The sequence below is a fragment of the Micromonospora sp. NPDC050417 genome (genome assembly GCF_044458865.1).
GTDB lineage: Bacteria > Actinomycetota > Actinomycetes > Mycobacteriales > Micromonosporaceae > Micromonospora_G.
The window spans coordinates 1-55,414 of sequence record NZ_JBITIH010000006.1 but is presented as its reverse complement, the minus strand read 5'-3'; the positions used below and the strand labels follow the sequence as shown (position 1 = coordinate 55,414).

Below are 55,414 nucleotides of genomic sequence, written 5' to 3'. Positions count from 1 at the left end.
CGGAGAGCACCACCGCGACGATCGTCACCACCACCCGCAGGTGCCCGTCCGTGGGCTCGGCGGCGAGCAGCGCCGCGAAGCCACCGAGGAACGGAACGTACACCGCGATCAGCGTGGCCGCTGTCACGTCCCGCTGGTAGCCCGCCGGTCCGTCCCCGAGCCGCCAGACCATGGTCGCAAGCACGGTGACCAGCAGTCCGAGGCTCAGTGCGTCCAGCCCGGCCCAACCGGCCAGCCCGACCATCAGCACCCCGCCGACCACCAGCGGCACCAACGGCGGCTGGGCGCCGCTGCGGCGTACCGCCTGGGTCATCTCCCAGATGCCGACCCCGATCGCAGCCGCCACCACCAGCATGAAGACCGGCGGGTACAGGAAGAGGGGAACCACGACCGCGGCGCCGAGCGCGAGCCCGACCCCGATCGCGGCCGGAAGGTTACGCCCGGCCCGGCTGGTCGCCGGCAGGGTGGCGGGGCGGCCACGGCCGGCGCGACGTCGTCCAGTCCGGGGACGAGGCCCGGCCGGCTCGACCTCCTCCTGGTCCGGCACGTCCATGTCTTCGGATACCCCGCCCGGGCTCGGATGACCGACCTCGACGTGGTCGGGCCGTGCCCGGTCAGAGCCGGTCAGACCGGTACGCCACTGGTTCGCGGCACCGGCGCCCACCAGGTCCGGCTGGTCCATGCCCCGGATCGGGGCCCAGCCCACCGGGTCGGTCAGCCCATCGGGCGTGACCTCCGGCCGGTCGCCGCCGGGATAGTCGAATCCCCGCTCATCCGCCTGGTACGGGTCGGCGTCAGGCCGGTACGGGTGAGCGTCAGGACTGTCTGGTCCGGCGTATGGGGTAGGTCCGCCCGGGTAGCCGTCCCGGCGGACCGTGCCGTCGCCGTGCCGGTATCCGGACACAGGTGCATAACCCGGCGTATCGGCAAAGGCCTCGGGCGCGGCACCGGTGTGCCGCGCCCGGGGTCGAGGCTCCTCGTGAGCATCCGGCCAGTACGGACCCGCTGATCCGTCCTGGCGCTGCCAGCCCTGGGACTCGCCGCCGTTGGGGTCGAGGTAGGACATCAGACCTCGAGCAGCTCGGTTTCCTTGTGTTTGACCAGTTCGTCGACGTGCGTGGAGTACTTGTGGGTGAGGTCGTCCAGCTCCTTCTCGGCGCGACGTCCCTCGTCCTCGCCCGCCTCGCCGTCCTTGACGATGCGGTCGAGCTCTTCCTTGCCCCGGCGGCGGATGTTGCGGATCGCCACCTTGGCTTCCTCGCCCTTGCCACGAGCGATCTTGATCATGTCCCGCCGCCGCTCCTCGGTCATCTGCGGCAGCAGGATGCGGAGCTGGTTACCCTCGTTGTTCGGGTTGACCCCGAGGTCCGAGTCACGGATCGCCTTCTCCATCGGCTGGAGCTGCGAAGCGTCGTACGGCTTGATGATCGCCATCCGTGGCTCCGGTACGCCGACCGAGGCCATCTGGGTCAGCGGCGTGGGCGTGCCGTAGTAGTCGATCATGATCTTGGAGAACATGGCCGGGGTGGCTCGCCCGGTGCGGATCGCACCGAACTCCTCCTTGGCGTGCTCGACAGCACGTTCCATTTTTTCCTCGGCCTCGAGGAGAGTGTCGTCGATCACCTGCTCCCTCGCCTCCCTCTACTCAGTCGTCAGTCGTCTGTTCATGCCCGGCTCACGCCGCGCACAGCAGGTACGTCACGGCTACGCCGTGATCAAGGTCCCGATCCGGTCGCCGCCGACGGCGCGGATGATGGTGTCGTCGCCCTCGGCCCCGAAGACCAGCATCGGCAGGCCGTTCTCCTCGCAGAGGCTGAACGCGGCGGCGTCGGCGACCCGCAGCCCGCGCCGCAGGACCTCCGAGAAGGTGATCTTGTCAAGCTTGCTCGCGGTCGGATCGGTACGCGGATCCGCGGTGTAGACCCCGTCCACGCCGTTCTTGCTCATCAACACCACGTCGGCACGAATCTCCAGCGCCCGCTGGGCGGCGACGGTGTCGGTGGAGAAGTACGGCATCCCGGCACCCGCGCCGAAGATCACCACACGGCCCTTCTCCAGGTGCCGGATGGCCCGCAACGGAATGTACGGCTCCGCCACCTGGGCCATCGTGATCGCGCTCTGCACCCGCGTCTCGATGCCCTCCTTCTCCAGGAAGTCCTGCAAGGCGAGGCAGTTCATCACGGTGCCGAGCATGCCCATGTAGTCGGCCCGGGCCCGGTCCATGCCCCGCTTCTGCAACTCCGCGCCACGGAAGAAGTTACCGCCGCCGACCACCACGGATACCTGCACGCCACGGCGTACGACGGTCGCGATCTGTCGGGCGATGGCCTGGACCACGTCGGGGTCGACCCCGATCGCCCCGCCGCCGAAGACCTCACCGGAGAGCTTGAGCACCACCCGCCGGGACCGGCCGGGCGGCGGCGCCGTCGGATCATCTTCCGACAGGCTCCGCTCACCAACCACCTGCGTCATCCGACCCGCCTCTCTTCCGCGGACATCCCGCCCGCTGCCCCGCCGCACCTGCCGCTGCCGACCCTATGTGACGAGGAGGCCGCGGTGCCTCTCATGTACACCGGCGGCCTCCTCGTGGTTGTCCTTCAGTCCCCGCAGCACCCGGCCCGGACAGTGCCGAACCGGGTACGGGGATCCGCTCAGGCCTGGCCGACCTCGAAGCGGACGAAGCGGGTCACGGTGATGCCAGCCTCGGCGAGCACCTGCTTGACCGTCTTCTTGTTGTCCGTCACCGAGGACTGCTCCAGCAGGACGTAGTCCTTGAAGAAGCCGTTCACCCGACCCTCGACGATCTTCGGCAGAGCCGCTTCCGGCTTGCCTTCCTCGCGGGCGGTCTGCTCGGCGATACGCCGCTCGGACTCGACCTGCTCGGCCGGCACCTCGTCACGGGTGACGAACTTCGGCCGCATCGCGGCGATCTGCATCGCGGCGCCACGGGCGTCCGCGTCGGCCGCCTCGTCCGACTTGCCGGTGTACTCCACCAGCACGCCCACGGCCGGCGGCAGGTCCTGCGCCTTGCGGTGCAGGTAGACGGCGATGGTGCCGTCGAGGATGGCGAAGCGGTTGAGCACCAGCTTCTCGCCGATCTTCGCCGACTGCTCCTGGATCAGGTCGGCCACGGTGCGGCCGTCGAGCGTCGAGGCGAGCAGCGCCTCGGCGTCGGCCACGCCGGACTTCGCGCCGTGCTCCACGAGCTGCTGGGCCAGGGCGATGAAGTCCTCGGTCTTGGCGACGAAGTCGGTCTCGCAGTTGAGCTCAAGCAGCGCGTTGCCGGAGTGCGCGACCAGGCCGTTCGCGGCGGTACGACCGGCCCGCTTGCCGACGTCCTTGGCGCCCTTGATACGCAGCAGCTCGATGGCCTTGTCGAAGTCGCCCTCAGCCTCGGTGAGCGCCTTCTTGGAGTCCATCATGCCGGCGCCGGTGAGGTCGCGGAGCCGCTTGACATCCGCAGCGGTGAATTCTGACATGACTCTCTCTTCGGTGATTGAGACTTCGATGGATGGTCTGCTACGGGGTTACCCGGATCCGGGCACGTGGAGTCCCCGTATGCGCTCGGGTCCGCCGGCCGCGCTGCGCGGCCGGCCGACCCGGCGACTGGATCACTCCGCGGCAGCAGCCGCAGGCTCCGCGGCCTTCTCCGAGTCAGCCTTCTTCTCGGTGTCCTCGATCAGCTCGCGCTCCCACTCGGCGAGCGGCTCGTCAGCGGCCACCACACCCGGCTCCGGCTTCTCGTCGGTGCCGCGCGACTTGCCCGAACGGGCGATCAGGCCGTCGCCGACCGCAGCCGCGATGACCTTGGTCAGCAGCTCGGCGGAACGGATCGCGTCGTCGTTACCCGGGATCGGGAAGTCGACCTCGTCCGGGTCGCAGTTCGTGTCGAGCACGGCGATCACCGGGATGCCCAGCTTGCGGGCCTCGTCGACGGCGATGTGCTCCTTCTTGGTGTCGACGACCCAGATCGCCGCCGGCACCTTCTGCATGTCCCGCAGACCACCCAGCGTGCGGGTGAGCTTGATCTTCTCCCGGGAGAGCTGCAGGGTCTCCTTCTTGGTGTAGCCCGCGGCGGTGCCGGAGAGGTCGCCGAGCGCCTCCAGCTCCTTCATCCGCTGCAGCCGCTTGTACACCGTCTGGAAGTTGGTCAGCATGCCACCGAGCCAGCGGTGGTTGACGTACGGCTGGCCGACCCGGGTCGCCTGCTCGGCGATGGCCTCCTGGGCCTGCTTCTTGGTGCCGACGAAGAGGATGCTGCCGCCCTCGGCGACGGTGCGGCGGACGAACTCGTAAGCCGTCTCGATGTACTCAAGCGTCTGACGCAGGTCGATGATGTAGATGCCGTTGCGCTCGGTGAAAATGAAGCGCTTCATCTTCGGGTTCCAGCGGCGGGTCTGGTGCCCGAAGTGGACACCGCTCTCCAGCAGCTGACGCATGGTCACTACGGCCATGGTGGGGTGCTCCTTCGATATCCCTGGTTGTTCCGCCGGGCCTGGTGGCCTGGCGTCCTGGCGCCTGATCGCCGGCCATGGTGGGCCCAATCAAGATCGGGACCAGGGGGCCGCCGTTCCACGGACAACCGTGGAAAGGGCGCGCGAGGTCGACCGCACGGGCGGTCGCCAGTTGCCAAGTGTACGCCCCGCGCCCCTCGCCCCCGCACAACCCCGGCAGCCGGGCGGCCCCCAGCGAGGGCGAGGGTGACGTACGGGACGATCGGCACGTCACCGGAGGGCGCGGCGCCGACCACCCGACGCCCACGCCCCGGTGATCCGCGCCGTCGCCGCCCTCAGCCAGCGCCGAGCGCCGCCGCCACGAAGAGCACCAGCCCGATGGTGAGGTACGCCGTGGGCGGGCGGAGCCAGACCCGGCCCGGGTCACCGATGGCCGCGCCCCCGGTGAGCAGCGCGTACAGTCCGGTTGCGAAGATCGGCAGCCCGAACGCGAGGAATGTCCCGGAAACCACGCCGGTGGGAGAGACCGGCCCGCCGACCGCGCCGTCCAGCAGCATCCGGAGCGCCGGAACCTCAAGGATCACCACGAGTACGGCAAAGAGCAGCGCGACCGCCGGCCGACGGGTCCGGTACACCCCGTCACCGGCCGGCCCACTGCCACCGCGGCGCGGCCCCTCGGCCGGCTCGCCGTACAGGCCGCCGCCGGGTGGTTCGGCACCGAAGGGCAGCCCGTCGACAGGCGCGGGACGTCCGCCCGCGGCGCCGAGCATGGCGATCGGACCGGTCGGCATCTGCAGCGGCCCGGCCGCCACCTCGACCGAAGCGGGCTCCTTCTCGTCGGTGCGGCCCGCGCCCACGATCGGATAGCCGCCCAGCGGCGAACGCTCCCCGCCGGCCATCGTCCGAGCCGTGTCGGCGGCGGACCGCTCGCCGTCGTCCGGGGCCTGCGCCAACCGCCCGGCGTCGTCCGGAACCTGCGCCAACCGCCCGGCGCCATCGGGCCGTACGCCATCCGTCCCGTACCGGCCGCCGTCGTCCGGCTCGCCGCCCCGATCCTCCGGATCACGGCTGCCGCCCGGCCGGACCCGAATCGCGTCGAGCGGATCGCGGCGCAGGTCCAACGGCTCGGTGTAGCGCTCGGTGCCGGTGTAGCGGTCCGGCTCGGTGCGGAACCGGTCCGACTCACCTTCCGTACGGAACCGGTCCGGCTCGGTGCGGAACCGGTCCGACTCGCCTTCCGTACGGAACCGGCCCGGCTCACCCCGGAACCGGTCCTGCTCGCCGGTGAAGCGCTCGCCGAGGTAGCCGTCCGGCTGGTGGCGCCGGTCCGTGGCACGCCAGTCCGGCTCCGGGTATCCGCGCTCGCCGGCGTACCAGCGTGGCTGCTCCTGGTCCTCGGGAAAGTTGCGTTGTCCGTCCACGAACGGGCACCGTATGCGACCCGCCCGCGGCAGCGCCAATTAGATGACCTTGATGCCCGGCTTGTCGCTGGCCACTCCGATCCCGCCCGCCAAGCCACCTTTCACCCGACTGGCGAAGATCTGATTCGACCTGTTCCGACCGGATACGGACAGCGGGTACGTGACGGAGGTCGCTGCGCCGCACCGACGGTCGGCGGACCATCTCGGATATGACGGTCAGCGAGGAGTACGCGCTCGCGGAGATGTTCCGCCGGTTCGCGCGACAGGAGTTCCGCGGCGTCTCACCCCGGTACGAGTACCTCTCCGAACTTCTCGCCGAACGACCGGACCTCTCCAGCCCACTGCTCGCCGCCGTACCCGGCCAGCGCCGGGCGATCCTCTACTTCGCCGCCGTGCAGTACCTGCTCCGTACCACCGCCGCCGGACACCCGCTCGGCGCGTACCTGCCGACCCTCGGCGGCGACCGCGAACCGGACGAGGGTCTGGGCGCCGCCCTGACCGACCTGGCCGGCGACCACCACGCCGAACTGACCGAACTCTGCGCCACCCGTACCACCCAGACCAACGAGGCGCGGCGGACCGCCGGACTCCGGACCGGTTTCGGCCGGGCCGCCGCGTACGCGCAGGGACGCCCGCTGCACCTGGTCGAACTCGGCACCAGCGCCGGGTTGCTGCTGATCGCCGACCGGTACGCCTGCCGCTACGTCGGGCCGGACGGCCGGACCGAGACGTACGGGCCGGCTGAGGCGGCGGAGGCGCTGACCATGACGGTGCGGTTACGGGGTCCGGGCTGGCCCGACCCGGCCGCCGCCGAGCTGACCATCGCCGACCGGGTGGGCGTCGACCTCTCCCCGATCGACGCCAGCGACCCGGTCGCGACCGACTGGTTGCGGGCCTGCATCTGGCCGGAGCAGGTCGAGCGGTTGACCCGGCTGGAGGCGGCTCTCGCCGAAGTGGCCCGGGTTCGGCCGCGACTGGTCGCCGGCGACATGGTGCGTACGTTGCCGGCGCTGCTCGCCGAGGTCGACCCGGGTACGGTTCCGGTGGTCTTCGCCTCGATGGCGCTGACGTACCTCGACCGAGCCGACCGCCGCCGGTTGGCGACGGTGCTCGCCGAGGTCGGCGCGGAGCGGGACCTGACCGTGGTGCTCAGCGAGGCGTCGGTGGCCGGTGCCGAACTCTTCCTGGACGGCCGGCCGGCGGCTGCCGCGCCGCCGGGGGTGATCGGGGCCGCGCTGCTCACCGTCGTCTCGTGGCGCGGCGGTCGGGCCGACGTCGAGGTGCTGGGCCGCACCGACGGACACGGTAGCTGGCTGGAATGGAACCCCACCCGGTACGCCTACGCGCCTCCCCCGGCGTAACGACGACTGAGGGCCGCTCGGCTCGACATACCACGCCCCGGGCTTGATCGTCCGGCTGTCCACAGGCCGTCCCGTCCTCCACACCTCCGCCGCCCGGGGCGGCCTCCGCGCGCCGGCCCGGCCACCCTCGATCGCATGACGAGGCAACGGAAGGCGGTCGGCGCGTACGGCGAGCGGTGTGCCGTACGGCATCTGCTGGCGGCTGGGCTGCGGGTGGTGGACCGGAACTGGCGCGGCCCCTCCGGGGAGATCGACATTGTCGCCTGGGACGGGGCGGTACTCGTCTTCTGCGAGGTGAAGACCAGACGCGGCGTCGCCTTCGGTGCACCGGCCGAGGCGGTGGTGCCATCCAAGGCGCGCCGGCTGCGGCGGCTGGCGGCGCAGTGGCTGGACCAGCACGCGGCTCACCCGGACGAGGTTCGCTTCGACGTGGTCTCGGTGTTCGCGCCACCGCGCGGCGCCGCCCGGATCGAGCACCTCAGGGCCGCGTTCTAGGGTGCCGCCGCGCGGGCCGGCCGGGTTTCGCACCGGCCGGCCCGTCCCTTCCCGCCCCTCAGCCGGGGTTCGCGGCGTTCCAGTCGACAAGTTCCGGGGAGCGGTTGGTGATGACGCCGTCGACCCCGAGCGTCTTGAGCTGCCGCCACTGGCTCGCGGAGTCGACCGTCCAGACCATCAGCGCCACTCCTGCGGTGTGCAGGCTGGCGATGACCGCCGGTCGGGCGGTCAACGCGGCGACCGCCGGGTTGTACGCGGTCAGGTGGTACTGCCGGGCGACCGCTACCGGGTCGGCGTCGAGGGTGCTGCGCAGCAGGCCGAGCGGGATCTCCGGGGCCAGTTCGTAGCTGTACCTGAGCGCGTTGGTCTCGAAGCTCTGGATGAAGACCCGGCCGGTCATATGCTCCGCCCGGATAAGGTCGATGATCTTGCCGACCTCGGCCCTGGTGTGCGCGCCCTTGATCTCCAGGAGCAGCCTGCCGCCCCGGGTACGCAGGTCGGCCAGTTGCTCGGCGAGCGTCGGAATCCGTACGCCGACGAACGTCGGGCCGAACCACGAGCCCGCGTCGAGTTGCTTGAGCTGGGTCGAGGTGAGGTTGCGGATCGCACCGGTGCCGTTGGTGGTCCGGTCGACCGTGCTGTCGTGCAGCACGAACGGCACGCCGTCCTTACTCGGCTGCACGTCGTTCTCGATCCAGTCGGCGCCGTTGCTGCGCGCGATGTCCTGCGCGACGAGGGTGTTCTCCGGTGCGACGGCGGAGGCGCCGCGATGGGCGATGACGCTGAGCGGCGCCCCGACCGGACGGATGTACGGGCTCGGCGCCAGCTCGGTGACCTTGACGTTGTCGAACGACACCGTGGCCCCGTTGACGATCAGGGCCTGCGTCCCACCGGTCGAACGCTGCAGGCTGCTGGTACGCAGCACCTCCCGGCCCGCGAAGAACCACCGCGCGTTGATGCCGTGCACCTCGGCGGCGATGCTGATGTCGCGACCGGTGCCGGCGGCCGACGGGGCGGCAGCGGTGTTCGTCACGTTCCAACTGTTGGCGGTGGTGAGCTGGGCGAACTCGATCCCGTTCGAAGCGGTGCTGCCGCTGCGCAGGGTGGCGATCCACCACGGCGGGGTGCCGGCGGCGGGTACGTCGAGCCCGAGCGCGGTCCACCGGGTCGCCTCGGCGACGGACTCGAACCGGACGGTCGCCTCGAACCGGAAGTCGTTCAGGTGCCGACCGAAGGTGATTTTGTTGGAGCCGCTGGCGGCGGCCCCGTACAGCCGGCCGTTCCTGACCGTCCAACTGCCGTCGACGGCCCGCCATCCGGCGGGCAGACCGCCGCTGTCGAAGTTCGCCGATACGACCACACTGCCGGGTGCGGCGACGGCCGGTGCGGTGGTGTCGACGGCGGTGAGGGTGCCGACGGCGAGCGCCAGGGCCAGCAGTCCGACGACGGCCCGGCCGGGGGTGGTGGCCCGGGCGCGCCCGGCGCCGAATCGAGTGAAGACCATGATTGGGACGTTAGGTCGGAGCGGGGAACAGACAGGCGGAAACCAGTTACCGGTACGGAAAGCAGGGATGTACGACTCATCGCGCCCGGACCAGCCGAAGCGGGCGATCACTCCCGAATGGCAACGGCACCGGTGGCGCCGCCCGGCCCACCGACTAGAGTGCCGGAGGTCATGACGAGCACCCTCACGCCCACCACCGCTGGCCAGTCCCGCAGCAAGCTGCCGTCGTTGACCGGCCTGCGCTGGGTCGCCGCGATGCTGGTTTTCGGATTCCACGTCGGCACCATGCGGATCATCGCCGAGCCTGACTACCAGGCGGTGGTCGGCAAGCTGTTCACCCTCGGCCTCTCCGGGGTGCAGTTCTTCTTCATCCTCAGCGGCTTCGTGCTGGTCTGGTCGGCCCGACCGGGCGACACACCGTTGGCGTTCTGGCGGCGCCGGATCGCCAAGATCTTCCCCAACCACGTGGTGTTGTGGGCGGCGGTGCTCCTGCTCGGGATCTACTTCGCGGACCCGTTCAACCTCAAGGTGGCGCTGACCAACCTCTTCCTGGTGCAGGCGTGGAACCCGACGCCGGGATGGTTCTACAGCGTCAACACGGTCAGCTGGTCGCTCTCCTGCGAACTCTTCTTCTACCTCTGTCTGCCGCTGGTGCTGCCCCTCATCCGCCGGCTACGCCCGTGGGTCCTGGTCGTGATCGTGGTCGCGATGCCACTGCTGATTCTCGCCATGTGGCCGGGGCAGTTGCTGGTGCCGGAGCCGGACCGCTGGTGGTTCACCCAGGTGTTCCCACTGGTGCGCTCACTGGAGTTCTGGATGGGCGTCGCGGCGGCCGAACTGATGGTGCGCGGCCGGTGGCGCGGCCCCAACCTGAAGGTCGCCAGTGTGATCTTCGTGGTGACGTGGGTGGCGGCGAGCCAGTGGATCCGCGCGGAACTCTGGACGACGCTGCTCGCCGCCGTCTACGTACTGGTGATCGCGGCGGCGGCGGACGCGGACGTCCGGGGGACCTGGTCGCCGTGGCGCTCCCGGCCGATGCGCTGGCTCGGCGAGGTCTCGTTCGCCTACTACCTGGTGCACGTGTTCGTGGTGACCAGCGTGCTGCGCGCCACCAACCATCTGAACGGCTTCCCGGGCTGGCAGGGCCCGGCCGCCGCGGTCGGGTTCCTGCTACTCAACCTCGTCCTTGCCGGACTGCTGTTCCACTTCGTCGAGACACCGATGATGCGGCTGCTCTCGCCCCGACGCCGCCGCCCGCACACCGCGTCGGCACCGGACTCCGCCGCACCGGCCGCGACGACAGCGGCGGAGACGACAGCGGCGGAGACGACAGCGGCGGAGACGGCGACGGCGGTACGGATACCGCGTCAGACCAGCGCCGGTGACCGTACCGCCCGGGAGGCAGACGCCGTCCGTGATCCGGAGCGGGTCACGTAGGTGAGCCGGTGACCGGGCGCCACATCGGCTGGATGCCCGGCCCGTCGTCGGGCAGGTCGATCGGGTCGCCGAGGGGACGGAAACCGTACCGTTCGTAGAGTGCCCGGTTCCGTGGCGAACTGGCCTCCAGGTAGGCCGCGACCCGGTCGGCATCGGCGCGGGCCAGTTGGTAACCGAGCATCGCGCCGCCGAGCCCCCGGCCACGGCACTCCGGTACGACCACCATCTGCTGCAGGTACCAGTGCGGCTCCGCGCGTGGGTGGCGCCGCCGGGTCAGCTCGTGCACCAGCGCCATCCGGGGCGCGTACTCGCCGTACGCCTGGCGGAAGAAGGCGGTCAGCTCCGCCGACCCGACCTCCGGCGGAACACCGGTGCCGTCGTCGAACTCCCAGACCGACAGCCCGGCGACGGACGTCTGCTCGGTCCCGGCGACCAGGACCGTGCTGCCGGAGATGGCAGCCCTGATCCACTCGATCGTCGTCCCGTCATCGGGGTCGAGTCGGTCCCGGCGGTCCCGCTCGTCCGGCACCACCCAGCCGACCACCGCCTCGTCCAGGCTGGCCCGGACCAGCGCCGCCGCGATCGCGGCCGACTCGTCCGCGCCGGCCGGTCGAACGATCAGGCTGTCGGACATCGATCTCCCCCTCCGCCGGGCACCCACCCTCTGGTCGGCGGCCATGGTGGACATTGCCAGACGTCGGCAACCCGAGCATGCTTCGACTCATGACCGCGTCCGCCACACCGCCCCCGATTCGACGGTCCCTGTTCGCGCACACGCCGGTCCGGCGGACGCCACAGGCGGTGCTGCGGGCCCTGCTCGACCGGGTCGACGCCGACACTCCCCCGGGCGGTCCGGACGGTCCGGTGGCGCAACTCGAACGGCGCCTCGCCGCCCTGCTCGGCACGGAATCGGCGCTCTTCTTCCCGACCGGGACGATGGCGCAGCAGGTGGCGCTCCGGATCCACGCGGAACGACGCGGCCGGCTCGCGTTCGCCGCGCACCCGCAGACCCATCTGGACGTCTGGGAGGCCCGGGGCTACCAGGTGGTGCACGGCCTGCGGTTCCACCCGGCCGGCGACCGCCACCGACTGATGACCGGTGCGGATCTCGCCGAGATCGGCGAGCCGCTCGCGGCCGTGGTGTGGGAACTGCCGCAGCGCGACATCGGCGGCGAGTTGCCCGAGTGGGACGAGCTGTGCGACCAGGTCGCCGCCGTACGCGCGAACGGGGCGGCGGCACACCTGGACGGCGCCCGGATATGGGAGGCGCAGACGTACTACCGCCGCCCGTTCGACGAGATCGCCGGCCTCTTCGACACGATCTACGTTTCGCTCTACAAGGCGCTTCATGGCGTACGCGGGGCTGTCCTCGCCGCCGACACCGCGACCATCGACACGGCCCGGGTGTGGCGCGGCCGCCTCGGTGGCGCGATCCACGACGCCTGGCCGCTCGCCCTGGCAGCGCTCGCCGGACTTGACGAACTGCTGCCCCGGATGTCGGCGTACCGCGACCACGCGATCGCGCTCGCTACCGCGATCAACGCCGACGGGACGGCGCTGGCCTGGCCGAACCCGCCGCAGACCCCCCTCTTCCACGTGCATCTGCCGGCGGGCCCGGCGGCGGTCGAGCGGGCCGGCGCCGCTCTGTTGGCCGAGACCGGAACCCAGCTCTTCCCCCGGCTCCGTACGGCACCGGACCCGACCCGGTGCAGCTTCGAGATCAGCGTGGCCGAGAACGCGATGGACTTCACCCCGGACGAGGTCGTCGACCTGCTTCGGGAACTTCTCGACCGGGCGGCACGGGCCTGATCACCGACCGGCGCGCCACCACGACCGGGTGCCGACGACGCGGCTACGCGCCGCCGACGCGGGCGAGCAGGTCGGGGGTGACCGGGTCGACCAGATCGCCGTACTGGGGGTGGCGGTCCAGGTAGGACTTCACGAACGGGCAGATCGGGACGACGCGAAACCCCGCTGCCCGTACGTCGTCGAGCGCTTCGGCGATGAGCCGGGTGCCGAGCCCCTGGCCGCCGTACTCCTTGCCGATCTCGGTGTGGAAGAAGACGCGCTGCCGGTCGTGGTCGAAGAACTGGGTGAATCCCGCGACCTGACCCGCCACCGCGATGGTGTACCGGTGGCGCCGCAGGTCCAACTCGACGATCGGGTCGGCGGAGGAGTCCGTCGCGGAAGGGTTCGTCATGGCAGTCTCGTCTCCAGCGGTGAGGTACGGGGCGAACGGGTTCAGGAGCGCAGTTTCAGCCGGCCGTTCGGCAGCGGCGGGGCGGGAATCAGGTGCTGCCAGTCCTCGGGGAGTGTGCCGTACGGGGAGCCGCCGTCACCGTCGCCGAATGCCTGCGCCTGCCACCGGTCCCGGTACTCGACGATCTCCTCGTGCGTACGCCCGATGAAGTTCCACCACATGATGATCCGCTCGCCCAGCGGTTCTCCGCCGAGCAGCAGGATGCGGGCCGGGCCCTGCTCTGCGGTGATGGTCAGCGTACGCGGCCCGGTCGGGACGAAGAGCAGTTCCGACTGGCCGACGCCGGCACCGGCGACGGTGATCCTGCCGTCGTCGACGAGGACGCCGTGCTCGAACGTGGGGTCCACCTCGATCGTCACCGTGGCGGCGGGCTCCAACCGCACCTCCGCCGCGACCAGTCGGGTCGCCGTGCGCACCGGCGAGGTCGCGCCCATCAGGGTGCCGATGAAGACGCTCATCCTGGCCCCGTCGATCCGGAACGGTTCCGGGGCGTAGTGCTCGAAGCGGGGCGCGGTGTGGCGCTCGCCAGCCGGCAGCGCGATCCAGAGCTGCGCGCCCCGCAGGACCGTGGTGTCAGGGGTCGAGATCTCCGAGTGGGCGATACCGCGACCGGCGGTCATCAGGTTCACCTCGCCGGGGCGGACGGTCCGGACCGAGCCGACCGTGTCGCGGTGCTCGATCTCACCGTCGAAGAGCCAGCTCACGGTCTGTAGACCGGTGTGCGGGTGGCCGTTGACCACCATTCCGCCGGTGCTCTCCACCTGATCCGGACCGTAGTGGTCGACGAAGCACCAGGCGCCGATGAGCGACCTGGCGCGCTGCGGCAGGGTCCGCCGTACGTTCAGTGCCCGCAGCCCGCCGAGCGGAACCTCGCGCGGCTCCAGGATCTGCAGCCCTTCCGGACCAGACTCGCAGGTGGTGAAGTCGGGCTCCGCCTCGGTCGTACTCACAAGCCCTCCCGCCGGTAAGGAGGGGCCCCTTGTTATCGCTTTTCGTATAGGAAGGGGCCCTTCCTAACGCCTTGGACGCAGCGAGCCTAGCTCGCGCAGGGCCGGCGCGATCGGCCGTGTGATCTCGGCCGGCTGCCTTCGCGACAAAGGAGCACGGGGGGGTCAGTTCGACTCGGGGGGCAGATGTTCCTTGGCCCAGAGGGCGATCTGCCGCAGGGCCGGAATCAGTGCCTGTCCGGCGGCGGTGAGTTCGTAGGAGACCGAGACCGGAGGGCCGGGGTCGACCGTCCGGGTGATGACCCCCACCTCGGTCAACTCGGACAACCGGTCGGAAAGCACCGAGTCGCTGACACCCTCCACCGCCCGGGCGAGTTCCCGGAACCCGGCTGGCCCGGCCCCCAGGACACCGACGACCACGCCGCTCCACCGCTTCCCGAGCACGCCGAAGGCCCGCGACAGCGAGGCGTCGGCGCGGACGCACTCCTCGAATGTCTTGCGGGCGGGTCGGGACATACCCCCAAGCTAGCAGATCCGCTGGCGCTTTGCTTTTCGAAGTCGCTAGTGATCATGATGGAGACAACCCGGTCACGTCCGAACGTGACGGTCCTCGGGGGCGGATTCGGCGGCATCAGGGTCGCCAAGGGTCTCGACGACATCGCCAACGTGACCCTCGTCGACCCCTCGGACGCCTTCCTGCACAACGTGGCGTCGTGGCGGGCACTGGTCGAGCCAGCATGGGTGGACCGGATCTTCCTGCCGTACGACCGGCTCCTGCACCACGGCCGGTTCGTGCACGACCGCGCCGTGGCGGTCGACGGCCGGCAGGTCGCCCTCGCCGGAGGCGAACGCCTGGAGCCGGACTACCTGATCCTCGCGACCGGCTCGCCCTACCCGTTCCCCGCCAAGAGTGACGAGGCGCGCAGCGCCACCGCGCAGGTCAAGTTCCGCGACGCGCACCAGGAGCTGCGCGGCGCGCAGCGGGTGCTCGTCGTCGGCGCGGGGCCATCCGGCCCGGAACTCGCCGGCGAGATCGCGTCGTTCTTCCCGGATAAGCAGGTCACCCTCGTCGACGCCGGACCCGACATCCTGCCCGGGGCGTACGAGCAGGCGCTCCGCGACGAACTGCGCGGACAGCTCGACAAACTCGGCGTCGAGCTGAGGCTCAACAGTCCACTACGCGACCTGCCCAGCGTCGCCCCGGCCACCACCGCCCCGGTGTCGGTCACCACCACCGGCGGCGAGGAACTGAACGCCGACATCTGGTACCGCTGCTTCGGCACCGGGCTCCAGACCGACTACCTCCGGGGCGCGCTCGCCGACATCCGCGACGATCAGGGCTACCTCCGGGTCGACGACCGGTTGCGCGTCGTCGGTCAGGAACGGATCTTCGCCCTCGGTGACATCGCCAACGCCGACACGAACCTGGCCGGGCGGGCCATGCAACAGGCTGACCTGCAGCATGCTGGTCGAGATGAACTCCGTCCTGTTCGACGCCCGGGTCAGGGACGAAGACTCCTGACCGGCACGGTCGGTGTCGGGTGTCACCCCGACGGTCCGGCCCGGCGACAACCACCTGTCGCCGGGCCGACCCCATCGACCAGCGCACCGCCGGAATCAGCGGCCCAACCGCTCCTTACGACGCAGGAGGGCCGACCTCGTCCGGCGGGCGATGCGCAGGTGGACGACCACCAGTACGCCCAGCGCCAGCACGACGACGAGCAGCAACGGCTCAAGCCTGTGCCGCGCAGTGGTGATGACCAGTGCGCCGACGGTAAACAGCAGCCAGGCGCCCAGCCCGAGCCAACCAGCGACGACGCGATCCCGGGCGAACAGCGGCGCCCGGCGAGTCACCGCCCAGCCGCCGAAGGCCGCCCAGCACAACCCGATCGCCACCAGCACCGCGAACGCCACCTCCGTACGCGGCGGCAGCCCCGGCTCGGTCGCCCACAGCAACCCCACCAGACCGCTCCCGGTGAGCCCGGCGAGGGCCAGCGTCACGTAGCCGACCCGCCGCCGCAGCGACAACGGCGCGTCGAGCCGCTTCAGGAGATCTTCCGGCGTCATGCCTCGTATCCCTTCCTCGACAGTTCGTTCCGCAACAACTTCCGCGCCCGGTTGAGGCGGGACTTCACGGTGCCGACCGGCACGGCGCAGATCTGTGCGCACGCGTCCAGCGGCAGGTCCTCGACGTAGAAGAGCAGGAGCACCTCCCGCTCCCGCGCCGGCAGCGCCGCCAGCGCGCCCCCGAGCGTCTCCCGGTCGACAACACCCTCCGCCTCGTCCCCGCCGGCCACCTCCTCGACCAGTTCCGGTTCAGGGTGTGCGTACGCGTCCCGTAGCCGGTTCATGACGGCCCGGCGGGCAATGGTGAACAGCCACGGCGCGAACCGGTCCGGCTGGCGGAGTCTCGGCAGTCCCTTGAAGACCGCCAGCCACACCTCCTGCACCACGTCGTCGTCGCGGCCGGCGAGCATCCGCCCGACGTACCGCTCGACCGGCCCGTGCCACGTCCGGACCAAGTCGGCGAACGCCTCGCGCTCGCCGAGCTGACAGCGGACCACCAGCAACTCATCGCTCATCTGCCCTCCTTCGCCGGTTCAGTCGGTACGCGCGCCACGGAGGTTCATCCCGCCCCCGGCACCTCCCGCCCCCGGCGGCCCCCGAAACGACACGGGGCCAGCGGGACCAGCCGGACCAGCGGGGGGCCTAGCACAACGAGGGCATGATCGTCCGACTGTCCACAGCGGGCCGCGTCGTCCACAGCCGGCCTCCGGCGGGCTGCCGGTGAGGCGGGACTCGGTCAGGGTCTGACCCGTGACCACCAGCCCCAGATCCCACCAGTGGATCCCCGGACCGTACCCGGACCGCCACATCCCCGAGCCGCTCATGATCCGGCCCTCGAACCGAGCCACGAATGACCGACGCGTCGGCGCCGGCCCGAGCGGAGCGTCGTGAGCTACGCCAAGGTGCTCTGCGTCGGACTGGTCGGGGTGACCGGTCACCTCGTCGAGGTCGAGGCCGACCTCGCCCCGGGCCTGCCCGCCGTCGTCCTCTCCGGTCTGCCGGACACCGCCCTCAACGAAGCCCGCGACCGCGTACGCGCCGCTGTCGTCAACTCCGGCCAGCCCTGGCCCAACCGCCGGATCACCGTCAACCTGCTCCCCGCCACCCTGCCCAAGCACGGCTCGGGATTCGATCTCGCCATCGCAGCCGCGCTGCTCGGCGGCACCGGCGACCTCCCACTCGCACCGTTGGACGGCGTCGTCGTCCTCGGCGAGCTGGGACTCGACGGCACGGTCCGGCCGATCCGGGGCGTACTGCCGATGGTCGTGGCAGCGGCCCGAGCCGGGATCACCCGGGTGGTCGTACCGATCGACAACGCCGCCGAGGCCGCGGTCGTACCCGGGATGCGGGTCCGGGCGGTGGAGAGCCTGCACCGGCTGGTCGCGTACATCCGGGACGGGGCCGCGCTGCTCGACCCACCGCCACGCCACGGCGCCCCGCCGCTACGGGGACCGGACCTCGCCGAGGTTGCCGGTCAGGGGCTCGGCCGGCGGGCTGTGGAGGTCGCCGCAGCCGGTGGTCACCACCTCGCGCTACTCGGCCCGCCCGGCGCCGGCAAGCCCGATCCCGCAATGTGACACACTTATTTCGGTAACTAATGCCGGAGTTGATCCGATAGGTACGACCGATGGTCACCCCATCGTTGCCGATGTTCGAACCTTACTGGCGGGCGGGTTTTGGCCATGGGAAGTGGTCGCTGGGCCGTTCGCGCCCTCCTGGATGGCTGCCGCCGTTGAGGGGGTGGCGGCCCGATGAGTACGGACAAGACGTTGCGGGTGCTGACCGGGCTAACGGTGGCAGCGCTGGCGATCGTGGCGGGCGCGATTTCCTTCTCGCATATGACCGAACTGGCCGTTCAGCACGGTCAGACCGGGTGGAAGGCGTACGCCTTTCCGATCAGTGTGGACGGGTTAGAGATCGTGGCGAGCCTGTACCTCGTCGCGCAGCGGCGCGCGGGTCGCCAGACCGGCTGGGTGCCCTGGGTTGCGCTCGTGGTCGGCACGCTGGCCAGCCTCGCGGCAAACGTCGCGGTGGGCGGTCACGATCCGGTCGGCAAGGCTCTGGCCGGTTGGCCGGCGCTGTCGATGCTCGTATCTGTCAAGTTGTTGTTCTCCATGATCGACCATGGCGAGGACGATCAGCGGACGGCCGGAGACGATCAGCGGACGGCCGCTGATCGTCCGTCCGTCTCCGGGACGGTCCGGCAGACCGGCCCGGACGGCGGACCCTCGTCCCGGCCGACGACGGACGAGCGGACGGTTGCGTCCGGCCGGTCCGCGACCGGCGGAACCGCTCCGGGCCGGTCGACGGAGATGGGTCTCCCGCCTGTGCCGGTCGACGTTCGCCCGGTGGCGCACCTGCTACCGGCGGCGCGTGCCGCCCGCGCGATGCTGGCATCCAAGGGGCGCTCGCTGTCGCGGGATGCTCTGGCGGACGCGATGCGCGACGATGGGCACGGCGTGTCCAACGAGCGCGCGTCGCTTCTGTTGAAGATTCTCAGAGCCGAGCTGGGCGAACGGCAGGATGCTTCCCCGGTTTGAGTGGCTCGGCGAGGGGCTGGGCACTCGGCGCGCTGCCCGCCCTTCGCTGTCTGGGTGACAAGCGAGCCGTGTGAGTAGGCAGAGGGGGACTCGTTCGCCTTCGGAGCAGAACTTCCGCTGAACGAGGGCGCGGAAGTCACCCTTGGTTGCGCTGCTGAGGAACGTCGTGAAGTCGGTCAGCATGAACCGCAGTGTCGGGCCGTTCGGGTCTTTGGAGTCGCGTATCCCCACGAGGTGATCCTTGCGCGCGACCTCGACGCACGCGCCGTTGTCCTGGGAACGGGTGCTCTTGCGCCAGATGGCCTGAGACAAGTCCACGAACGCATCCGTTGTTGCCGCCCGTGTCAGCGATGGAGCCGCGCCCGCGCATGTGGCATCGTCGGGCCGGGCTGGCGGCTGTCGTACGTCACCCTAGCCCGCCACATACAGGTAGTCACCGTCTGCGACGCAGGGTGACGGGTGGGATGGGCTCGGGCGGTGCCTCAATCGGGCGCAGGGCGTCGCACGCGACGCCCTGCCTCTAGGGAAGGTTGAACTCCCCGGTCCTGGTTCCGACGATGAAGGTGTGCCACTCGTCGGGCGTGAAGACAAGGACTGGTCCGGTGGGGTCCTTGCTGTCTCGCAGCGCGACGATGCCGGGGAGGTTGTCCGCCACCTCGACGCACTGACCGTTGCTCTGACTGCGCGAACTCTTGCGCCACGTGGCGCGTGTGAGGTTCACCGCGCCTCCTTCCGATCTACGCCAGTTCCCTGGCGACCGCTGCGATGAACTCGACCGACTTGGTCTCGCTCAGCGCGGCGGCGTGCATGTGGGTGAACACCATGTTAGCGCGGCGAAGATCGTCTTCCTTCTCCATGTAGGCGTCGCCCGCGAAGCTTTCGACGTAGGCCACGGGCGAGTGAACATCGTCGGGAAAGTCGAGGATGGCGATGCTTCCCAGGGTGCCGGGATGCCCGCCCTCCGCGAACGGCAAGACTTGAACGGTCACGTTCGGCAGCTTGCTTGCTTCGATCAGGTGGTCGAGCTGGTTCTTCATGACGGTCTTGCCGCCGACCCGCCGTCGCAGCGCGCCTTCGTCCAGGATTGTCCAGAGGTTGAGGTGGGGTTCTTCGGTCAGACACGCCTGCCGTGCGATGCGTACCTGGACCCGCTTCTCGATCAGAGCAGCGTCGGGCACGATCCTCTGTGTGGTGAGCAGGGCGCGGGCGTAGTCCTCGGTCTGGAGTAGTCCCGGAATCGCGGCAAGCTCGAAGTTCTTGACCTCGGTGGCTGCCGACTCAAGTCCGATGTACATGCTGTACGGCGCGGGCAACTGGCCGAACTTCGCCCACCAGCCGCGTTCCTTGCCCTGCTTCTGAAGATCCAGCAGCGTGCCGCGTACGCGCTCGTCGGTCACGCCGTACTTGTCGAGCATGACCAGGAGGTCGGCGCGGCCGACGCCGACGTCGCCGGACTCGATCTTGTAGATCTTCCAGTCCGAACAACCGAGAACGTCCGCCACCTGGGCATGCGCGAGATCGGCTGTCTCGCGCAGGGTGCGCAGCTCACGGGCGAGTTGCCAGCGAGCGATCGTCGGTCCGGTGGTCCTTGGCACGTCTACCTCCGCCTGCGTAATCACGGACAGTGTTCCCTCCTGCCGTTGTGGAAGCAAGGAAGTTGGCGAGCCCCAGAGTACGGCCGCCAAGCACAATCTTCCAAGGAAGGTTGCGCTTGGAGCATCCTCTTGCCATGCTGACATCAGCAAAGCCCATCGCTGTTCTACCAACGGCGGTAGGCCCTAGTGGTGGCGCCTCCGGTGGTTGGTTCGCGCCATCAGGACATTGAACTTGCTGGTGGTCGCAAGCCCCCGGCAGGGAGTTGCCGTGTGCATGTGGGATGTCTCTGCGGGCTCCCTGCCGGGCTACAGATCCGGCCGGAGGTGACGGCGATGGCCATTGCCGCAATTGTGAGTGCTTTGCTGATTGGTTTTTTCGGCGGGTTACTGGCGTTCAGAATCAAAGCTCGGTGGTGTCCGCGTTGCGGTGAACTCACGACTCAGGTCATCCCCGAGCGAGCCGGGCGGCCTCTATGAGGGGGTTATACGTCGACGGCGCGGAGGCGGCTAGCCCGGGGCGACGAGAAGGGGATCTGGTGCTGTCTCGGGATGACGGTGGCGCAAGTACAGATGGCACGGCATCTATCACCAGGGACCACATTCGGTTGGCGTTCCGGGAACTTGGTGCGAGTCTGTCGAGGCGGCGTCGCGAACTCGAATTGACTCAATCCGAGTTGGCGGCACAGGTGGGTTATTCGCGTAGCACGCTCGCCGGAGCCGAGAACGGGGCTCGCGCGCACCATGACTTCTGGCAGGCGTGCGACCGGCAGTTGGGGGCCGGTGGGGAATTGCTTGGCGGCTACCTTCGGGTTCGCGCACTGGTGCATGCACTCGTGGAGCAGACGGATCGGGAGCGCCTGCGGCGACGCATCGAACGAATTCGGAGCCCGCAAGTTGAGATCCAACAGGTGACCCCGGCCGAGCCGGCGGCAGGCAACCACGGCTGCAATTGCCCGGAAGAAGGGAAGGTGCCGGTGGTCACGATAACGGTGACTGCCGGTGCGACTGGCTCGGTGCACGTCCTGATCGACACGCCGACGCCGCGAAACGGCGGCCCCGCAAGTTCGGTGTCGCCACAAGGCGCACGGGTGTACTCGCTCGCGCAGGCGCGACACACCCGCGCGACTCGAACCGGCTGAGTATGCGAAAGCGCCCTACCTGGCGCTACATGCGATGACCCGCCCAGCGGTGAACTCGCCGGGCGAGGAAGGAACAAGAATGGGCGTGTATCACGGTGGCGACCAGATCGAACTCGCTCAGCAGACGCTGGAGTTGCACACGGTTTCCAGCGCGAACGGACACTGTATGGCCTGCGGGGTGCCGGGACCGTGCGCAGCACAGGAACAGGCGACGAAGGTCTTCCTGTTCGCTTTGCGGCTGCCTCGTCGCATTCCCGGATTGACCCGGCCGGAGCTGATCGGTGCTCGGCAGATGGGCTTGCCGGGCCTGCTTCCTCGGGCGAGTTGAGGGCGTTGTGAGACGGCTATGAAGGCGTCTGGGTCAACCGATACGGACTTGGGCCGCTTCATCAGTAGCGCATTGTTGGTCGAACAAATCCATCAGAGGGGCGCGGATGGATGCTGTGTCGGCTGCCGGGGTCAGTGGCAGAGATTGGCCCCGCATCCCTGCACGCAAGCCGAATGGGCACGATTAGCGCTCGACCGATTCGGCGAAGTATCACCAGAGCCAGCGAGTTCACAGCAAGGGAACAGCTCCTCCTAGTTCCGTCCGATCACAGAGAAGCGTCGATCGCGACGCAAAATTTCGGCTTCATTTGCTGACCCGACGCGGGCTCTCGTGATGAGTGCTTCTTCGCGGGGTTGGTTGCTGCATTTCGTCACCCCTGAATTGAGGAGGGCATGATGCCTGGCCAGACGACGCTCACCCACCCGCAGCGCCGCGCCCAAGGAAACGGATTGCGGATTCCGGCACAGGAGATGCCGAAACCGGCCGTCGCCTTGGCTGGGGCACCGGCGAGGCTGTCGCTGTTGTACCTGCTCAACGTGACCAACCCGGGACGGCTGTCGGCTGACTCGGGATTGCTGTTCGCGGACATCCTCGCGCCGGCAATGCTCGACCAGGACGTTCGTTTCACGGTCGCGGGACCGGTCGGTGTCTCCGATCCTCGGGCTGGTCACATCGAGGTGTCCGCGCCTACGACGAAGTACCGGGCGCGGTTCGCGTTCGATGTCGACGCGTGCGCTGCGTTGCTGCGTCGCGTGCGCCCGGAGGTTGTCGTCGCCAATCAGATCGAGGCCGCGCCCGGGGTGCGGGCGGCGATGTTGGAGGCCGGCAGTGACGCGCTGCTGGCCGGCTACTGCCACTACCTGCCGTTCCACCTCGACCCGGCGGGCGACCTGTGCTTGGACCCGTCGCTGAACGACGCCGGTCTCGGGCACCCGGTGTTGCTGTCGTTCTTCGCCGGGCTGATGGCCTGCGACCGGGTGATGGTGCATTCGAGCACCGCCGAGAGGTGGGTGACCGAGACCGCGGGCCGGCTCGGTCTGGATCTCGGTGACCGAGTGCGGATCGTACCGGCGCCGGCAGACCCGAATCTCGTCCGCCGGGCGGGCGAGGTGCCCGATCCGGGGCTGCCGGTCGGCATCTACAACCACCGCCTGTACGAGCACTACGGCACAGGTGAGTTCCTTGAGGTGGCGCGGCAGTTGGGCGCTGCGGGTGTCGGCGCGCGGTTGCGGGTCACCGACCTTCTCGGCAAGCGCCGCCCTGACCGGATTCGACTCGACGACAGCCCGGAACGCTACCTGGCCCAACTCGGCGCTCTGGACAACGTCGAGATCGTTGCCGACACCGTCGAGCGCGAGCGCTACCGGCGGCTGCTCGCCGGAGCCACCTTCGCGTTCGCCCCCTTTCGGCCGGGCACCATCTGGTCGATGTCCGTGGTCGATTGCCTGTCCATGGGCTTGCCCCTGCTGACCCGCCGGCTGGGCTGGCTCGGTGAGATCGGTGACCCGGAGTTGATGTTCGACTACCCCGGTGAGGCCGTGGCGATCGTGCGGCGTCTGGTGACGGACCCCGTCTTCGCCGCCGCAGCCGCCGATCGGGCGATCCGCTCGACCGCCGGCCTGACCCCCGACGTCGTCGCCACCGCCTACTTGAAGGCGATCACCCGATGACGCCCGCCTCGCCGTTCGACGTGGTGTTCCTCTCCTACGACGAACCGCTCGCAGACACGCTCTACACCCGGCTCAGCGACACGTTCGGGCAGGTGAAGCGGCTCCACGGCGTCCACGGCATGCGCCGCGCCTACCGACTGACCGCTGAGATGGTCGACAGCGACTTCCTGTTCATCGCGGACGCTGACTTCGAGGTCGCGGCCGACTTCAACCCCTCGGAGGTGAACGCCCTCGATGAGGGGGTGGCGATGCGGGTGTGGCGCACCGTCAACGCCGTCAACGGGCTCGTCTACGGCCACGGCGGTCTCAAGCTGTGCCGCCGGCAAGCCCTACGCGAGATGCGAGACGACGTCGTTGACGTCCTCGCCGGCCTGCCGGGAAGGATCGAGTTCACTCCGACTGTCGCGGGCCGGACCCGGTTCAACCAGTCGGCCTGGCACGCCTGGCGGGCCGGGTTCCGGGAGTGCGCGATGCTCGCCCGGGGCTGCGAGTACGGCACCGCCAGCGCCGAGGCGCAATCCCGCCTGGAGGTGTGGACTCTCACCGGCACCGGCCCGCATGCCGAAGACGCGATCAGAGGCGCACGGGCCGGGGTGACATTTGCCGCCGACACACCGCCCAACGACGGCACGTGGCAGAACCTCAACGACCCGGCGTGGCTCGCACAGCGCTACGCCGCCAGCCGATGACCACCTCTGCGGCGCCGTTGGTGCTCATCGAACCGGCTGCCGGCTCGGTCGGCGGTCACTGGTTCCAGGCGGCTATCCGCCTGGCCCGCCAGTGCACCGCCGAGGAACGCGACTGCACGGTCGTCGCCCTCGGCGGGATTCAGCCGAACGCCCGCGCCGCCCTTCGGCGCGCGGGAGCGCGCGTCGTCGGACGTGTCGGCCGCGAGCCGGCCGAGCGTGCGCTGTGGGCGGCCAGTCGGCTGCTCGGTCGCGCCAGCCGGCTCGTGGGCCGGCTGGCGCGGCACCGCCGGCTGCCGCACCAGATCGGCGCTCTCGCCCTTTGTCTGGGTGAAGCGGCGGCGTTGCGGGCGGGTACTCGTCGCGTCCGGACCGGCAGACCGGTTGTGGTGGTGCTGTCGGCCAGCGGCGCGTTGCACGGTCTCGCCGCCGCGCTGTCCGGCAGAGCCCACATCCGTGTGGTGCACGAGGTCCCCACAAGCGAGGACCGAGCGCTACGCCTCATCGGCCGACTCACGTCCGCCCACCTCAACCGGGTCCGCGTGGTGTGTCCCACCGAGGCGGTCCGGGCACGACTGGCGCAACTCTTCCCCAAACTGCCGACCGGGGTACGTCCGTTCGCACTCGGGGATGCCGAACCACCCCTCAGCGACGCCGAGCGCACCGCCGCCAGAGCGGACTTCGGACTCCAACCCGACGACACGGCACTCGCCCTGGTCGGCGGGTGGTGGGCACACAAGGACATCGCCACCGTCGCGGCGGCCCTGGCCCGGCTGACCCGTCCAGTCTGCGTGCTCGTCGCCGGGCATCCCGTCGACCCGGTGTTGCTGCGCCACCTTGCCGCCGCCGTGGACGGCCGGGTACACGCGCTTCCCGGGCCGGCACCTCGCTGGCACGTCCGCCGCGTCTACGCCGCCGCCGACGCCGCGATCGTGTCCCGTCGCCCAGGCGTCGGCAAGGAAAGCGGCCTGATCGCTGACTGCGCGGTCCTCGGCGTACCGCTGCTGGTCTCCGACCACGACCCAGCCACCACCAACCTGCTCCGCGACCAACCGTGGGTGCGCCTGTTCCGCACCGCCGACCCCGACAACCTCGCCGCAGCGATCACCGACCTAACCCTCCAACCGCTGCCACAGCCGATGCTGGGCGAGGCGATCAACCTCGGCCTGCCCACCGCAGCGACCACGCTCGCGTTCTGGACCGACCTGGCCACCGACCTTGGAAGGACTCAACACCATGCCGATCCCGCCACTGATCGCCGTCATCGGGCCGGTTGAACCCGACCTGCTCACCGCCTTCGTCGGGCACTACCGCGCCCACGGCGTACACCGGTTCCTGCTCGCCTTCCACTTCCCCGACCAGACCAGTGACGACGAGCGCGTCCGGCTTCTCGACACCTGCGGCACTCTCGACATCAGTCCCGCCCTGGTCAACGTCGGCCCCTGGCACGAGCACACCAACACCCGCCTCCGCGACGAACTACGCGCCCTCGCCGGCCCCGGCTGGCACCTACTCGCGGACTCAGACGAGTTCCACACCTACCCGAACAGCCTGGTCGACACCGTGCACGAGGCAGCCGGCGCGGGCATCGGCACGATCGGCGGGCTGATGCTCGACCGGATCACCCAAGACGGCCAACTCGGGCCGTGGAACCCGCAACAGGGCCTCGACCGCGCCTACCCACTCGGCGGCTTCCTCACCCACTACCTCCTGCGCGGCGACCCACGAAAGATCGTCCTGGCACACTCCACGGTCCCGGTCGCCAGCGGCAACCACCGCGCCCCCGGACACCGACCCGTGAACCGGCCACCGGTCGTGGTCCACCACTTCAAGTGGCGTCGCGGAGTCGACACCTACCTCCAGCAGCGCGTAAAACACCTCGCCCACGGCAGTTGGCGCAGCACCAGCCCCGCCCTGCTGCGGGAATCCCGACGCCTGCTCGACCACCTCGCCCGCCACGGCGGACACATCGCCGTCGACTCACCCACCCTGCCGCTGCGCCCGGTAACCCTCGACGCGCTACCGCCCTGGTGGGCACACGAGGCGGCCCACATCATCGACACCTGGCGGCCACCGCCTCAGAACGAACCGACCGGCACGATCTCCTCACCCTCACCATCCGGCACGTCGAACCGGGCGTAGAAGTCATCAAGCGCGCTCTCGGTCACCGTCAACGCGTTGGCGTGCTCCTCCTCGTTACGGGCCGTCAACCGGCGAAGCAACTCCTCCCGGGGAACCGGGAAGTACAGCAATCGCCACCGGGCGCCGGCCGTCTCCACCAGCTTCTTCCACGAATCCCTATCCCCGCGACGCCACAACCCGTGATCGAGCACCACGTCACGCCCCTCGGCCACCAGCCCCACCAGCCGATCCCGCACCTCGGCCACGACCGGCGCCTCCCGCTCGAAGTACTCGTACTCCGGATAGTCGACCCCGTACCGGCCATGCCGGGCGAAGACCTCCTCATCCACCGACAGCCGCACCGCCCCCGCCGGCTCCAACGCCCGCTTGGCATACGTGGTCTTTCCCGAACCGGTCAACCCCACCAGGAAAAACACCACCGGCACCCGCTCGCCCACCTGGCCTCCTTCACCCTCACTCGCCCCGACCACCGTGACAGTCTGCCACCTTCCCCACACCCCAGGAGCCGCGTCGATGTCGCAGCGTCTTGTTGTCAACACCCTCCGGACCTACCTCCGACACGGACACGGCTGTGCCCAGCTCGCCGCCCGCCTCGATGACCATCTGACCCGCCACCCGGTCACCGCCACCGGCCACACCGTTGACGGCATAACCTTCCCGAACCTCACCACCACCGACATCATCCAGCGCTACCTCTACCTGTTCGGCACCTGGGAACCGCACCTCACCGCCTGGATACGCCGACGCCTCACCCCCGGCGACACGTTCATCGACATCGGCGCGAACATCGGCTACTACAGCCTCCTCGCCGCCCACCTCACCGGCCCGACCGGTCGCGTCGTCGCCGTCGAACCCTCCCCACACTTCACCCAAGCCCTCGCCACCGCCGCGCACACCAACCGGCTCAACAACATCCGGATCGTCCGCGCCGCCGCCTCCGACACCACGGAGCGGATCACCTTCTACACACCAGACACGGCCAACCTCGGCAACACCACACAGGTACCACCACGCGACTCCAGCGCCGCCGCATTCCAAGCCGAGGCCCAACCCTTGCCCAACCTCACCACCACACGCGAACTCACCGGGGCCCGCATCATCAAGATCGACGCCGAAGGAGCCGAAGCCGCCGTCATCCGAGGGCTCGCCCCCGCGATCAACCAACTGCACCCCTCGGTCGAGCTGGTCATCGAGGTCACCCCACGACTACTCGCCAAGCAAGGGCTCACTCCCGCAGATGTCACCGACCCACTCACCGCAGCCGGCTTCCACGCCTACCGCCTCAACAACGACTACGCCGCCGCGAGCTATCCCCGCGCCCGACGCCACCCCATCGCCCCTCAACGATTGACCACCCCGATCACCGACATGAGCGACGTCATCTTCTCGCGAACGGACGCCGCGTCCCTGCCGTGACCCCTGAAACGCGCTGGCCAACAATCCGCCATCTACACGAAGCCGTGCCCACGATCCTTGGTGGAATCGACGCGTCAAGGGTTGCCACGCCGACAGACCTAATCGCTCAAGCAGCGCGTAAACATCCCGCTCGGAGCCGCTGTCCGATCCCGGCTCGTGGTCCCTGCCCTGGGCGCCTCGGCTATTGCTCGCGCCGCGACGGGGACGACACCACCGAACCCTCCGAGTCGTGCCTGACACGCCGGATCATCGATATCTGGTATAACGACAGCAAGAACTTGGAAGCAACCCATGGCAGCTCGGCAGGACCAGAGTGGGACAGACACAAGGACTAACGGCGGGAGAGCGGACTTTGATCAAGAAGACGGGCCAGCGCCGTAGTGGCAACCCGGCGCGGCGACGGGAAGCCATAGGGAGCCGACCCCTGCGGCGACGAGACTTGCCGCCGCTTGACGGCGATGAACCGCTTCGCCACGACACGGCGTTGAAGTTCGTGCAGCTCACCCGCTCCCCGTCTAATGATCTCGTTGACCAGCGGTGGGATGCCGCAGAGGCGCCGGGTAGCGCTCCCGACCATGCTCGAATCGAACGGTTGTGGGCAGAGACGTTCGATATCCCAACCGCCAGCCGTCATCGACTCCGCGAATTACTCAAGTATTTTTGGGAGTCGCAAACGCCGGCATCGATCTTGTATGCCGTCGCTTACCACTATCCCGCCGTACCCCCATGGGGATCACCGCTTCCTGACCTAACTATCACCATCGAGCGAATTAGAGAACGTTTCACGGCGAGTCGCATCCTGGAGCACGGCGAGTTCATGACAGCATGTCTCGCTTGGCGCTTGGCCTATTACATGGATGACATGGGTCAAATAGGCCCACCACCACCCCTTGATGCCATTCCCAAATGGCAGGAGGCATACGAGCGCGGCATGGAGATCGGCACCGAGTGGAAGGATTTCAATATGAGCCTCGATCCTCGGGGAGGGCAGTGGATCGCAGGTCAGCCTTGATCACTGTCGACCACCGTCCAGGCTCATTTCCCGCCACTAATGGCTCTCATCATCGGACTCCAGTTTCTGCCATATTTGCGCGCTAGCCTTTCGGTCCGGCGAGGAAACCGGACGATAGGTCCAGCGGCTATTCGGACCGAGGATGCCGCGATAGCCTTCTCGGCTGTCGTCGAAGTCAAGTAATGCCGCATGGGTGCGGGCTAGATCCCCAAGATAGGCAACTTCGTATTCATCCGCCCGATAGAGGCGTTCATCCAGCACGTCCAGCATGCCTCCGACGTTAACAACAGCCGCAATCTTGCGTACACCTGTGATGACATCTCGGGTAGTCAAAACCTCTTGGTCGGGGCCTCCGCTCAGAGGAAAGCCAACCCCCATCTCGCCAACCAGGCGCCATCCACCGTCTGGATGCTCGGCCACAGGCAGCCATGCCTGGGCCTCTCGCTTCCGACAGCTCTCGGTAGCCCTGTCGTCCCATGGCCATAAACCTTCGCGATCAGGCCAAATGAGCTGCTCAACCGGAGGAACAACGCCCTGGTAGAAGCGGTGCAATGTACCGAATAGCGAATCGTTCCAAGATCGATCCACCGGACGAACCTGGACAGGGAAGCCCTGAATGACATTTTCAATCAGATCGCCCTCCCGGGACGGGGTGTCATGACGGGAAAGATCGACGTATTTCTTCAACCAGCCATTCATGTCCGATGGGTGGAGACCGAACATAACCACCTCTGGCCGCCGGAATGTGTGCCATAGCCCAATGGTGAAGACGAACGGAATTGTGGTTTCAACGGCCATTCTCGCGAATCCGGCCGAAGATACTTCCTCGACAAGGAAGGCATCGCGAGTTGTCAAATCTTGGGCACAAGCGAGGCATTGGCAGCCAGCATCAGTCACCGCTGGATGTTACATCCACCATCGAAGGTACGCGGGTGAGCATCGCCAGCCGCGCCGCCACAAGGATGTTACGTAGAAGGCATCTCGGGTGGCCCTCCCCACGGTGACCCGAGGCCGGGTTGCGTTGGCTACGGCGCCCGGCCTGGCGTTACGAGGGCGGATCGCCTGACCTGGGCAGGTGATGTCAGTCTGGTGAGATGGAGTCGCGCTACGCGGACTGGAGAAAAGACGCCAACCGCCGCCGGAAGCTCGCTGAGCGGCTGGCATGGGATCTCGCGCACCCGGATCCGGCCGCGCCGCGCGAGTCGTTGAGTGACTTTGTCGCGGGGGCCGCGATGCGGGTCCGGTGGGCCTCGGCTATCGAGGCTCAGATCGCGTTCGAGCAGGCTCCGCGCTTGATCGGGTTGGGTGGGGAGTTGGGCCGTGTCGAGGGGCGTGGCGGGGTGATCTTGTTCGTGCACTGTCTGCGGGATGGCTTGGATGACTGGAGCCTGGTTGTGCCGTTCGAGCCGTTCACCGGCCCGGTGTTGGTGTGCGTGGATGACCTCGCGGATCACTGCTTGTGGGTTTCGGACGACGATCCGCAGGCGCGGGAGGCGTTGTCTCGGCTGCACACCGAGATCACCTTGGCGTTGGACACCCGTCGTGAGTTGGACGCCCGGGGTGGTCTTCCTCCGGGCTGACGGGCCGTGTCAGGGCTGCGGGGTGGCCTCGGTGGCGAGCTGCGACCGGGGCTGTCGAGGCCGCGGTGGAGTGGGCTGGACGAGGTCGTCTCGGCCGAGGAGTCGGGCGAGGATGTGGGCGGTGCGTTTGCGTTGCTTGGAGGCGTTGGTCTCGCTGATGTTCAGTTCGGCGGCCACGTCGCGTAGGGCTTTGCCGTCGAGGTAGGTGCGGCGGATCAGGTCGGCGTGTAGTGGGGTGATGCGCGCTCGGCCGGAGCTGTCGTTGGCTTCCCGGGTGAGCCGGTCGAGCACGTCGTGAACGGTCTCCCGGTTGGCGTCGCGGAGTTCGGTGTCGGGTTCGGGGTTGCCGTGCCGGGAGATCGGGGTGTGCTCGGCGGCGAGGGTGTCCAGATCATAGGTCGGCGGGCGCTTGCGGCGTTTGCGTCCGCTGGTGCGGGTCAACGCGGTGTCGGTGAGGCGGGGGAACACGCGGGGTGCCGTGAGGTCTAGGTCGTGCAGGGTGAGCAGGAACTCGATGGCGAGGGTGAAGTGCACCTGCCGCGCCCGGTCGGGGGTCAGGGTTCGGGTGAGGGTGTTGACCTGGGCACGCAGGTGTGGGTAGGCGACACCGAGGGCGTAGAGGTTCCAATCGCCGCGCCGGGTGCGGGCCAGCTCGCCGAGGTGACGCCACGCGCGGTCTCGCGCCTCCGGCGCGGACCGGATGACGAGGAGCCGGAAGTCGAGCATGAGCAGCGGCACCGCGGGCGTGTCCGGGTCGATCACGGTGCTCGGGATGGTCAGAACGGTTCGGCTGATCGCCTCCGTTTCGATCTGACCGAGCGGGGTGAGATCGGCTCTCCGCACGCCCGCACCGGGCTCGGGCACTGACGACACGGCGCGCGTCCTGTCAACGACGGCGCGCGTCGGGCTCGTCCCGCCGGCCTCTGCGGTTCATCCCTGTGCGCCCCGTCCCGTTGCCGCTCACGCCCTTTGACGTGGGCAGGTGTGGCGCCCACGATCACGAGCGTACGCGGAACCCGATCAAGATTTTTCGTGCCGAGGTGGCAGGTTCGGCCGAGGTCGGTTCCCTCTTTCTGAATAGGGGCCGGGTGGGCTGTCGGAGGCCGCCCGGTGCGGCCGGGCGCTGTTGATGCCTCTGACCTCGGCGTTTCCAATCGGCGGTCCGATTTTGTAATCCCTATGTGTGGGGGTGCTACGCCAGGCGAGGGATGCCGAGTCCGCACCCGTCCGGGCTCGCCCTCGTCGGTCGGGAGGTGTCAGAGGTTGTCAGGACAGCGTGACGGTCGCGGTGAGGGTCTGTCAGGTCACCGGGCAGAGTCTGTCGACGCCGGCAGCGCCGCTGACAGAAGGCGACGGCCGAGGGTTGCCCGGTTGATGGTTGAACAGCCGCCTTTGGCCTTGAACAGCACTCTTTGGACAGTTTCGTTGGTGACAGTCCGGTGGCCGGGGAGTGGTGCTCGGCAGGGCGGGCTGTCAGGGCTGGCCGGAGCCCCACCAGGGTTGCGGATTGCTCTCGACCCGATCCGCAACATAGCCCGGCGTGTTCACGCTGGTCAGCGCCGATTCGGCCGTCCTCGTCCGACCGGCGACTGACATTACATGTCCCCCAAGGGGCGCGATACACGCGTAACAACGATAGGAGGCCCGCCTTGGCGGCCCACACCACCAAACGGCTCCGGGCCTCGGGAGGCCCCAACGAACAACTCCTGCTCCTGCTCAACGACCACCGGGTCATGACCACCGAACAGCTCTCGCGTGCCACCGGCACCCCGGCCCGTACGGTGTTGTACCGGCTTGAACAGCTCCGTACGGCACACCTGGTCGACTACGACCGGCCCGGACGGCAGACCGGTAGCGCACCGCATCACTGGTGGCTGCGTCCCGCCGGGGCACGCCTGATCACCGGTACCGCCGTCGCGGACGGACGCCGGCCCTCGGCCATGTTCAGCGCCCACGCCGCCACCATCACCGAGGTGTGGCTCGCCCTACGCGAGCACGGACCCACGGTCGGGCTGACCATGACCGGGTGGGCCACCGACCGAGGCGGCTGGCAGGAATGGGAAGGACCCACCTCCGCGTGGGGCAGCAGCACCACCAAGCGCCTCACCCCCGACGCCGTGTACGAAGCCGTCCTAGCCGATGGGCAGGGGACGGCGGCGTTCATCGAGGTCGACCTCGCGTCCATGACACAAACCCAGTTGAAGGCCAAACTCGACCGCTACCGGGCCTACACCCGTGACCAGGCGTGGCACGGCCGGTTCCCGCACTGCCCGCCCCTGCTGCTGTTCACCACCACCGGCCACCGGGCGGTCACCTTCACCCGCAACGCCGCCAAGCTGCTCCAAGAAGAGAAACCCAGCCGCTACGTACGACGACTCGTCAGCGACTTCGACCTGATCAGCGAACACGGCCGGCTCACCGTCACCGCGAACGGTCTCGTCCGCGACCCCGCCCACGCCGTCACCGAACCGGTCTGGAACCTCACCGACCCCGACGCCGCCGAGACCACCCTCACCGAGATCCTGACCGAACGCGCCAACGTCACCACCGCCGCTCAACCCGCCTACGCCCGCGAGCGCGCCGAAGCCCTCGCAACCGAACGCCAACACACGCTGCAACGCCTACGCCGTTACCGCACGCAACTCGAAACCCTGCTCGGCCCCACCGCCGTCGACCTCATCGGCTACCTGCTCCACGACCATCACGACCGCCGTGACCCGTTCACCCCCGACCTCGACACCAGCGCAGTCCTCGCCAACCTCGCGGACTGGTACAGCCGCCACACCAGCGACACCAGAGCCACCCAGGCCCAACGTGTGACGCTCAACCGGCTCCATCAGGCGGCCTGGTCACACCAGGTCCACCAGCTCGCCCGCCTCGCCGCCACCGGCGACGACCGGCCAGCCTGGTACACCGCAGCCGCCCACCTCGCCCAACCCCGGCTACTCACCCCGGACGAGCACCGCCGGCTCGACCAACCCCGCACACGCGAGCAAGCCCAAGCCGACATCTGGCGCGACTGGACCCCGCCCGGCCACCGCGACTACACCAGCCGACTCACCTACGAGCAGTGGCGCGACGAGCAGGTCAGCCACCAGTGGCAGAGCACGTCGTGGTGGCAACGCCAGCGCACCAGCCGAGACGAACTCGCCGCCGAGTTCGACAACGAACACCTCACCGCCTGCGCCCGCTGCGGGCTGACCCTGCCCACCAACGACACCGGAACCTGCCCCGGCTGCCGCCACACCGAGCGCATACCCCACGACCAACGGCACACCATCACCCCACTGGCCGACCTCATCGCCGCGCTGACGAGGAAGGCCGGGTAGGCACCCGGCGGCGGACGGGTCGGTAGCCGGACCGCAAGGCGGACGGCTTCCTGATGTACGGCACCCCTCAATTCGACCGCGCCCGGTCGAATTGGCGGCCAAATGCCATATCTCATGGGTTCCGAAGGGTTCCGGCGAGCGTCCGAGACGCCTAGCCATATCGAGACTGATCTAGGTCTGTAGCAAGACCGGCGCGGTGCCGCAGGCCGGAACCCTTCATCTGGCCTTCCGGGGTCGGGACCGATCGCATCGGCCGAGTTGCCTCTTCCCTGTGACCGGTACCCGGGCGGCCACCAGCACTGTGATCTTCTGCCGTGGTTCCAGCCGCCGACACAGGTCACCCCTGCGCCTTATCGCGAAGCCGTCGAGCTCTTCGACCAAGACCGGGGGCTGTGCCGGTCGCTGGGATCACGACCGGCTGATCGGATGTCGCGCCGCCGAGCGCTTCCATGAGAGTGCCGCGTGATCCTGTCCAGGGGCTGGACGATGCCGGATCTGTTGCGTGAGAAGGGATTCGAAGGTTGAGAGTGTTCTGTGGGATCGACTGGTCCGAGCGGCATCACGATGTCGCCCTGGTCGACCAGGACGGGCAACTGGTCGCTCGACGTCGGATCACCGACGACGCGGCCGGGTTCGCCGTCCTGCTGGAGATGCTGTCCGCCGCCGGGGACCAGCCGGACGAACGAGTGCCGGTCGCGATCGAAACCCCGCGCGGGCTCCTGGTGGCCGCGCTGCGGGCCACCGGGCGACTGGTGTACCCGATCAACCCGATGGCCGCCGCCCGTTACCGGGATCGGCACAGCGTCGCCCGTCGCAAGTCCGACCACGGCGACGCCATGGTCCTGGCGAACATTTTGCGTACTGACCAGGCCATGCACCGTCCGCTTCCCGTCGACTCGGAGCTGGCCCAGGCGATCAGCGTCCTCGCCCGCGCGCAGCAGGACGCGGTATGGCACCGCAACCGCATCGCCAACGAACTGCGCTCGCTGCTGCGCGAGTTCTACCCCGGGTTCCTGGCCGCGTTCATCAACCGCACCGACGGCCTCGCCGCACCGATGGCACGCCGGATCCTCGCCCTCGCGCCCACCCCAGCCGCCGGTGTGAGGCTCGACATCGACGAGGTGACCGCCGCCCTGCGCCACGTCGGCCGCAAACGCGGCATCAACGCCGACGCCGAAGCCATCACCGCCGCACTGCACGCCCCGCAACTACGCCAACTCCCGCAGGTGGAACAGGCGTTCGGCCGCCAGGCCGCCGCGCTCCTGCGGCTACTCGACGCCGCCTGCACCGCGCTCCACGACCTGACCGACGCCACCACCGAGGCATTCGGCCACCACCCCGACCACGACATCATCACCAGCTTCCCCGGCCTGGCCGAGGTCTCCGGCGCCCGAATACTGGCCGAGATCGGCGACGACCGCGCCCGCTTCACCGACGCCCGCGCCCTCAAGGCATACGCCGGCTCCGCACCCATCACCCGCGCCTCCGGCCGCAGCCGCACCGTCGTACACAGACGCGTCAAGAACCAACGCCTCGCCGCCACCGGCTACGTGTGGGCCTTCGCGACCCTAATCACCTCACCCGGCTGCCGCGCCCACTACGACCGACGACGAACCGCAGGCGACCGCCACGCCTCCGCCCAACGCAACCTGTTCAACCGACTCGTCGGCCTCCTGCACCACTGCCTCACCAACCGGACACCCTACGACGAGAACCGCGCCTTCCCACCGTCCACGGACTAACCCGTCCGCCATACTGCTCGGCGGCCTAGCTGACAGCCCGTTTGGCTGGTCATGGACCGACCCGGTCGCCGCACTGAGTTCGACGGCGGGCCGCATTCGGTGCCCCTGGGTGACGGAGGCCCGCAGTACGGCGCACCGCTCGACTCCCGGATCCGAGCCGATGACAGTGCGTCTGCCGCGCTTCAGAGCGGAGACTGACACCGGGGTCAGTGGCGGAACAGCCGCAGCCCGGTACGGGTTACGCCGATGCCGTGCCTGCGTGCAGCTTCGGCCACCGCATTCGAACGGGTCGAACCGCCCGGCTCAGCGATGTGCCGCACGCCGAACTGGGCTGCCTCGGTGATGTTGTCCTCGAACGGTAGGGCCCCGTCGGAGGCCAGGCTGACCTGCTGTAGCGGTACCGGCGGATCGATTGCCTCAGCGAGCCGAAGCTGTGCGTTGACACGGTCTTGGACCGACGCGAAGCCGGCGACCTCGGCCGGCGGGACGAACCGGCGCTGGTGCCACAGGCGAGCCTTGATGCCGGCGAGCCGGATGCAGTCCACCCGTGACTGCTGTCCGGCGCCAACGCCGAGCGTTGCCCCGTCACGGACCAGGACGATCGAGTTCGACTGGGTATATCGCACTGTGGTCAGCGCGAGCCGCAGGTCGGCAGACAGCCCGTCCGGCAGCGGAGCGTCGTCGCGGCGCTGGACGAAACGCAGCCCATACAGCTCACGCAACTCCTCGTTCGGCGGCTCGAACGTCGCATCCGCCTCCAGGATCAGATACGTCCCCTTCTTCTTCGCCGACAACATCGCGACCGCACCCGGCTCGTATCCAGGAGCGATGATCCCGTCGCTGACCACCCGCCGAAGCAGATCGGCGAGCTCAGTGGTGACCGGCGCGGACACCGCGACCATGTCGCCGTACGAACTCTTCGGGTCGGTGTCCCGAGCCCGGACGTAGGCCCGGCACACCGCATCAGCTCGCGGGTCCACCCCGAACAGGCCCGCGGTCACCAGATCGATCGGCCCGGCCAATGCCGCCCCAGCCGGCGACACGTGTTTGAACGACGCCGCAGCAACGGTCCCGTATTCGGCGGCAGCCTCCCGCACAAACTGCCACGCGCTGATCGCATCGAGCAGGTTCAGGTAGGAGGGATGCCCGTGCACCACGGTAAAAGGCGCCGCGCCGATCGGCTCGACCGACGCCGGACTCTGCTGAGGGTTCACGCCATAACGCAGCTGCACCAAGACCTCCGGACGCGAATAACTGAACGCGTCGTGGATACCCAGGCGGTCGGCACCGACGTCACAGCGGCTGATCCCCGGTGGTGCTCCACCCTCGCCAGTCACGGCCGCGATCACAGCATACCCACAGCTACGTCAAGCGGTTGCCATCCCGCTCGCCTCGCTCGACCGCGCCCGGTCGAACGCAATTGGCCGCCAATGGGCATATCTTGCTGCCGCAACCAGACCAAGATCAACAATCCTGGCGGCGACGCGCCCCGGACCGTTACCACCAGGCCGCCCGATGCCCGCCGCAGACCAGAACGCGATCACCGCACTTGACAACTACGGACCATCGGATGTCTTGCTCCCGGCCGGCCCTTTACGGGAACTGTCACCGCAACCGCGCTATGGGGCACGGACCAATCAAAACGGAACGGTACAGCACGGCACGAGCGGCGTACAGGCACCAAGGCCCGCGATCGACACGCCTGCGGCCGGTGCCGGTGAGGTTCCCGCCTCGTCGCTGCGAAACTGGTAATCCCTACTCCCCGCGTTACCAGCCGCTACCCGTAGCGCCGTAGCACCCGCAGAGAGCGGTAACGCCTCGGTGGGGAGCCGCTTCGGTGTGCGAATGAGACGGCACGAACGTGCCACTCTCCTCACACCTCTGTTTCCCGACCCGTGCCTGGTCTCATCGTCCCGTGCCGACTCCTTGACGGATAAGCCGTTACCGGCGGCTACGGGAAGCGCGGGTGGTAACACCCCCGCGTCATTCTCAACCGATAGAAAGGCAAACCAGCGATGACCACAACACAGCGGACCCGACGAGCGGCATTCACAGCGGAGGAAGATGGCCACAAGCCAGACGAGACCTAACCCGCGCCGTCGCCCACAAGGCGACCGGGGGACGCCCGAGCGCTCGGTTACGCCAGGAAGCGACCCCACCCCCGCCGAGAACCCGCCCGGCCAGTCCAACAGACGGACGTTACCGCTGGCCATTCACCCGCCCCGCACCCTGACAACAGCTGCGATCACGCCCCGATCCGACCCGCCAGCCCAACCCGACCCCGATCACCAGCCGAACACCCACCCCTTGGAGGTACAGGCGCTCATGCGGGCACGGCTCGCTGCGATGGCCGCACCCCGCGACACCGACGACCCCGAGCTAGCCGCGCTACGGGCCGTTCTACGCGACCAAGCGCTCATGGCCCACGTGACCGCCAACGTCGACCGGTGGCCGCCGCTGACCGAGGAACAGCGGGACACGATCGCCTCGCTGTGGCCGCCGCCAGCCCGATGACAGCGCTGCGCACAGGTGAGGGGAGCCCGCGAAGGGCTCCCCTCACGTTGCCGCTCCTGCTGCCGGCGTACGGGCCAACGTTCGCGTACGCCCGAACGTGCCCAGGCTCAACGGCCATCTCAGCGCGTTCGCCGCTCGGGAAGCAGGAGTAGCGAAGAAGCTGCGCACAGCGATGATGGAGCGCTAAAAGCGTTGAAATGCCTTGACCCGCCGATGCAACCCCACCTGCGTCCAAAAAGCTGCTGGAGCGAGAAGGTATGTCCGGCTAGCGTGGACGGTTATGGATGTGAACGCCCAGGATGACCTGCCGACGTTGCGTCGCTGGCTCGACGGCGTCGAAGACCACCCGCTGCGCTGGTTCTTCAAGTCCCGTCGCCGGGAGCCGCTGTGGCCAGGCGCGGTCTACGCCTGGTGGCGTAATCCGATCCTTATCCCGATCGAGGAGACGCTGGTTCTCCTTGAAGCCGCCGCGCCGGCTGGACTTGGCGCGAAACGGCGCGAGTTTCGGGCTGCCCGAGGCATGGGTCAGCCGGCGATGGAGAAGTTCATGCCGCTACGTGCGGAACTCATCGTCGCGTCACTGCTGGCCGAGGCGGGGGTGCCGTTTCGGTTCAACACCGGCGCCGGCCCGGACCTACTCGTCGGTGGCGATCCGCCCGCGCTCGGTATCGAGGTCAGCTCGCGCAGCCCGAGCAGTCTGTCGCACCTGAGCCGGGCGTTAAGCGCCGCGCTACGTGAGCGTGGCCTTCCGGACGGGGTTGAAATCTCCACCGATCCGATCCCGCCAGTTGCGATCCGCACCAGCGTTCAGCGGTCGATCATCGAGCAGTTCGTTCCGCCGGACGGCAGCCCCGGCGTCACCGCGCTGCGAGTGATGGCCGCCCCAGCACGGCCGGCCGACGGCATCCCGGCATCGTGGTTGACAATCCGTTGCGGCGGAGGCACCACATCGTTGATGGCGCCGTACAACAGCCCTCACATGCTGGCTCTGGCCCAGTCCGTCGCCGTAGAGGTGCTGCGTGATAAACGCAAGATCCGCCAGTCGCAGCAGTTACCGACAATCCTGATCGTCGACCTGAGCGGCGGCGACCTGCCCGACGTGCGCTACTGGGCGACCACCTTCGGTCCGCTGTGGCAGTCCACCGACGCTTATCTCGCCCTCGGCGCCATGCGGGCGCTCAACACCCGCCGCGTGCCCGAAGTCCGCTTCTCGGTCAACCCGTACGCCGATAAGGCTGCCGTAGGTGTCGTCGCCGAGCCACTGCGCGGTGTTGCCGCCCTTGCGGATCTCGCGAACCAGGCCGACCGCCGGCCCCGCTGAGAACGTTCGAGCCGAACGACACATGCCGGATCAAAATAACGGGGCGCCGGCCCTCGCCTTCACAGTTGAATCCACCTTGAAAGCAGACAAGATTTTGGCCAAAAAGAGGCAAGAGCAGTTCAGGGGCGAGTTGATGCTCCAGATCTCAGCCGGCCGGTTCTTTCGCGCTAGTATAGCGATAAACGAGCATATTCACCGGCACGCCGTCTATAGTAACGGCTGGCTTATAGAGTCCGCCACAGTAGAGTTACCCGTCGGGACCATCAATGGCTCCACCGGAGTCCAGGACATCTCCACCATCATGATCGAGGCAGTCGATCGTCTCGAGGCACAACGGCCAGATGGCACGGACGAATTTATGGTGGCAACCGGAGGATACGAACTCGTTGACGACATCGCTTACGTGATGAGTTTCGTCCTCAACCGGACCTTTAGTCGCAACCACGATGAGGTTCGGAGGCTGGTGTCTCGTGGCAGCCGCGTTGGCCGACATGGCAGTGCCGCTAGTTTGTTCCCGGGCCTGTTCAATCCACAGCAAGTTATTCAGCCCTCCCACATGGACGAAGTGAAGCGATTCATGGACGAGTTGATCGCCCTTGGTCGCGAAGAGTTCGCCCGAGTCATGCGGGTCATACGCAATACGGTGGACGCGACCCGACGCGCCATTGACGATTCCACGGGCGCATATACTGATTTCGTCGCCGCATTGGAGTCTCTCGGAGACGAACGCCTTACGACTCTAGCCGACTGGGACCGCTACGAGGGCAGAAAACGAAAGATAATTGACGCCGCACTCAGAGGTCAAGAAGAATCATTGGCCGATAAGGTACGAGTTGCGGTTCTGGAAGCTGACCGCGTCGGTCTTAAACGTCGGTTCGTATCGTCGACCCTGGCACGAGTCTCGTCGGCATACTACCGAGGCGAGGCGGCAGGCAAGGTGCGCCCGCCACGGTCTCCAGACCTTGAGCGGTTACTCGGCGTTGCATATGACATTCGATCGAAGAGAAGTCACGTTCTCGAGGATCTGGGCGAGGAGGCTTGGGTATTCACTGACGGCGCCGAAACCGTCTTCGAGCCGAATTTTAGTCGAATACTAACCCTCGCTGGCCTCTGGCGACTAGTCCGGCATGTTGTGCGCCAGTTCGTCGCCGACGCGCCTAAGACAGCGCCCGAGCCTTGGGATTACCGTAAGGCGCTCCCTGGGATAATCCAGGCGCAACTTGCGCCACAGTATTGGGTTTGGCAAGCGGGCGGTTTCGATAGCAAGACCGCAGAAAGATGGTTTAACGGTGTTGCCGAAGCTCTTATCGCCCACATCGCAGGTGATACCAAGGAAGGCATCAACCTCTCGCAGGTCATCGACAAGATTGAGAAGATTGCTCCAAATCTTCCCAAGGGTGACCCAAAGACAGCAATGGTCGCGATTTATGCACTTTGGCATGAATGGGTAGCACCAAAGGATCGCAGTCCTAACGCCGCAGTATTCCTCGACTCCCATCAGGAGTGCCTGGAGGCTCCCTCCCCTACTGCCTTCACGCTCGGCCTGCTGTCGAATCGCGGGCTTCCCGACTGGAGCGCAGACGAGTGGGCTGGACTCGCAACGACGCGACGAACTGCTCGAATCAAGGGCAAGGAAGCTCCTCTCCCCGCAGCCGTCGATGCCCTGCTCCAGCTCGAGACTGCTGACCAGTTGGAGGCGGTCGGGCGGCACGCCGAAGCTGTAGCTTTCGCGTCTAACGCTGTCGAAGAGCTTCCCGGGCATGAAGAGCTCCTAACCTGGGAGAAGCGACTGGTCGCAGGCGACCATGATCCTGCGTTCGACGTTCATAAATTCCTGTTCGGCAAGGAGCCTGGAGGGGTGCCCGCAAAGGAAGAACCGACCGCCGAGAGCGAGGAAACGTCGACTCTCGCGGAGCCGCAGCAGGAATACCGAGCCTGAAAGATCAGGTTCGTCTGGTGTGGAGTTGATCGTGGTGTGACTGGTGGGGCTCGGGGTAGGTCGAAGGTATGAGATACCCCGACGGTGGTGGTCTGTCCCGGCAGGGGCGGGCTCGGCGGGAGGCGGTGCGGCGGCAGGCGGCGGACTGGCTGGCCCAGGGCGTTTCGGTGCCGGAGATCGCGGTGCGGCTGCGGGTGTCGCAGAGCGCGGTGTACGGCTGGCGCCAGCGGTGGCGTGCCGGTGGTGAGGACGCTCTCGGGAAGCCTGGGGGACGCGGCAACAGCCGGCCGGGGACAGAGGAAAGACGGTGCGTGTCCACGGGACATGCGAGAGGGGACAGCCTCCCGAAGGCTGTCCCCTCTTCGCTGCCACCGGGCGGCTACCCACGCTCCGGTTCTTCGTCTTCGCTGTGCTCCGCCTGTCGCGCCGGGGTTGCCTATCAGTCCGGTCTGGATGCGGGCGCATTCAGCCTATCCGGGCCTGTCGACTCCGGCGGCCAGGTTGGGCCAGTGGCCCCAAACCTCTTGGCCGGCCGGTCACTCCCCCGGCGGGATTGCCTCCGTATGGAGGTTCTTGGGCCAAGCATGGGAGGCCCCGTCCTCCATCACGGTCGGCCAAATCCAGCCGGTCCGGTCTACCACCCAGGCAAACACGGGGATCTTGCGCTCACCCCCGTGCTGCCGTATGTGCCAGCCCCCGCCGGGTAGGACCCCGGCGACCGACTCCACCTCCGTGTTCTCCACCTCCGTGAAGCCGGTCGGGTGCTTCTCCGCCCGGATGAGTCCCTGGGGACCGACAACCATTGGATGGCCGTCGTCATCCCACGCCTCGACGGTCAGTCGCTCTCCGTTCTTGAGGTTGGCCCAGTAGGTACCGTGCGCCGGAATCATGCTGGCTCCTCTCCATAGGGGAGCGCCACGATATCGCGCAGCGACGACACGACTACGGCGGGCTCTCCCGGTCGGGTCGGAGAACGGGCCTGCGGGGCAGTGCACTGTCCTTGTGTTCGCGGATGTTGCCCCGGACGGAGATGAACTCCGACCGGGGCTCCGGGTCAGGACCGGGTGGTCCTGGTCCGTCGCTTCTGCAACGCCACGGTGAGGGCACCGATGGCGGCTAGGGCCACCCCGCTGATGGCGGTGATCGCCACCTGAGCCACCGCGCCGATGTGCTGGCCGCTAACCAGCACGATCCAGAGCATGGCTCCGATGGCGGTACAGGTGACCAGGAGAAGGCCCCCTACCAGGGCCTTCTCCGCGCTGACCGGCGAATGCTTCTGGCTCTGACCGGTCCCAGTCGTTACGGTTGACACGGGTTCTCGTTCTCCTTCTGAGGTCCTTGCAGCGGACATTTCGGTGACCGGGACCCAACGGCGGCCCCTGGGATGCGACCCCAGGGGCACGCCACACTTTCGGGCTCCAGCATTGGACGTGCCGACCGGTGAGCAGTGAAGCTATCTCGCCGACATGACAGAGGGCTCCACGTCGAGCCGTAGTGGAGCGGCTTCCTTCGTTGATGCCTCTGTGCGACCCGTCGATGACCTGTGACATGGGTCACCCGGAGATCACACGGCACGCTGTCCATCGGAGACATGGCTGTTGCGCTGCTCAATCCGTAGCGACCTCCGTCCACGAGATGGCACCTTAGAGTGGGGTGCGCCTTACCGTCCCTTGCGTAGCAACGAACCATCGGCGACTCGGTAACGGAGCAGGCGAGTTCTTTTCCGCAGCCCCGAACCCGGAGCTACACGCGGTCTTGCCGGTACCGACGTCATCGGCAAGCGGCTGGCTGGCCCAGGGCGTTTCGGTGCCGGAGATCGCGGTGCGGCTGCGGGTGTCGCAGAGCGCGGTGTACGGCTGGCGCCAGCGGTGGCGTGCCGGTGGTGAGGACGCTCTCGCGTCGAGGGGGGCCTGGTGGTTCCGGGTGCCGGTTGGATCAGGCTCGGTTGCGCCGGTTGGCCGACGCCTTGGAGGAGGGGCCGGCGGCGCACGGGTTCGGTGCCGATCAGCGCTGGACGTTGGCGCGGGTGTCGGACCTGATCGCCCGGATGTTCCGCACCCGGTACACGTTGCGGGGTACCTCGTACCTGCTGCATCGGATCGGCTGGTCGGTGCAGGTTCCCGCGCACCGACCGGTCGAACGCGACGAGGGTGCGGTGATGACCTGGCGGCGGGAGGTGTGGCCGGCGGGAAACGGTAGCGGCGCAGCGGCACGCGTGGATCTGCTTCGAGGACGAGGCCGGTCAGACGCTGCGCCCACCCAAGGCCCGCACCTGGGCTCGCCGTGGTCGTACCTCGGTCGTGCCGGTCACCGGGAAGGCTCCATCGGCAACCTCGCCGTCCACGGCGTTGACAACCTCCTCGCGATCATCAAGAACCGCCTCAAGCGCATCCGGTACCGACCCGACCTACTCGACGGCTTCCTGACCCACACCGGCCTGACCCCTCGAACCCGACTCAACCTAGCCATTCAAGGTCTGTAGCACGCGTGGTTGCGTTGTATGCGCCACTTCCAGCAGAGGCGGATACGCCATACGGCCGATGCCGGCTGTGCACGTTGACCCGTACGCCGACACCTCCCTATCCGATGGCGGCTTGAAACCCTGGTGGAGTCGCGCCAAGGGAGTGTTTCGGGTCGACGCGGACCGACGAGACATCGAAGCGGCGGCCAGAGCGGGCGGACAGGATCGTCACGGTGCAAAGCCGATCCACGATGATCCGCCGGTTCGCCAACGGCATGTCCTTCCACACCTTCACCGGATCGACCGCATTGACCACCTCCGCCAATGGGTCCTCGGTCACCGTCACGTTCAGCAGTTCATCGATCTCACTGATCCGGGCGTTGGCCTTACGGGTCGCGGCGAGCACCTGTGCCCTTGTTCGCAGCCCCACTACCTCGTCCTCGGCCATCCGTTCCAGGGTCTTGCGGATGGTGGCCTTCTCCGTCCGCAGCACGGCGACATCCACGTCAGGGGCGGCCGGGGCGAGCAGTTCGTATGCGCGAGGATGGGTGATCGCGTACATGACATGCGCGAACACCACCTCGTCGGTCCGGTAGGCATTGCGGGCCACGTGGCTGTACTCCCGGCAGGTGTACCGGGGGTTCGTCCCGCCACGAGTCACATGACAGGTCACCGGCTTTTCCGTCTCGCTGCCAGGCGGGGTACACAGACCGCACCGATAAATGCCCGACCCGGTCCAACGCGGCGGCGCACCAGGGGCCGTCTCCCGCGCCGGGTCTGTCAGCAGAGCACGGACCGCCTCGAACGTCTCCCGCTGCACGATTGGCTCCCACGGCGCGGACACCCCTTCGAGGATTTCGCCCCGGTAGACGATCAGGCCGGCATTACGCGGGCGCAACAGCACATCCCGCAACGTCTCGGCGGACCACTTCGCACCGGTCACGGTCGGCACGCTCTTTCCTCGCAACTCGGCAGCCAACGCGCGCAGGCTCACACCCTGCAACAGCCGGTGCGAGCAGTCTGCGATCACGTCTGTCTCGGTCTTGATCGGGGTGATGCCGGAGCGGCAGTCCCGTCCGCCGTGCCACGCGCACACCGCGTCGCCCGTCCGTCCGCCGTCCGGGACGGTCTTCGGCGGTCCGGAGCAGAACCCGAACGGGCGTTTCCCGCCGCCATACTGGCCGTTGAGGGCCTGACGCTCGCGGGCGGCGGCGACCCTACGGGCGGTGTCCCTGGATGCCTTGTTGGCCACGAGAACGCGGATCTCCGCGTCGAAGTTGTCCCGGCCCTTTTCCATGTGCAACGACCCAGTGACCGACTCCACCACGATGTCGTGCGGTGAGTGGTCCACCACATCGATCAAGTCCTGCAAGTCCTTCGGGTCACGGAACGCCCGGTCCAGGTCCAAACACAGCAACGCGTTCGCGCGACCTCCCGCCAGGTCCGCCAGCGCCTCACGCAGATCGGGCCGGAACACCCGGTACTCCCGCCGCCCGTCCGGCAACGTGATTTTCCGTCGCTTGTAGGCGGACAGGCGTGGATTCTTGATCACCTTCCACACGTCCCACCCGAGTTGATCCGCCTTGTCCTGCATTCGGCGGAGCTGATCATCAAGCCCTGAAGGGATACCTTCGTCAGTGAGGTCCACGTCTTCCCTGTTGTCCGACAGACGCGCCAGCAGAATCGCCCGACGCCGAGAGGAATCAGCCATGCCCAGATACTGTGCTAAAATACGGGGTACGGCAAGACGATGCTCGCCGAACGACTTCCGTCGATCCTGCCCGCGCTGGACGACGAGACCGCCCTGGAAGTGACCGCCCTGCACTCCATCGCCGGTCTCCTGCCACCCGGTGGAGAACTGGTACGCCGACCACCGTTCCAGGCCCCGCACCACACCGCGACGGTCCCGTCACTGGTCGGCGGCGGCTCCGGACTGGCCCGGCCGGGCGCCGTCTCGCTGGCCCATCGGGGGATCCTCTTTCTCGACGAGGCCGCCGAATTCGCCTCCGGCGCGCTGGACGCGCTGCGGCAGCCGCTCGAACACGGCCGGGTGGTGCTCAACCGGGCCCGGGGTGGCACCGAGTATCCGGCCAGGGTGCAGTTGGTGCTCGCGTCCAACCCCTGTCCCTGCGCGAAAGCGAACGTACACTACAGGGGTACTCTTCCGCCATGACGACCTCCGATCTGTACGCACGGAAGTCCACCGAGGACCAGGGGCACAGTGCCGCCCGGCAGGAGCGCGACTGGCGAGCGGACTGCGCGGCCAACGACCTCCAGCCCGGTCGGGTCTTCGCCGACCCAGACCTCTCTGCCAGCAGGTACGCCCGCAAGCAGCGGCCAGACTTTGCCGAACTGCTCGAGCACATCGGGTCGGGTGAGGCCGAGATGGTCAGCTTGTGGGAGACGTCTCGCGGGTCACGCCGTGCCGGTGAATGGATCTCGTTCCTGGACCTCTGCCGTGACGGCGGGGTCCTGATTCGCATCTTCGGCGGCGACGATCCCCGAACGTACGACCCGAGGAAGCGCCGCGACTACCGGGCTCTCGCCGACGAAGGGCTCGACGCGCAGGACGAGTCCGACAAGCTGAGCGAGCGGGTCCGTGCCGGCACCCGGGATTCGGCCGTGAGCGGCAAGCCACCGGGCCCCCTCCTGTTCGGCTACACGCGCATCTTCGACGAGCGCGGCCGGTACGTAGAGCAGGTGCCGCACCCGCAGCGAGCGGCACTCGTGCGCCAGTGGGCAGCCAACACCCTCGCCGACGTGGTGCCGGCCCTGGGGTCGCTGCCGGCCGTCGCCCCAACGGACGACAACCCGGTACCACTCCACACGCAGGCCAACGCGCTCAACGACGCCGGAGTCCCGACGCCGTCCGGGGAAGGTACGTGGGTGGGTGGCCACCTCAACAGGTACCTGCGGAACCCCGGCTACCTGGGGCACCGGGTCCACCACGACGTAATCGTGGCCCGCAACGCGTGGTCGCCCATCCTGGACGAGGACACCCACGGCCGGCTCGTCGCCCTGCTGGAGACGCCCGGCCGCCGGCACCACGGCAACAGCAAGCTGAAGCACCAGCTCTCTGGTGCGGCGCTGTGCGGCCCCTGCCGGCGGCCGATCCGGGCGAAGCCGATAGCGCGGACGGGGGCGCTGCGCTACTTCTGCCCGTACCGCGGCTGCCTGCGCGTGTCGGCGATGCTCGTACCCATGGACGCATCGGTGGACCGGATCATCCTGGCCCGTCTTCGCCGTACGGACGCGACCGGGGTGTTCGCCCCGGGCGTCGACCAGGTGGCCATCGCCGCGACGCGCAAGGAGGTGCGGCAGCTTCAGGGACGCCTGGACGAGCACGTGGTCGAGTCGTCGGCCGGGCGCCTATCGGCGCGGGCCCTCGGCCTGGTGGAGCGGGACCTGCAACCGAAGATCGACGCGGCTGAGCGGAAGCTACGGACCCTGCTCACTCCCCCGGCTCTCCGGGGCGAGGACCCAGCCGAACTTGCGGACCGGTGGCCCGACCTGCCAGTCGCCCGGCGTCGGGGCGTCATCGTGGCCCTGGCTGAGATCGTGCTGTCGCCGGTCGGAAAGGCGGGTCGGTGGTCGGACCTGCGGCTGGCCGAGTCCCGCTGGGTAGGCGACGACCGAACGTGGGGGGAGATCGTCGCGGCCGGCGGGTCGATCGTGGGCTAAGTCCGCATGGCGCCCGGGTCCCAGTCTGCCATCAACTGGGACCCGGCGGCCAGGTTCGCCCGGGTCGTCAGTTGGCGCGGGACGCGGCTCCGGTCGTGGAGCGCATCGAGCAGGCGTAGCAGGTCATCGAGGTGATGAGCGATTTCGTTCCGTTCGGCGCGTGCTCGATGATGTTGAGCTGCCGCCGCTTCCATCGCGGTTTTCGTCTCGTCGATCCTGGCTTCTGCGGCACCGAGCGCCACCCGGAGGTCATTGGCCCTGTGCGTCAGCAGGGCCTCCTCTCGCTGCTGAAGCTCCTCGATCGTCTCCGTGTTCGCGGTACGGTCGCCAGCGTCAGTCATCTCGTCCAGGCCACCACCGAAAATCCGACCCAACGCCACCGCCTCACTGAGGGTGACTGGCCGCTGGCCCTTCTCTACCTTCGCGGCGGTCGTTTGGTGCCAGGCGTGACCACGCTTAGTCATCTCGTCGGCTACGCGCTGTTGCGTCCACTTACGAGCCAGCCTCCGCTGACGAAGCCTTTCGCGGAAGATTGCCTCGGGGCCGTCGCCCTCTGACCAGTCCTGTTTCACGAGACAGAAGGCTAACCTCCTACAGGTTAGATGACAACAGCGGTTCCGGTCTAATGTCGGCTGGACCAGTCCTGACCCAACAGTTAGGCTTTCGTCAGCATGCGGGAACTACACGGACGTAAGTACCGATGTAGGTACCGAGATCGGGGCCGCGCCCCATCCTGTCGGAACCGACCAGGAGCACCGAGTGAACCGAGACGAACTGCTGGCCCTGCCGGTCAGCATCGACGTCCCAACGGCCGGAAGGGCGTTCGGGATCAGCAAGCTCACCGCATACAAGCTCGCACAGAGCGGGGACTTCCCGGTCCCTGTGCTGCGCGTCGGCCGCAAGCTGATCGTCACCCAGGCATCGATCCTGGAAGCGCTCGGCATCAAGGTCGGCAACACGGACACGTACCAGGGCATCAAGCAGGAAGCGGCGGTCTAGGAGTTCCAGCTCCCAGGCCGCCGCTTCACCAATCCACCAAGTTCGCCGGCTCTCACCGCCAAGTAAGTACCCGGCGAACCTGATCACCGCCCATAGGGCGACACGCGAAGCTTCGCGATAGTTCGCAACACTTCGCAGGGCTACAGAGTAGGTCCGAATGGCCTTTGATGCTACTTCTGTGGTCGGTGTCGCCTTACTGGGTGGCTAGGAGCCATCACCATGAGTAACGCCACACCTCTCGACTTCGCGGCCCTGGTTGTCGCGGCAGCACCCCCGCTGACCAGCACGCAGATCACCGATCTGCGCCGCCTACTCGCCCCCCGGGCCGCATCAGTCCGCCACCCGGCACCGGCCCGGCCGCCGACTCGGACCGACTCCACGCGGCCAGGCCCCACCCCGGTCGCCTCCCCCTCAGCTCCGGCTGAGGCGGTCGCGGCGTGAGCCGGCGGTATCGCGGCCAGCGCCTGGTCGTCATCGTCTCCGCGCTTGGCACCGTCGCGGTGGCCGCGTACTGGGTCGCCCAGCTCGGGCGCGAGGTCCAGGTCGAACCGGCCGCCGTCGTCCTCGCGGTGGTCCTCACGGGCATCGCCGCAGTCGCCGTCGCGGGTGCGGCCATTCACTTCGGCGCCGGGCGGCGGCGGTGAGCGCCCCGACTCCTCTACTCCCCCCGGCTGACGACTGCCGGGCCACCGGCGGCTGTCGGCCAGGTACACGCTGCCCAGCGCACCGTGGCCACCCAGAGCGGATCGGTGCCCTCGTGCGCCGACTGCTCGCAACTGAGCCCATACGGCTCAGTTGACCTCTGACTCATCGAGGTAATCGGGTGTTGCGTTTTCGACTCCCGCAGCGATCTGACAGACGGGACTAAGCCGAGCGAGACGTAAGCCCGGCCGGTCCGTTCTACTCGCACACCCAGCCCGACCAGTCCCGCAGCGGGGGCCGGTTCCCAGGCAGGAAAGACGGGGCGGGGACTGAACCGCCAGCACCAGCGCAGCACCGCACAACCGAACGAGCAGAAGCGGGGGGCGAACGTGCTCCGTACCGAACCGGTGACCACCGCCGGCATCACCCTCCGGGCCGTCGACGCGATCGAGAGCGGCCAGCAGACCTTCACGCGGGAACAGGCCGCGTACCTGATGCACCTCGCGTTCGACGCAGGCCGTACGGCGACCCACCTCGAGGACGTGGCCGAGGTCCACTGCGCGGCCCAGGACAACGCGACGATGCGCGCCACGTACGAGGCCAAGGTGGCCGTACGGATGGCCGAGATGTCGGCCGCCGCCGACCGGATCAACCACCAACTCGGCCGACCGCCCGGCTACCGGTACGACGGCGGCCCGGTCGACTGGGAGACCGGCGCTCCGCTGGCGGCCCTGGTTCGGCTGGCCGCCGCGTGACCACCCCCGCGATCTACATGGTCGACCCGGACGAACCACTGGACTGGTCCGACCTGGACGGACCGGTACCGGCTGACGCGGCTGGCCTGAGCTACGACGCCATCCACGCCGCCCGGGTACTACTGGACGAAGGAAGCCACCGGGCCGAAGCTGCTCGATGGCAGGGCAAGCAGCACCCGGTTTGCCCGACGTGCCGTACGGCCGGTGACGGCGGGAAGTTCACCTGCTCGTGTTCGCAGACGCCCACGGCCGGAACCCCCGCCGCCCCGACCGTCGAGCCGTACCGCGACTTCTGGGCGGCGCGGCCTCAGCTCCAGCACATTCATGACTTCGCCCGTGCCCGTCGGGCCGCGCCCTGGGCGGCCCTGGGCGTGACGCTGACCCGGTTGGTCACGTCCGTGCCCCCGTTCGTGGTGCTCCCGCCGATCGTCGGTGGACACGCCAGCCTGAACACCTTCGTCGCGCTGGTGGGTGGGTCCGGCGCGGGCAAGGGTGCCGCCGAGTCGGCCGCCGCCGACGCGATCGACTTTGGCGAGCTGGATGTGTCCAGCCTGGGATCCGGCGAGGGCATCGCCCACCTGTTCATGAGCCGTAACCGGAAGGGTGATCTGACCCAGCACACGGAGTCAGCCCTGCTCTCCGTGCCGGAGATCGACAGCCTGACCGCGCTGGGCTCCCGCACCGGAGCAACGCTGATGCCGGAGCTTCGGAAGGCATGGTCCGGTGAACGGCTCGGGTTCGGATACGCCGACCCGGCGAAACGGCTACCCGTGCCGTCGCACAAGTACCGGCTCTGCCTGGTCGCCGGAGTCCAGCCCGGTCGCGCCGGCGGCCTGCTCGGAGAGAGCGACGGTGGCACGCCGCAGCGGTTCATCTGGCTGCCGGCGACCGACCCGATCGCCCCCGATGAAGCCCCGGTCGCGCCGGCGCCGTGGAAGTGGAAGCTGCCGACCTGGCCCCTTGGTGAGTCCGGCACGGGCCGGGTGGTGCTGCCGGTGTGCGAGGAAGCGCAGCGCGTGATCATCGGCGTCCGACTGGCCCAGCTTCGCGGCCAGGTGACTGCCCTCGACGGTCACGCCCTGCTGGCACGCCTGAAGGTGGCTGCCGCCCTGGCCCTGCTCGACAACCGGGCCGAAGTCTCGGCGGCGGACTGGGAGCTATCCGAGGTCGTCGCCACCGTCTCGCAGCGCACGCGCAACGAGGTCGTTGCCGAGTTGGAGCGGGTGGAGTCGGTACGCAACCGTCGCCGTGGTGAGGCCGAGGCGGACCGGGCCGTGATCGTGGACGAGCGGACCGAGGAAGAGACGGTCAAGCGGGTAGCCCGCACGCTCGTTCGGAAGCTCACAGGGGCCGGCGACTGGATCGCGCACTCCAAGCTTCGCCGCGATCTGGCCAACCGCTCACGGTCGTACTTCGACGCCGCGATCGACCGACTGCTCGACGCGGGGCAGATCGACGTCGAGACAGTGGCGACCGACACCATGGGCCGGGATGTCGACGGCCGCCGATACCGCGTCGCCTCAGGCGGTGTCAGGTGATGACCCGGAGATGGGGTGGACAGGGTGTACATGTACACCCCATCACCCGGAAACATGACCGTGACGTAAATCTATATCCGCAGGTCACAAACAAAATCATCACTATCAGATGTGCTCCGGGAATCGGGGTGGGGTGTACACCGTCCACCCTGTCCACCCTACCGCCGTCGATGAAGAAGATCACGCAGGGAGCCGGGACACGATGACGAACAAGCCTTCATCCGACCTCAGTCCGGCCGCCGTCGAGTTCCGGATCCGGAACACCGAACTGGCGGAACTGAACCGGGTCCTCGCCAACTACGGACTCCACGGCAACCGGACAGTGCTCGACGCGGTCGCGGCGTTCGCGGTCGCCGACGCCCGAGCGGCCCTCGCCGTACACGAAGAAGTCAGCCGGTGCCGGAACACCCTGGAACGCTGCCCAGCCTGCAAGGTGCCCAGCGCCTACGTCCATCACCTCGGCCGGCACCTCCACAGCGACGGTTCGGACAGCCGTGCGTGCTGGCGCCGAACGCCCCGAGGCAAGCCGTGAGCGGCTTCCCGAGCACCGTCGCGGTGGAGCGCACCTGCCGGTGCGGCCGGACGGTGCTCGTCGGCCAGGACGAAGGCATCCCTGTCCGGGCCGAACGGACCGCGCAGGGCCTCGATGCGGCCGGGCTCGCCTACGTCATCGACGGCCGCGGCTACCTCACCTGGCGCAACCCCGACCACCCGCCGGCCGGCCCGATCCACCCGGCGCACCACTGCACCGGACCCCGCAAGGCCGAACCCCCACTCACCCTGTTCTGACTGGAGGAACCATGGACCCCACCACCGCCGAACTCACCGGCACCGCCCTGATGATGGCCTTCATCGTCGCCCTGTTCTGGGTCAGCACCCGGGGCGAGCGCGGCGCCAGCAAGGCCGAGGTGCGCAGCCTGACCAACGAGGTGCGCCGCCTGGTCGCCGAGCTGCGTGAGCACCGCGAGGACGCGAACCGAGAGGGCCGGTCGTGACCGCGAAGCACACCCAGTGCCGCTACCTCCGCCGAAACGACCAGCAGTGCAGCGCCGAGGTCGCCGACGAGTCGGCCGAGATCCTGCTCTGCGTGAAGCACCTCGCCCGCGCGATGGCGCTCGTCAAGGCCGCGACGGGCCGGAACGCCAGGTGACCGGCAGGACGCTACTGGGCCGGGTACCCACCCAACGGGTACCCGGCGTCCAGGCACTCCTGCTGCACCGCCGCCGCGCCGGCCTGCCACTGCTCGGTCGTACCTGCCGCACCACGGGACAGGACGCCTGCGGCATCCGCCAGGCCCCGCGTCCGAGACCGGTCGACGTACTCGGCTATCCGGTCCGCCAGCTCCGTTCGCTCGCTCTGGACACCAGACACCTGCGCCGGCCCGTACCCGAGCCTCAGCGCGTCGCACGCGGCCCGGCCTGGACCATCCAGCGTCGGCAGCTCACCACCACGGCCGAGCAGGTACGCGGCACCACCGGACGCCACGGCCAGCGCCACGACGCCAGCCGCGACCCACACCACCCAACGCCGCACCCTGCGATCACTACGGCCCGTACGTGCATCCCCCACGACAGTAGTCACCGAGCCAGTGTGGACGGACCCAGCAACAGCGTCACCCGCCGACCAGGCACCCGCCACCACCCGAGCGGGCGATCAGCGTGAGTCGGTCATGGGTGGGCGGCAGCACCCGACAGTGGCGACGCATCCGCACCCAGGTCCTCGCCCGCGACGGGTACCGGTGCCGAGCCCACCGCGATGGGTGGTGTGACAAGGTGCCAGGCCACAGGCAGCACACCTGCACCGACATCGCCGCGCTCGCCGGACCGGACGCAGGCCACGCCCACCACACCCTCGGCAAGGCGGCCACCGGCGACGACCCGCGCCATATCGTCGCTGCCTGTAGTGCCTGCAACCTGCACATCGGTGACCCGACCCAGCACACCGACCCACCGAACAAGGCGGTAACACGATGGTGAGCGCCGTGACCTGCGGTTTTTCCCCATGGAGGATCATGGCGGACAGCCCGCTCTGTCCTTTTTCTCTCTCTCCCGGTGACTCCCTGTGACCGCCCTGGCTGTGGCGCCCGTTCGGCTCGGCTCGACCACGCCGCGGCTGGCCACGCCGCCGCTGGTGCAGGGTCCCTCGGGGCCGTGCGTCTGCGGGTGTGCGCTGACCCGGGCGACGTCGTACGGCTGGGCAGTCATCGACTTCGCGCGGGACAAGCTCCGGATGCCGCTGGATCCCTGGGAGGAACTGGCGGTCATCCACGGTGGCGAGCTGCTGCCGGACGGCCGCCCGAGGTTCCGGACGGTACTCGTGCTCGTTGCCAGGCAGAACGGCAAAACGTTCCTGCTGACGGTGCTGGCGCTGTTCTGGATGTTCGTGGAGAAGTGGCCGCTGACGCTGGGCATGTCGACGATGCTCGAGTACGCCCGGGAGTCGTGGGACCAGGCGCGCACGATCGCCGAGGACGTCGACGAGCTTGCTGCCCAGCTGCCCCGCAACGCGGTGAAGGAGGGCAACAACGACGTCCGGCTGCTGACGACGCACGGCACCCGGTACAAGATCGCGGCGGCGAACCGACGCGGTGGGCGGTCGCTCCGGATTGACCGGCTGATCATCGATGAGCTGCGGGAGCACGCGACGTGGGTGGCGTGGAACGCGGCGACGAACGCGATGAACGCCCGCCCGTTCGGTCAGGCGTGGGCGATCACGAACATGGGCGACGACACGTCGGTGGTGTTGAACTCGCTGCGGGAGTCGGCGGTCGAGTTCATCGAGTGGTGGGACCGGGAGTCCGGGGAGCGGGGCGTGGCCGAGCTGCTGGCGGCCGAGGACATCGTCGGTGACCCGCGGCTTGGGCTGTTGGAGTGGTCGGCGCCGCCGGGGTGCGAGGTTGACGACCTGGACGCGATCGCCGCCGCGAACCCGAACGTCGGCCGGCGGCAGCACTGGGACGACCTCCTCGGCCCCGCCCGCCGGGCAAAGCGGGCCGGCGGAGAGGAAGAGGCCGGGTTCCGGGCGGAGGTGCTGTGCCAGCGGGTGCCGCTGCTGAATCCGGCGATCGACCCCGGCCGGTGGAAGGACTGCCTGGACCGGGCACCGCTCGATCTGGAACAGCGGCAGCGACTGGCCGCGTGCGTCGACCTGTCGCTGGACGGCACCCACGCGACACTCGCCGTGGCGACGGTCCTCGAGGACGAGCGGGTACGGGTCGAGACGGTGCACGAGTGGACCGGCCCGGACGCGGCAGCCCAGATGGAGCGTGAGCTACCGGCGTGGGCCGAGCGGGTGAAGCCGAAGGTACTCGGCTGGTTCCCGAGCGGCCCGGCCGCCGCGGTGGCGGCGAAGCTGACCGACCGGCGCAAGGAGGGCGTGCGCGGGTGGCCGCCGCGTGGTGTGCGGGTGGCGGAGATCCGGGGCGAGATGCCGGCGGTATGCATGGGGCTGGCGAAGGAAGTCACGGCACGGACGTTGGCGCAGTCCGGTCAGAAGATGCTCGACGCCCAGGTGGAGAAGGCGGAGCCGTTGAAGCAGGGCGGCGGGTGGGTGTTCACGCGGTCCGGTGGTCCGGTCGACGCGGTGTATGGGGTGGCTGGTGCGGTGCATCTGGCTCGGACGCTGCCGAGGATCCGCAAGGTTTCCCGTCGTCCGCACGGCTCCTAACCTTCGAATCGAAGGTTTGTGGCGGAACTAACCTTCGAATCGAAAGTTAGTTCACGTACACTCCCGATCATGGGATGGCTCGGGGCGCTGGGACAGCAGGTGCGGGATCTGCTGTCCCTACCCCGCCCCCTGGTGCTCGACGGACCACCGGTCGCCGCGTTCAATGACTCGACGCCGCGCCCGATCGACCAGCTCTTCCTGGAGCTGGGCGCGACGGCCGGGGTACGGCGGGTGTCGCGGGACGAGGCGCTGTCGGTGTCGTCAGTGCAGCGGGGGCGGAACGCACTCTGCTCGATCGCCACTCTGCCGTTGCAGCAGTACAAGGGCCTGGACATCGTTCAGAGTTCGTTCCTGCAACAGATTGATCCAGACGTGGCCAATGTGGTCACTCTGAGCCAGACGATCGAAGATCTTGCTTTCGAAGGCATCTCGTGGTGGCTGATCACCGCCGCCGACTTTGCCGGCTTCCCGCTTGCCGCCCGGCACCTGGACGTCAACACGGTGAGCCTTGACCCACCGAAAGGCCAGCCGAATCCGTTCCCGTCCGGTCGGGACGCGCGGGGCGTGAAGATCGTGTGGGTGGCCGGCAAGGATGTGCCGGCGGACCGGCTGATTCGGTTCGACTCCCCGAATCCGGGGCTCCTGACGGCGAACGCCAGAGCGATCCGGCGGGCACTACTGCTGGACCAGTTGGCGACCACGTACGCCGACAACCCGGCACCGAAGGACATCTTCACGGACAACGACGATCCGTCGGTCGAGCCGATGGACGA

General features: G+C 68.4%; 56 protein-coding genes, 6 pseudogenes and 1 riboswitch (1 of these 63 cut by a window edge). Of the genes and pseudogenes, 38 read left to right on the top strand and 24 right to left on the bottom strand.

The window, feature by feature from the left end:
- The 6 genes from ACIBF5_RS10160 to ACIBF5_RS10135 form a co-directional block, all read right to left on the bottom strand.
- On the bottom strand, nt 1-1,066 hold the 5' portion of the coding sequence (locus ACIBF5_RS10160; RefSeq protein ID WP_396810069.1) for a phosphatidate cytidylyltransferase. 362 nt of this gene lie to the left of the window's left edge; only the first 1,066 of its 1,428 coding nucleotides appear in the window; the start codon lies at nt 1,064-1,066; its stop codon lies beyond the left edge, outside the window.
- A complete protein-coding gene (frr, locus tag ACIBF5_RS10155; RefSeq protein WP_396810067.1) occupies nt 1,066-1,623 on the bottom strand; it encodes a ribosome recycling factor in 558 nt (185 codons plus the stop codon). Before frr ends, ACIBF5_RS10160 begins: the two co-directional genes overlap by 1 nt.
- A gap of 81 nt (nt 1,624-1,704) precedes the next feature.
- Nucleotides 1,705-2,472, bottom strand: a complete 768-nt coding sequence (gene pyrH / locus ACIBF5_RS10150) for a UMP kinase (protein ID WP_396810065.1) — start codon at nt 2,470-2,472, stop codon at nt 1,705-1,707.
- Nucleotides 2,473-2,651: 179 nt separating this feature from the next.
- On the bottom strand, nt 2,652-3,479 hold the full coding sequence (gene tsf, locus ACIBF5_RS10145) for a translation elongation factor Ts (protein ID WP_396810063.1): 828 nt from the start codon (nt 3,477-3,479) through the stop codon (nt 2,652-2,654).
- A 132-nt stretch (nt 3,480-3,611) separates the two neighbouring features.
- Nucleotides 3,612-4,454 (bottom strand): 30S ribosomal protein S2, encoded by an 843-nt coding sequence (gene rpsB / locus ACIBF5_RS10140; RefSeq protein ID WP_396810061.1) that lies wholly within the window; start codon nt 4,452-4,454, stop codon nt 3,612-3,614.
- 335 nt (nt 4,455-4,789) lie between these two features.
- Nucleotides 4,790-5,875: a hypothetical protein gene (locus ACIBF5_RS10135; RefSeq protein ID WP_396810059.1), complete on the bottom strand. Its 1,086-nt coding sequence runs from the start codon at nt 5,873-5,875 to the stop codon at nt 4,790-4,792.
- Nucleotides 5,876-6,084: 209 nt separating this feature from the next.
- Here ACIBF5_RS10135 and ACIBF5_RS10130 point away from each other — a divergent pair, with 209 nt between their 5' ends.
- Both ACIBF5_RS10130 and ACIBF5_RS10125 read left to right on the top strand, forming a co-directional pair.
- Nucleotides 6,085-7,236 carry a DUF2332 domain-containing protein gene (locus tag ACIBF5_RS10130; protein WP_396810057.1) on the top strand — a complete coding sequence of 384 codons (1,152 nt, stop codon included), beginning with the start codon at nt 6,085-6,087 and terminating at the stop codon, nt 7,234-7,236.
- Nucleotides 7,237-7,371: 135 nt separating this feature from the next.
- Nucleotides 7,372-7,731, top strand: a complete 360-nt coding sequence (locus tag ACIBF5_RS10125; RefSeq protein WP_396810055.1) for a YraN family protein — start codon at nt 7,372-7,374, stop codon at nt 7,729-7,731.
- A gap of 58 nt (nt 7,732-7,789) precedes the next feature.
- Here the strand turns inward: ACIBF5_RS10125 and ACIBF5_RS10120 are convergent, their stop codons facing one another.
- On the bottom strand, nt 7,790-9,235 hold the full coding sequence (locus tag ACIBF5_RS10120) for a glycerophosphodiester phosphodiesterase (protein WP_396810054.1): 1,446 nt from the start codon (nt 9,233-9,235) through the stop codon (nt 7,790-7,792).
- 171 nt (nt 9,236-9,406) lie between these two features.
- Between ACIBF5_RS10120 and ACIBF5_RS10115 the strand changes: the two genes are divergently transcribed.
- Nucleotides 9,407-10,672, top strand: a complete 1,266-nt coding sequence (locus ACIBF5_RS10115) for an acyltransferase family protein (protein ID WP_396810052.1) — start codon at nt 9,407-9,409, stop codon at nt 10,670-10,672.
- Here ACIBF5_RS10115 and ACIBF5_RS10110 read toward each other — a convergent pair.
- The gene (locus ACIBF5_RS10110) at nt 10,665-11,306 is read right to left on the bottom strand and encodes a GNAT family N-acetyltransferase (RefSeq protein WP_396810050.1); all 642 of its coding nucleotides are present in this window, start codon (nt 11,304-11,306) and stop codon (nt 10,665-10,667) included. The genes ACIBF5_RS10115 and ACIBF5_RS10110 overlap by 8 nt on opposite strands.
- Nucleotides 11,307-11,395: 89 nt before the next feature.
- On the opposite strand from ACIBF5_RS10110, the gene ACIBF5_RS10105 reads away from it, so the two are divergent.
- A complete protein-coding gene (locus tag ACIBF5_RS10105; protein ID WP_396810048.1) occupies nt 11,396-12,481 on the top strand; it encodes a threonine aldolase family protein in 1,086 nt (361 codons plus the stop codon).
- 43 nt (nt 12,482-12,524) lie between these two features.
- On the opposite strand, the gene ACIBF5_RS10100 is transcribed toward ACIBF5_RS10105, so the two are convergent.
- The 3 genes from ACIBF5_RS10100 to ACIBF5_RS10090 form a co-directional block, all read right to left on the bottom strand.
- Nucleotides 12,525-12,872 carry a GNAT family N-acetyltransferase gene (locus tag ACIBF5_RS10100; protein ID WP_396810046.1) on the bottom strand — a complete coding sequence of 116 codons (348 nt, stop codon included), beginning with the start codon at nt 12,870-12,872 and terminating at the stop codon, nt 12,525-12,527.
- A 41-nt stretch (nt 12,873-12,913) separates the two neighbouring features.
- Nucleotides 12,914-13,882 carry a pirin family protein gene (locus ACIBF5_RS10095; RefSeq protein ID WP_396810044.1) on the bottom strand — a complete coding sequence of 323 codons (969 nt, stop codon included), beginning with the start codon at nt 13,880-13,882 and terminating at the stop codon, nt 12,914-12,916.
- Nucleotides 13,883-14,044: 162 nt separating this feature from the next.
- Nucleotides 14,045-14,395, bottom strand: coding sequence for a winged helix-turn-helix transcriptional regulator (locus ACIBF5_RS10090; protein WP_396810042.1), 351 nt, complete (start codon nt 14,393-14,395; stop codon nt 14,045-14,047).
- A 54-nt stretch (nt 14,396-14,449) separates the two neighbouring features.
- On the opposite strand from ACIBF5_RS10090, the pseudogene ACIBF5_RS10085 reads away from it, so the two are divergent.
- Nucleotides 14,450-15,319, top strand: a pseudogene (locus ACIBF5_RS10085) (NAD(P)/FAD-dependent oxidoreductase); the annotation flags it as partial.
- Nucleotides 15,320-15,942: 623 nt separating this feature from the next.
- Here the strand turns inward: ACIBF5_RS10085 and ACIBF5_RS10080 are convergent.
- Nucleotides 15,943-16,461, bottom strand: a complete 519-nt coding sequence (locus ACIBF5_RS10080) for an RNA polymerase sigma factor (protein ID WP_396810040.1) — start codon at nt 16,459-16,461, stop codon at nt 15,943-15,945.
- Nucleotides 16,462-16,833: 372 nt separating this feature from the next.
- Here ACIBF5_RS10080 and ACIBF5_RS10075 point away from each other — a divergent pair.
- Both ACIBF5_RS10075 and ACIBF5_RS10070 read left to right on the top strand, forming a co-directional pair.
- Nucleotides 16,834-17,505 (top strand): annotated as a pseudogene (locus ACIBF5_RS10075) (magnesium chelatase domain-containing protein); the annotation flags it as partial.
- A 192-nt stretch (nt 17,506-17,697) separates the two neighbouring features.
- A complete protein-coding gene (locus ACIBF5_RS10070; protein WP_396810038.1) occupies nt 17,698-18,486 on the top strand; it encodes a DUF2637 domain-containing protein in 789 nt (262 codons plus the stop codon).
- A 135-nt stretch (nt 18,487-18,621) separates the two neighbouring features.
- On the opposite strand, the pseudogene ACIBF5_RS10065 reads toward ACIBF5_RS10070, so the two are convergent.
- The 3 genes and pseudogenes from ACIBF5_RS10065 to ACIBF5_RS10055 form a co-directional block, all read right to left on the bottom strand.
- Nucleotides 18,622-18,804, bottom strand: a pseudogene (locus ACIBF5_RS10065) (DUF397 domain-containing protein); the annotation flags it as partial.
- Nucleotides 18,805-19,006: 202 nt separating this feature from the next.
- Complete coding sequence (locus ACIBF5_RS10060; RefSeq protein WP_396810037.1) at nt 19,007-19,207, bottom strand: DUF397 domain-containing protein; 201 nt, start codon at nt 19,205-19,207, stop codon at nt 19,007-19,009.
- A gap of 16 nt (nt 19,208-19,223) precedes the next feature.
- Nucleotides 19,224-20,105, bottom strand: a complete 882-nt coding sequence (locus ACIBF5_RS10055) for a helix-turn-helix domain-containing protein (protein WP_396810035.1) — start codon at nt 20,103-20,105, stop codon at nt 19,224-19,226.
- 581 nt (nt 20,106-20,686) lie between these two features.
- Here ACIBF5_RS10055 and ACIBF5_RS10050 point away from each other — a divergent pair.
- The 6 genes from ACIBF5_RS10050 to ACIBF5_RS10025 all read left to right on the top strand — a co-directional run bounded on the left by ACIBF5_RS10050 (nt 20,687) and on the right by ACIBF5_RS10025 (nt 26,046).
- The gene (locus ACIBF5_RS10050) at nt 20,687-21,220 is read left to right on the top strand and encodes a helix-turn-helix transcriptional regulator (protein ID WP_396810033.1); all 534 of its coding nucleotides are present in this window, start codon (nt 20,687-20,689) and stop codon (nt 21,218-21,220) included.
- A gap of 79 nt (nt 21,221-21,299) precedes the next feature.
- Nucleotides 21,300-21,548: a hypothetical protein gene (locus tag ACIBF5_RS10045; protein WP_396810031.1), complete on the top strand. Its 249-nt coding sequence runs from the start codon at nt 21,300-21,302 to the stop codon at nt 21,546-21,548.
- A 395-nt stretch (nt 21,549-21,943) separates the two neighbouring features.
- Nucleotides 21,944-23,218: a hypothetical protein gene (locus tag ACIBF5_RS10040; protein WP_396810029.1), complete on the top strand. Its 1,275-nt coding sequence runs from the start codon at nt 21,944-21,946 to the stop codon at nt 23,216-23,218.
- Complete coding sequence (locus ACIBF5_RS10035; RefSeq protein ID WP_396810027.1) at nt 23,215-23,907, top strand: hypothetical protein; 693 nt, start codon at nt 23,215-23,217, stop codon at nt 23,905-23,907. The genes ACIBF5_RS10040 and ACIBF5_RS10035 overlap by 4 nt, the downstream gene beginning before the upstream one ends.
- Nucleotides 23,904-25,181 carry a hypothetical protein gene (locus ACIBF5_RS10030; protein ID WP_396810026.1) on the top strand — a complete coding sequence of 426 codons (1,278 nt, stop codon included), beginning with the start codon at nt 23,904-23,906 and terminating at the stop codon, nt 25,179-25,181. The genes ACIBF5_RS10035 and ACIBF5_RS10030 overlap by 4 nt, the downstream gene beginning before the upstream one ends.
- Nucleotides 25,141-26,046, top strand: a complete 906-nt coding sequence (locus ACIBF5_RS10025) for a glycosyltransferase family 2 protein (RefSeq protein WP_396810024.1) — start codon at nt 25,141-25,143, stop codon at nt 26,044-26,046. Before ACIBF5_RS10030 ends, ACIBF5_RS10025 begins: the two co-directional genes overlap by 41 nt.
- Here the strand turns inward: ACIBF5_RS10025 and ACIBF5_RS10020 are convergent.
- On the bottom strand, nt 25,983-26,483 hold the full coding sequence (locus tag ACIBF5_RS10020) for an AAA family ATPase (RefSeq protein ID WP_396810022.1): 501 nt from the start codon (nt 26,481-26,483) through the stop codon (nt 25,983-25,985). The genes ACIBF5_RS10025 and ACIBF5_RS10020 overlap by 64 nt on opposite strands.
- A gap of 76 nt (nt 26,484-26,559) precedes the next feature.
- Here ACIBF5_RS10020 and ACIBF5_RS10015 point away from each other — a divergent pair, with 76 nt between their 5' ends.
- Both ACIBF5_RS10015 and ACIBF5_RS10010 read left to right on the top strand, forming a co-directional pair.
- Nucleotides 26,560-27,462: an FkbM family methyltransferase gene (locus ACIBF5_RS10015; RefSeq protein WP_396810020.1), complete on the top strand. Its 903-nt coding sequence runs from the start codon at nt 26,560-26,562 to the stop codon at nt 27,460-27,462.
- 484 nt (nt 27,463-27,946) lie between these two features.
- Nucleotides 27,947-28,474 (top strand): hypothetical protein, encoded by a 528-nt coding sequence (locus tag ACIBF5_RS10010; RefSeq protein WP_396810018.1) that lies wholly within the window; start codon nt 27,947-27,949, stop codon nt 28,472-28,474.
- Nucleotides 28,475-28,510: 36 nt separating this feature from the next.
- On the opposite strand, the gene ACIBF5_RS10005 is transcribed toward ACIBF5_RS10010, so the two are convergent.
- Nucleotides 28,511-29,371: a DUF4262 domain-containing protein gene (locus tag ACIBF5_RS10005; RefSeq protein ID WP_396810016.1), complete on the bottom strand. Its 861-nt coding sequence runs from the start codon at nt 29,369-29,371 to the stop codon at nt 28,511-28,513.
- A gap of 197 nt (nt 29,372-29,568) precedes the next feature.
- On the opposite strand from ACIBF5_RS10005, the gene ACIBF5_RS10000 reads away from it, so the two are divergent.
- Entirely contained in the window at nt 29,569-30,054 is a 486-nt protein-coding gene (locus ACIBF5_RS10000) for a hypothetical protein (protein WP_396810014.1), read from the top strand.
- A 9-nt stretch (nt 30,055-30,063) separates the two neighbouring features.
- Here ACIBF5_RS10000 and ACIBF5_RS09995 read toward each other — a convergent pair whose 3' ends face one another.
- The gene (locus ACIBF5_RS09995) at nt 30,064-30,897 is read right to left on the bottom strand and encodes a hypothetical protein (RefSeq protein ID WP_396810012.1); all 834 of its coding nucleotides are present in this window, start codon (nt 30,895-30,897) and stop codon (nt 30,064-30,066) included.
- 806 nt (nt 30,898-31,703) lie between these two features.
- Between ACIBF5_RS09995 and ACIBF5_RS09990 the strand changes: the two genes are divergently transcribed.
- Both ACIBF5_RS09990 and ACIBF5_RS09985 read left to right on the top strand, forming a co-directional pair.
- A complete protein-coding gene (locus ACIBF5_RS09990) occupies nt 31,704-33,383 on the top strand; it encodes a replication-relaxation family protein (protein WP_396810011.1) in 1,680 nt (559 codons plus the stop codon).
- Between the two features lie 521 nt (nt 33,384-33,904).
- Nucleotides 33,905-35,125 (top strand): IS110 family transposase, encoded by a 1,221-nt coding sequence (locus ACIBF5_RS09985; RefSeq protein WP_396810009.1) that lies wholly within the window; start codon nt 33,905-33,907, stop codon nt 35,123-35,125.
- Between the two features lie 206 nt (nt 35,126-35,331).
- On the opposite strand, the gene ACIBF5_RS09980 is transcribed toward ACIBF5_RS09985, so the two are convergent.
- The gene (locus ACIBF5_RS09980) at nt 35,332-36,357 is read right to left on the bottom strand and encodes a hypothetical protein (protein ID WP_396810007.1); all 1,026 of its coding nucleotides are present in this window, start codon (nt 36,355-36,357) and stop codon (nt 35,332-35,334) included.
- A gap of 32 nt (nt 36,358-36,389) precedes the next feature.
- Nucleotides 36,390-36,472: riboswitch (ZMP/ZTP riboswitch) on the bottom strand.
- A gap of 978 nt (nt 36,473-37,450) precedes the next feature.
- Between ACIBF5_RS09980 and ACIBF5_RS09975 the strand changes: the two genes are divergently transcribed.
- The 4 genes and pseudogenes from ACIBF5_RS09975 to ACIBF5_RS09960 all read left to right on the top strand — a co-directional run.
- Nucleotides 37,451-37,639, top strand: coding sequence for a hypothetical protein (locus ACIBF5_RS09975; protein WP_396810005.1), 189 nt, complete (start codon nt 37,451-37,453; stop codon nt 37,637-37,639).
- Between the two features lie 280 nt (nt 37,640-37,919).
- The gene (locus tag ACIBF5_RS09970; RefSeq protein ID WP_396810003.1) at nt 37,920-38,960 is read left to right on the top strand and encodes a hypothetical protein; all 1,041 of its coding nucleotides are present in this window, start codon (nt 37,920-37,922) and stop codon (nt 38,958-38,960) included.
- Between the two features lie 22 nt (nt 38,961-38,982).
- Nucleotides 38,983-40,899 (top strand): hypothetical protein, encoded by a 1,917-nt coding sequence (locus ACIBF5_RS09965; protein WP_396810001.1) that lies wholly within the window; start codon nt 38,983-38,985, stop codon nt 40,897-40,899.
- A gap of 68 nt (nt 40,900-40,967) precedes the next feature.
- Nucleotides 40,968-41,171, top strand: a pseudogene (locus ACIBF5_RS09960) (helix-turn-helix domain-containing protein); the annotation flags it as partial.
- A 264-nt stretch (nt 41,172-41,435) separates the two neighbouring features.
- Here ACIBF5_RS09960 and ACIBF5_RS09955 read toward each other — a convergent pair.
- Nucleotides 41,436-41,789 (bottom strand): hypothetical protein, encoded by a 354-nt coding sequence (locus ACIBF5_RS09955; RefSeq protein ID WP_396810446.1) that lies wholly within the window; start codon nt 41,787-41,789, stop codon nt 41,436-41,438.
- A gap of 164 nt (nt 41,790-41,953) precedes the next feature.
- Nucleotides 41,954-42,211 carry a hypothetical protein gene (locus ACIBF5_RS09950; protein ID WP_396809999.1) on the bottom strand — a complete coding sequence of 86 codons (258 nt, stop codon included), beginning with the start codon at nt 42,209-42,211 and terminating at the stop codon, nt 41,954-41,956.
- A 341-nt stretch (nt 42,212-42,552) separates the two neighbouring features.
- On the opposite strand from ACIBF5_RS09950, the pseudogene ACIBF5_RS09945 reads away from it, so the two are divergent.
- Both ACIBF5_RS09945 and ACIBF5_RS09940 read left to right on the top strand, forming a co-directional pair.
- Nucleotides 42,553-42,750: pseudogene (locus ACIBF5_RS09945) on the top strand (hypothetical protein); the annotation flags it as partial.
- 79 nt (nt 42,751-42,829) lie between these two features.
- Nucleotides 42,830-43,381: a winged helix-turn-helix domain-containing protein gene (locus ACIBF5_RS09940; RefSeq protein WP_396809997.1), complete on the top strand. Its 552-nt coding sequence runs from the start codon at nt 42,830-42,832 to the stop codon at nt 43,379-43,381.
- Nucleotides 43,382-43,478: 97 nt separating this feature from the next.
- Here ACIBF5_RS09940 and ACIBF5_RS09935 read toward each other — a convergent pair whose 3' ends face one another.
- Nucleotides 43,479-45,185: a recombinase family protein gene (locus ACIBF5_RS09935; protein WP_396809995.1), complete on the bottom strand. Its 1,707-nt coding sequence runs from the start codon at nt 45,183-45,185 to the stop codon at nt 43,479-43,481.
- Here ACIBF5_RS09935 and ACIBF5_RS09930 point away from each other — a divergent pair.
- Nucleotides 45,096-45,497: pseudogene (locus tag ACIBF5_RS09930) on the top strand (ATP-binding protein); the annotation flags it as partial. The gene ACIBF5_RS09935 and the pseudogene ACIBF5_RS09930 overlap by 90 nt on opposite strands.
- A 32-nt stretch (nt 45,498-45,529) precedes the next feature.
- Nucleotides 45,530-47,041 (top strand): recombinase family protein, encoded by a 1,512-nt coding sequence (locus tag ACIBF5_RS09925; protein ID WP_396809993.1) that lies wholly within the window; start codon nt 45,530-45,532, stop codon nt 47,039-47,041.
- On the opposite strand, the gene ACIBF5_RS09920 is transcribed toward ACIBF5_RS09925, so the two are convergent.
- A complete protein-coding gene (locus ACIBF5_RS09920; RefSeq protein WP_396809991.1) occupies nt 47,038-47,613 on the bottom strand; it encodes a helix-turn-helix domain-containing protein in 576 nt (191 codons plus the stop codon). The genes ACIBF5_RS09925 and ACIBF5_RS09920 overlap by 4 nt on opposite strands.
- A gap of 187 nt (nt 47,614-47,800) precedes the next feature.
- Here ACIBF5_RS09920 and ACIBF5_RS09915 point away from each other — a divergent pair, with 187 nt between their 5' ends.
- The 9 genes from ACIBF5_RS09915 to ACIBF5_RS09875 all read left to right on the top strand — a co-directional run bounded on the left by ACIBF5_RS09915 (nt 47,801) and on the right by ACIBF5_RS09875 (nt 52,125).
- On the top strand, nt 47,801-48,040 hold the full coding sequence (locus ACIBF5_RS09915; protein ID WP_396809990.1) for a hypothetical protein: 240 nt from the start codon (nt 47,801-47,803) through the stop codon (nt 48,038-48,040).
- A 219-nt stretch (nt 48,041-48,259) separates the two neighbouring features.
- The gene (locus ACIBF5_RS09910; protein ID WP_396809988.1) at nt 48,260-48,481 is read left to right on the top strand and encodes a hypothetical protein; all 222 of its coding nucleotides are present in this window, start codon (nt 48,260-48,262) and stop codon (nt 48,479-48,481) included.
- Complete coding sequence (locus ACIBF5_RS09905) at nt 48,478-48,684, top strand: hypothetical protein (protein WP_396809986.1); 207 nt, start codon at nt 48,478-48,480, stop codon at nt 48,682-48,684. The genes ACIBF5_RS09910 and ACIBF5_RS09905 overlap by 4 nt, the downstream gene beginning before the upstream one ends.
- Before the next feature lie 387 nt (nt 48,685-49,071).
- Nucleotides 49,072-49,437, top strand: a complete 366-nt coding sequence (locus tag ACIBF5_RS09900) for a hypothetical protein (protein ID WP_396809984.1) — start codon at nt 49,072-49,074, stop codon at nt 49,435-49,437.
- Nucleotides 49,434-50,975 carry a hypothetical protein gene (locus ACIBF5_RS09895; RefSeq protein WP_396809982.1) on the top strand — a complete coding sequence of 514 codons (1,542 nt, stop codon included), beginning with the start codon at nt 49,434-49,436 and terminating at the stop codon, nt 50,973-50,975. Before ACIBF5_RS09900 ends, ACIBF5_RS09895 begins: the two co-directional genes overlap by 4 nt.
- 202 nt (nt 50,976-51,177) lie before the next feature.
- On the top strand, nt 51,178-51,507 hold the full coding sequence (locus ACIBF5_RS09890) for a hypothetical protein (protein WP_396809980.1): 330 nt from the start codon (nt 51,178-51,180) through the stop codon (nt 51,505-51,507).
- Nucleotides 51,504-51,764, top strand: a complete 261-nt coding sequence (locus ACIBF5_RS09885; RefSeq protein ID WP_396809978.1) for a hypothetical protein — start codon at nt 51,504-51,506, stop codon at nt 51,762-51,764. Before ACIBF5_RS09890 ends, ACIBF5_RS09885 begins: the two co-directional genes overlap by 4 nt.
- An 11-nt stretch (nt 51,765-51,775) precedes the next feature.
- Entirely contained in the window at nt 51,776-51,970 is a 195-nt protein-coding gene (locus ACIBF5_RS09880) for a hypothetical protein (protein WP_396809976.1), read from the top strand.
- Nucleotides 51,967-52,125, top strand: a complete 159-nt coding sequence (locus ACIBF5_RS09875; protein ID WP_396809974.1) for a hypothetical protein — start codon at nt 51,967-51,969, stop codon at nt 52,123-52,125. Before ACIBF5_RS09880 ends, ACIBF5_RS09875 begins: the two co-directional genes overlap by 4 nt.
- Nucleotides 52,126-52,136: 11 nt before the next feature.
- On the opposite strand, the gene ACIBF5_RS09870 is transcribed toward ACIBF5_RS09875, so the two are convergent.
- Complete coding sequence (locus ACIBF5_RS09870; RefSeq protein WP_396809972.1) at nt 52,137-52,496, bottom strand: hypothetical protein; 360 nt, start codon at nt 52,494-52,496, stop codon at nt 52,137-52,139.
- 251 nt (nt 52,497-52,747) lie between these two features.
- On the opposite strand from ACIBF5_RS09870, the gene ACIBF5_RS09865 reads away from it, so the two are divergent.
- The 3 genes from ACIBF5_RS09865 to ACIBF5_RS09855 all read left to right on the top strand — a co-directional run.
- Nucleotides 52,748-52,951, top strand: coding sequence for a hypothetical protein (locus ACIBF5_RS09865; RefSeq protein ID WP_396809970.1), 204 nt, complete (start codon nt 52,748-52,750; stop codon nt 52,949-52,951).
- 85 nt (nt 52,952-53,036) lie between these two features.
- Entirely contained in the window at nt 53,037-54,641 is a 1,605-nt protein-coding gene (locus ACIBF5_RS09860) for a terminase (protein ID WP_396809968.1), read from the top strand.
- A 69-nt stretch (nt 54,642-54,710) separates the two neighbouring features.
- Nucleotides 54,711-55,414 (top strand): hypothetical protein (locus ACIBF5_RS09855; RefSeq protein ID WP_396809966.1); only part of this gene is annotated, 704 nt, incomplete at its 3' end.

Excerpts from the sequence above, each read along its gene's own strand:
- ACIBF5_RS10100 (WP_396810046.1), bottom strand. The coding sequence starts at position 12,872 with ATGACGAACCCTTCCGCGACGGACTCCTCCGCCGACCCGATCGTCGAG.
- ACIBF5_RS10080 (WP_396810040.1), bottom strand. The coding sequence starts at position 16,461 with ATGAGCGATGAGTTGCTGGTGGTCCGCTGTCAGCTCGGCGAGCGCGAG.
- ACIBF5_RS09890 (WP_396809980.1), top strand. The coding sequence starts at position 51,178 with ATGACGAACAAGCCTTCATCCGACCTCAGTCCGGCCGCCGTCGAGTTC.
- ACIBF5_RS09955 (WP_396810446.1), bottom strand. The coding sequence starts at position 41,789 with ATGATTCCGGCGCACGGTACCTACTGGGCCAACCTCAAGAACGGAGAG.
- ACIBF5_RS09970 (WP_396810003.1), top strand. The coding sequence starts at position 37,920 with ATGGATGTGAACGCCCAGGATGACCTGCCGACGTTGCGTCGCTGGCTC.
- ACIBF5_RS10105 (WP_396810048.1), top strand. The coding sequence starts at position 11,396 with ATGACCGCGTCCGCCACACCGCCCCCGATTCGACGGTCCCTGTTCGCG.
- ACIBF5_RS10015 (WP_396810020.1), top strand. The coding sequence starts at position 26,560 with ATGTCGCAGCGTCTTGTTGTCAACACCCTCCGGACCTACCTCCGACAC.
- ACIBF5_RS10125 (WP_396810055.1), top strand. The coding sequence starts at position 7,372 with ATGACGAGGCAACGGAAGGCGGTCGGCGCGTACGGCGAGCGGTGTGCC.
- tsf (WP_396810063.1), bottom strand. The coding sequence starts at position 3,479 with ATGTCAGAATTCACCGCTGCGGATGTCAAGCGGCTCCGCGACCTCACC.
- ACIBF5_RS10030 (WP_396810026.1), top strand. The coding sequence starts at position 23,904 with ATGACCACCTCTGCGGCGCCGTTGGTGCTCATCGAACCGGCTGCCGGC.
- ACIBF5_RS10070 (WP_396810038.1), top strand. The coding sequence starts at position 17,698 with ATGAGTACGGACAAGACGTTGCGGGTGCTGACCGGGCTAACGGTGGCA.
- rpsB (WP_396810061.1), bottom strand. The coding sequence starts at position 4,454 with ATGGCCGTAGTGACCATGCGTCAGCTGCTGGAGAGCGGTGTCCACTTC.
- ACIBF5_RS09925 (WP_396809993.1), top strand. The coding sequence starts at position 45,530 with ATGACGACCTCCGATCTGTACGCACGGAAGTCCACCGAGGACCAGGGG.
- ACIBF5_RS09910 (WP_396809988.1), top strand. The coding sequence starts at position 48,260 with ATGAGTAACGCCACACCTCTCGACTTCGCGGCCCTGGTTGTCGCGGCA.
- ACIBF5_RS10035 (WP_396810027.1), top strand. The coding sequence starts at position 23,215 with ATGACGCCCGCCTCGCCGTTCGACGTGGTGTTCCTCTCCTACGACGAA.
- ACIBF5_RS10115 (WP_396810052.1), top strand. The coding sequence starts at position 9,407 with ATGACGAGCACCCTCACGCCCACCACCGCTGGCCAGTCCCGCAGCAAG.
- ACIBF5_RS10090 (WP_396810042.1), bottom strand. The coding sequence starts at position 14,395 with ATGTCCCGACCCGCCCGCAAGACATTCGAGGAGTGCGTCCGCGCCGAC.
- pyrH (WP_396810065.1), bottom strand. The coding sequence starts at position 2,472 with ATGACGCAGGTGGTTGGTGAGCGGAGCCTGTCGGAAGATGATCCGACG.
- ACIBF5_RS10025 (WP_396810024.1), top strand. The coding sequence starts at position 25,141 with ATGCCGATCCCGCCACTGATCGCCGTCATCGGGCCGGTTGAACCCGAC.
- ACIBF5_RS09975 (WP_396810005.1), top strand. The coding sequence starts at position 37,451 with ATGCGGGCACGGCTCGCTGCGATGGCCGCACCCCGCGACACCGACGAC.
- ACIBF5_RS09880 (WP_396809976.1), top strand. The coding sequence starts at position 51,776 with ATGGACCCCACCACCGCCGAACTCACCGGCACCGCCCTGATGATGGCC.
- ACIBF5_RS10000 (WP_396810014.1), top strand. The coding sequence starts at position 29,569 with ATGGAGTCGCGCTACGCGGACTGGAGAAAAGACGCCAACCGCCGCCGG.
- ACIBF5_RS10120 (WP_396810054.1), bottom strand. The coding sequence starts at position 9,235 with ATGGTCTTCACTCGATTCGGCGCCGGGCGCGCCCGGGCCACCACCCCC.
- ACIBF5_RS10040 (WP_396810029.1), top strand. The coding sequence starts at position 21,944 with ATGCCTGGCCAGACGACGCTCACCCACCCGCAGCGCCGCGCCCAAGGA.
- ACIBF5_RS10045 (WP_396810031.1), top strand. The coding sequence starts at position 21,300 with ATGGGCGTGTATCACGGTGGCGACCAGATCGAACTCGCTCAGCAGACG.
- ACIBF5_RS10130 (WP_396810057.1), top strand. The coding sequence starts at position 6,085 with ATGACGGTCAGCGAGGAGTACGCGCTCGCGGAGATGTTCCGCCGGTTC.
- ACIBF5_RS09965 (WP_396810001.1), top strand. The coding sequence starts at position 38,983 with ATGCCGGATCAAAATAACGGGGCGCCGGCCCTCGCCTTCACAGTTGAA.
- ACIBF5_RS10110 (WP_396810050.1), bottom strand. The coding sequence starts at position 11,306 with ATGTCCGACAGCCTGATCGTTCGACCGGCCGGCGCGGACGAGTCGGCC.